We start from the raw sequence: 57,671 nt of genomic DNA, 5'->3' as shown, positions 1-57,671 counted from the left end.
ATTCCTTGTTCACGGAGCGCAGCCATTTTTTCACGGCGAACGATCTGCTGGTCATTTAGTTCTTCCATATGTTCTGTAGACATGGGTTCCTCCTAATTTTACTCAAAATTTGATACGATGAGTCATTTTTTACGATACTCCCATTTTATCATAAATAGCAGAGAAATTCACGGATATTCTTTGAAAACTAAAAAGAACTTGACCAGTGGGATCAAGTTCCATTATTTTTCCTGATAGGAAGTGTCATTCCATCTTTCGAGAGTAAAGGATTCAAAATCCTCAGTCTCCAAAATCGTCAAACTAGCATTGGCCAAGCCTCCATCTTTGCGAAGGTGAGCCTCTTTATAACCTAAAAGTGTTCGAAGGCTAGCAGTGAGATTTGCACCATGACCGACGATTAGAATGTTTTCAGCCGGACTTCCTTTCAGAGATTTGATAAATTGAATGGTGCGTTTGGTAGTACTGTAAAGGGATTCCGCTTCAAACATCCTTGTATCAAACTGAGCCAGATTGGAGCGAAAGGCCTTGATTTGTTGTGGATAGATCGCATTGAGCGTTGCGATTTTTAAACCTTCAAGTTTTCCAAGTTGCCATTCACGTAGGTCAGGAATGCTTTTTAAAGGACAAGGGGTCTGGAGTTGACTTTGGATAATTTCAGCAGACTTAACTGCTCTGGGTAAATCACTAGAATAAATCGTATCAAAAGGAATTTCCTTAAGATACTGCCCCAGTTGTTTTAGGATGTCAATGGAGTCTGGAAGAAGGGGCGAGTCACCACTAGCACCTTGAAAACGTCCTTCAAGATTCCAGACAGTCCGACCATGACGGACAAAATAGAGTTTCATTACTTACTTTCCTCCAAGATATCAGCAAAATCCGCTTTTACAAAGCTGGCCAAGTCTCGAGGGCGTATGATGATGCTATGTCCGACTTCCCCAGCAGAAACGATCATTTGGTCCAAATCCAAAGCAGTCTGATCAATAAAAATTGGATAATTGTGTTTTTGGCGAATGCCTACGGGGTTATTAGCGCCGTGAATATAACCTGTCGTTTTTTCTAAGTCTTTTTGTGGAATCATGCTCACTTTTTTATTGCCAGAAACCTTTGCTAGTTTTTTCTCGGCGAGGTGTTCTGTTATGGGGATGATTCCGATGATTGGTCCCGTCTTGTCTCCCAAAAGTGCCAATGTTTTAAATATCTGTTTTCTGTCGTATTCAGGAGGAAGTTCTCCTTCAAGCGCATTGATTTGAATGCCTGTATGCTCAATGCCTGCCTTGGTCAAGATTTGTTCGACCAAGGTTTTTTTAATCTTGACTTTTTTTGCCATTATTTATACTTATCCTCCAATTGACTCATCCAGATACCAAGCCAGATACCAAGCGCAAAGAAGAAGGCAACGAGAACATAGCTCACAACGGAAAGTCCAGAGTACTGGATACTTTCAGCATTTCCATCGTTTGGAATCAAAATTAAAAGAGTACTTGAAAGAACAATGCCAATGATAAAGTGATAAACACGAGAGTGATAGTTGTTCAAGGCATGGTCCATCAATTTTGAAAAGATAACGAGGGTTGCTCCTGCACCAATGCCGATAGGAAGGAAGGTTCCAAATAAATCAAAGGTTTTAAAACCAGTTAGCATAGGAGCATACAGTCCCAAAATCAAGAGTAGGTTTGACGGACTTAAACCAGGGACCAAGACACCCAGAGCTAAAAGAGTACCCGCTAAGATGAAGTTTGCAAAACTTGCGCTGAGTGATCCTACGACAAAATTGAGAGCGTAAAGACCCAACCCAGAAATGATAAAGGTAGTCCAGAACCAGACTAGGTCAATCTTATCACGATCAGACTCCCGAGTAGATTCTTTAAGGAGGCTAGGTACTGTACCAATGATAGCTCCTGCAAAACTCCATAAAACATAGACTTGGTAATTTTCTAGCAAATATTCGATTGGATAAGAAAACAAACCAATACCTAGCAACATCCCAATAGCTACTGGTATAAAGTAAAAGACATTTGTTTTGAAATCCTTAAAAGGATGAGCTAGAAAGCCGATCATTCGCTCGTAGATACCTAATATTGCAGCCAGAACTCCTCCAGAAATTCCAGGTAAGATAAATCCTAAGGCGATGACGATTCCTTTAATAACTCGTGCAATCCATGAAAACATAATAAAATCCTCAATTTCATAAAATTCTTCTCTATGCTTTCAATTATAACACAGACGGCAAAAAAATGAAAAAACAAGTGAAAAAGTTTGTTATTTTCACTTGTCTTATGGTCTTAAAAATAGCTTTCTGAAGGTTTCTTCCTTCTCTTTAGCAGTAGAAATCAAATTGATGTCCAAATGATGTTCAAATCCTGCAATTCTTCCTTTAGAAGTGTACTGGTGGAGATCGTAGTCCAGATCCGTATTTGGCTTAGTTTCAAAATAACCAGAGTCAGTTCCATAGGAAGGAATCCAAATAGCAGTGAACTTATCTGTATTGATACTGTGCTCTTGCATAAAGTAAACTCCAATATAGATGCCAATGTTTTTAGCGCCTAAAGATTCCAGTTTGGCACGAAAAGCTTCAACACCTTCATTCATATTGGACATTGTTTTTTCTTCAACGTCTAACCAGTAGTAGCTAGGATTGTAGGGAGAAGCAGCATTGTAGAAGACTTCAGCGGCCTTTTCCATATCTTCTTTACTTTTTCCAGCTACGTAAGCATACACACCCACAGGGACATTACGTTTTTGAAATTCTGCAATGTGATTTTTATAGGCTTTATCGACACCATTGATAAAGGCAGCATCATTTGTTTCAGTGTGCTGTGCCCCATTGTGCACGCGAACGATAACACCAGAAATGTTTTGAGATAAGGTGTCGTAGTTGATTTCCTCAGGTCTTTGCCAACCAGAGACATCAATAATAGGTTTGTCAAGATTATGCAAGGCCTGATTTTCAACCTGAACAGCATTTGGTTTTGACTTGACGGGATGGTCCTCAAAACTTGGTTTGTTGAGGAGTAAAATCGCTATGAAAATTCCAAATAAACTAAAAATAATAGCAGGATGAATCTGTTTTCTCATATCTATTTAGTTTATCGTAAAATCTAAAAAAAATCAAAGGAAACAACTCAGAAATGTAGACAAGTAGGGGAGATTTTCAGGAAAGTACCTGTTTGTTTGTTCTTTAAAAGTAAAAATATGGTATAATATAAGGGAATTTTTAGAGAAAAGAGAATAGTATGTCAAATTATGCCATTATTTTAGCAGCGGGTAAAGGTACTCGCATGAAATCAGATCTTCCTAAGGTACTTCATAAAGTAGCAGGAATTTCAATGTTGGAACACGTTTTTCGTAGTGTTGGTGCTATTCAACCTGAAAAGACAGTTACCGTAGTGGGACACAAGGCTGAGTTAGTTGAGCAAGTCTTGGCTGGACAGACAGACTTTGTCACTCAATCGGAGCAATTAGGTACAGGGCATGCTGTGATGATGGCAGAGCCAATCTTAGAAGGTCTGACTGGTCATACCTTGGTTATCGCTGGTGATACACCTCTGATTACGGGTGAAAGTTTAAAAAATCTCTTGGATTTCCACATCAATCACAAAAATGTTGCGACTATCCTGACAGCTGAAGCGGCAAATCCTTTTGGATACGGTCGAATTGTCCGCAACGATAACGCTGAAGTGCTTCGTATTGTCGAGCAAAAAGATGCGACAGATTTTGAACAGCAAATCAAGGAAATTAATACAGGAACTTATGTGTTTGACAATGAACGTCTTTTTGAAGCCCTTAAAAATATCAATACTAATAATGCTCAAGGAGAATACTATATAACCGATGTGATTGGTATCTTCCGTAATGCGGGTGAGAAGGTTGGTGCCTATACTCTCAAGGACTTTGATGAAAGTCTTGGAGTAAATGACCGTGTAGCTCTTGCTACTGCGGAAGCAGTGATGCGTCGCCGTATCAATCACGCTCACATGGTTAATGGTGTTAGTTTTGTTAATCCAGAAGCAACCTACATCGACATTGATGTCGAGATTGCTCCTGAAGTTCAAATCGAAGCTAACGTTACCTTGAAAGGTCAAACGAAGATTGAGGCAGAGACTGTTTTAACAAATGGAACTTATATCGTGGATAGCACCATTGGAGCTGGTGCCGTGATTACGAATTCTATGATTGAGGAAAGTACGGTTGCAGACGGTGTGACTGTTGGTCCTTATGCCCATATTCGTCCAGGTTCAAGCCTCGGTGCCCAAGTTCATATCGGTAACTTCGTAGAAGTTAAAGGTTCTTCAATCGGTGAAAATACTAAGGCAGGTCATTTGACCTATATCGGAAACTGTGAAGTAGGTAGCCACGTTAACTTTGGCGCAGGTACGATTACAGTAAACTATGACGGGAAAAACAAATATAAGACCGTTATTGGCAACAATGTCTTTGTTGGCTCAAACTCAACCATCATCGCCCCTGTAGAACTTGGAGATAATTCTCTCGTTGGTGCTGGTTCAACTATTACTAAAGATGTCCCAGCGGATGCTATTGCTATTGGTCGTGGACGTCAGGTTAATAAAGACGAATACGCAACACGTTTGCCTCATCATCCGAAAAACCAGTAGGAACTGATTATGGAATTTGAAGAAAAAACGATTAGCCGGAAGGAAATCTATCAAGGTCCTATCTTTAAACTGGTGCAAGATCAGGTGGAACTGCCAGAAGGAAAAGGAACTGCTCAACGTGACTTGATTTTTCACAATGGAGCCGTTTGTGTTCTAGCCGTGACAGCTGAGGATAAAATTGTCCTCGTTAAGCAATACCGAAAGACTATCGAGGCTGTCTCTTATGAGATTCCTGCTGGGAAACTTGAAATTGGTGAAAATGCTGATCCTATGGCAGCCGCCCTTCGAGAACTAGAAGAGGAAGTTGCCTACACAGGTAAGTTAGAACTCTTATACGATTTCTATTCAGCAATTGGTTTTTGCAATGAAAAATTAAAACTCTACCTAGCAAGTGATTTAACTAAGGTAGATAATCCTCGTCCGCAAGATGATGATGAAACCTTGGAAGTCCTAGAAGTGAGTCTAGAGGAGGCCAAGAACCTGATCCAGTCAGGTCATATCTGTGATGCCAAGACTATCATGGCGATCCAGTACTGGGAACTACAAAAGAAATAGAGGAGCAACCTATGGGAAAACCTTTATTAACAGATGAAATGATTGAACGTGCCAATCGTGGTGAGAAAATCTCAGGACCACCCCTCCAAGATGATGAGGAAACCAAAATCCTGCCAACTGCTTCACAACATTTTGGCTATTCACGTTCTAGAGACAACGGTTTTAGTCAAGATACACTTACAATCGAAGTAGAACCAACGATTCATAAGAGCCGTCGCATTGAGAACACTAAGAGAAATGTTTTTAATTCGAAACTCAATCGCATCTTATTTGCAGTCATTCTACTCTTGATTTTGTTAATTTTGGCGATGAAACTCTTGTAATTGAAAGGACATGAAATGAAAATTGGAATCATTGCTGCCATGCCAGAAGAGCTGATACATTTAACTCAGAATTTGGATAAACCTCAAGAAGTTCAGGTCTTGGGAAATACTTACTACACTGGAATTATTGGCAAGACAGAAGTTGTCCTAGTTCAGAGTGGGATTGGAAAGGTCATGTCGGCTATGAGTGTAGCGGTGTTAGCTGACCATTTTCAAGTAGAAGCCATCATCAATACAGGATCAGCAGGTGCTCTTGCAGAAGGGATTGCTGTTGGTGATGTCGTGATTGCGGATAAACTAGTCTATCATGATGTGGACGTGACTGCATTTGGCTATGCTTATGGTCAGATGGCTGGTCAACCTCTTTACTTTGAATCCGATAAGAACTTTATCGCTAGGATTCAAGAAAGTTTATCTCAATTAGAGCAGACTTGGCACCTAGGCTTGATTGCTACAGGGGACAGTTTTATAGCTGGAGATGATAAGATTGCTAGTATCAAGTCCCACTTTCCAGATGTTTTAGCAGTTGAAATGGAAGGGGCAGCCATTGCTCAGGCAGCTCAGGCTCTTGACCTACCTTTCCTAGTTATTCGCGCTATGAGTGACAATGCCAATCACGAAGCCTCTATCTCATTTGATGAGTTTATCATTGAAGCCGGACGTCGTTCTGCCCAAGTTTTACTAGCCTTTTTAAAGGCCTTGAATTAAGCCAAAATTTGACAGTTTTTCTTGCTTATGATAAGATTTAAATAAAGAAAAGCTAGAAAACGTTTCAGAGGATATTATGAGTATTGAAATGACCGTCAGCGAGATTGCAGAGGTCTTAGGACTATCTCGTCAGGCAATCAACAATCGTGTCAAAGAACTTCCCGAAGAAGACACGAAAAAAAATGACAAAGGCGTAACAGTAGTTACTCGAAGTGGCTTAATCAAGCTAGAAGAAATCTACAAAAAAACGATTTTTGAAGATGAACCAGTCAGTGATGATGTCAAACAACGCGAACTGATGGAAATCTTGGTCGATGAGAAAAATGCTGAAATTCTTCGATTGTATGAGCAACTCAAGGCTAAAGACCAGCAGTTAGCAGAAAAAGATGAGCAGATGCGCATCAAAGATCGCCAGATTGCTGAAAAGGACAAACAATTGGATCAACAGCAACAGTTAACTCTTCAAGCCATGAAGGATCAAGAAAGCTTGAAACTAGAGTTGGACCAAGCAAAAGAAGAAGTCCAAGCAACCAAAAGAGGCTTTTTTGCTCGCCTGTTTGGAGGAAAATAAAGAAGCTGTTTGGGTTATTCACTAACCTAATAGCTTCTTTTATTATTTATAGTTTAAATTGAGTCGGAATTGAGGTAAAAGATGGAAAAATTAAGAGACTATATCGCCTTTGACTTAGAATTCAATCAACACGAAGGGGTTACCCATTTAATTCAGGTATCAGCAGTTCGTTTTCAAGATGGTCATGAAATAGATGCCTTTGATTCTTATGTCCATACCAGCGTGCCTTTAAAGAGTTTTATCAATGGTTTGACAGGAATTACAGCTGAAACCTTGAAAGATGCGCCAAAAGTAGAGCAAGTTTTAAAATACTTTCAGGGATTTGTTGGCAACTTACCCATTGTTGGCTACAATGCAGCCAAGAGTGATTTGCCTATTCTCATGGAGCATGGCTTGGACTATCGTGACCAGTATAAGGTCGACCTATATGATGAGGCTTTTGAACGTCGTAGTTCCGACCTACACGGCATAGCTAATCTCAAACTGCAAACCGTTGCGAATTTTTTAGGCTTTAAAGGTCAATCGCATAATAGTTTAGAAGATGCCCGTATGACAGCGCGTGTTTATGAAGCCTTTCTGGAGTCTGACGAAGGAAAACTATTATTAGAAGAACAGAGTAATCTATCCATGAATCCTTTTGGTGGGCTAGACTTATCTCAATTTCTAGACTAGGAGTGCTTATGAAACCTGAAAAACCTAAAAAACTAGGTTTTAGGAAAATTTACCTCAACCTAGATAAAGTTCTCTTCCTCTTTTTCTTAATTTTCATGATGGTGGAATATCTGTGGCTACCTCTCAATTCTTGGCTTGCTGGTCTTTTACTCAGCCAGACGGGCTATTTGTTTATTTCTTACAATAATATTTTTGCCATTATCACGAGTTCTCCTTTAATCAGTCTGGCCTTTCTTGTCTTGATTGTAATCAATCTTTTGGTGGCCTATTTCCAGATTTGCCTCCTCTTTATTGGGGCGCGTCACCTTCTCTACCACGAAAAGAGAACCTTGATTGAGTACAGTCGCAAAGTTTTCCAACAAAGTTTTCTGTTCATGAAACGCTTGAGCTTCTGTAAGATGGCCTTTGTATTCTTTTACGTGGCCATGCTCTTTCCTTTTATCAGGAAAATTTTAAAAATTTATTACTTAAATAAAATCGTTATTCCAGACTTTATCGTGACTTATCTGGAAGACAAGCACTGGCTAGTAGGCTTGATGATTTTTGCATCTGCTTGGATTTTGCTCTATGTGTCTGTCCGACTCATGTTTGCCCTTCCGAAGATTCTCTTTGAAAAGAGGACTGTGAGAGAAGGAGTAAAATTTAGTCTGCAAAAGACAAAAAAACAAGTTCTCTTTTATGCTTGGAACTTGCTACTCATTATTATTAAAACCTATCTCTTTTTCTTCCTCCTCTTGACTCCCTTGCTAATAGGACAGATTGTAATTGACAATTTAACACAGAAAGAATCACTGATTCTTGGAGTTATCAACTTTGTCTTGATAAAAAACATCCACTATATGGCGTTGACCTATTTCCTTGTTAAGTTTGTCTCCTTTTTGACAGGTGAGGAACTGGAGATTATGCCAAGAAGAAAAAAAGACCATTTGATGAGATGGGGAGTTATGGGCTGTGCTAGTATCTTTTTTGCGCTGGAAGGTTATATCTATCTGGAAGCTCCTGTGACAAATACCCCTTTAGTCATTTCACATAGGGGCGTTTCAAATAAAAATGGTGTACAAAACACTGTACAGTCTTTGGAAAAAACAGCGCAACTGAAACCAGATTTGATTGAAATGGATGTGCAGGAGACCAAAGATGGTCAGTTTGTGATGATGCATGACGCCAATCTTAAGAACTTAGCAGGTATCAATGTCAGACCTCAAGACTTGACTTTGGAGGAGTTGACAGGGTTAGATATTTCTGAAAATGGCTATCGAACCAAGATATCTAGTTTTGATGACTATCTCAATCGCGCGAATGAACTTCATCAAAGATTGTTGATTGAAATTAAAACCAGTAAAAAAGATAGTCCACAAATGATGGAACGTTTTCTAGAGAAGTATGGCTCTATTATCAAGCAGTATGGTCATCAGATGCAATCACTAGACTATCATGTGATTGACCAAGTTTTGAAATATGATTCGACTATTCCAGCTTATTTCATCTTGCCTTATAATAGTATTTTCCCAAAAACCAAGGCAACTGGCTATACCATGGAGTATTCAACATTGGATGAATATTTTGTTACTAAACTTTGGTATACGGAACAAAAGCTTTACGTATGGACCATCAATAGCTCTGACGCACTTGATAAATCGTTGCAGTTGTCAGTGGATGGGATGATTACAGATGACACGGAGATGCTACAGGAGACTTTAGCAGCAGCTCAGGAAGATCCAGAATACACCGATCTCCTTTTGAAAAAAGCTACGGAGTTCTTTAATTTCTAACAGAGAAAAAAAGGAGAAGTGAACCTTCCTCCTTTTTCTGTAGGTGATTAGAATGGTAATTTTCCAGCGAAAGCACCTAGTTTTTTCTTAGTCGTTTCGTCGATTTGTTCTAGAGCAGCGTTGATGGCTTGAACGGTCATATCAGACAAGGTTTCTAGATCTTCTGGATCTACAACTGCTGGACTGAAGTCAATACTAACAACTTTCTTATCTCCAGTTAAGGTCGCTTGGACAAGGTCTTGAGCAGATTTTCCAACAAATTGCATAGCAGCGAGTTCTGCTTGACTTTGTTCCATTTGTTTTTGAAGTTTTTGTGCTTGGCGCATCATGTTTTGCATGTTCATCATAATATTTTTAAGATTCCTTTCGTATCAAGGCTTTGAGCCTTGTTTTATAAATTTTTTTGCCATTTTTTTGCCCTAGAAGTTGTCAAAAGCATTGGCGACTTCTTTTTGTTGAGTTGGGAATAAATGCGAGTAGATGTTGATAGTTGTATTAATGCTACTGTGTCCAAGTCGTTTCATAAGTGTAAAAAATATATAATCTTTTCCCCTCACCGTTTCTGAGTCCTTTTGAAACTAGAAACGCTGCATGTGAGTGCCGAAAATCGTGATTATGAATCATTTTTAATGACGCAGGCATTCTTTTTTTCAATTTAATCTTTTGATTAGAAACCATTGGAGCAGTCAGTTGCAAAGGACTTTCTTAAAAGATTTGTAAGTCTTCTGTATTGTCCGTAAACTCTAGTAATAGATGAGCTTGTTTTTCTTTCCATTCCGTTAGTTCTTGAACGAATGCCTTATGAATGTAAATTCGACGTATAAAAAGTACCACGATCATCTCCTTTTAAAATATTCTCTTATGTAGAAATCTCATAAAGATACTCAACAGATATTTTAAACGTTACTTGGTTAAGCTATGAAGTCTATACTTAGATTCGTATTACTCGGACTCTACTCTTGTGAGGTTACCTCGCTTTCTATGACATATTCTCTCACCTATCAGTTTACTAAAATCGTGGCTAATATAAACTCACTAGCTTTGGTTAGTTGAGACAGTATCATGAAGTACATTGTTGATTATATCATTTTTGAACTCTATTGAAAAGCTAAATTTTCCTCCAATAGAATTTACTGCAATATGTCCAATTCTTTTATTTCTCAATTAAAAACATTCTTTTTTATCTCATTTACCGAAAACCACTGCAATACAGTAACCAATCCTCATAGACTCCTCCTTTTTCAGCTTATCTATGGTATAATAGAAGGTAGATTTATCAATTGGAGTATGAAGGATTTTATGATTAAACTTGTAGCAACCGATATGGATGGAACCTTTCTAGACGGAGAGGGTCGGTTTGATATGGAACGCCTCAAAAACTTACTCGTTTCCTACAAGGAAAAGGGGATTTATTTTGCTGTGGCTTCGGGTCGCGGTATCTTGTCCCTTAAAAAGCTATTTGCTGATGTGCGTGATGAAGTGATTTTTATAGCTGAAAATGGGAGCTATGTTGAGTTTCATGGAGAGAATATGTACGAGACTACCATGTCTCGGGACTTTTACTTGAGCACTTTTGAAGCCTTAAAGAAATCGCCCTATTTTGATGAAAGAAAAATGCTGCTGACAGGGAAAAAAGCTTGTTATGTATTGGATACAGTCGATGAGACCTATCTCAAGTTCAGCCGTCACTACAATGAAAACATTCAAAAAGTAGCGAGTCTGGAAGCTATTACGGATGAGATTTTTAAATTCACCACGAACTTCACAGAAGATACGATAGAAGCTGGAGAGACTTGGGTCAACGAAAACGTTCCTGGAGTCAATGCCATGACAACAGGTTTTGAATCCATCGATATTGTCTTGGACTACGTTGATAAGGGTGTGGCTATTGTTGAGTTAGCTAAAAAACTTGGTTTAACCATGGATCAGATCATGGCGTTTGGGGATAATCTCAATGACCTTCACATGATGCAGGTCGTCGGGCACCCAATCGCTCCTGAAAATGCGCGACCAGAGATTTTAGAATTAGCAGAAGCTGTGATTGGCCACCACAAGGACCAGTCAGTGATGGCTTATATGGAGGGCTTGTAATGGCAGATATTAAATTGATTGCACTTGATTTAGATGGTACCTTACTGACAACGGATAAAAAGTTGACAGATCGAACCAAGGCAGTCTTAAAAGCTGCGCGTGATCGTGGCATCAAGGTCGTACTGACAACGGGACGTCCTCTGAAGGCTATGGATTTCTTTCTCAAGGAGTTGGGAACAGATGGAAAGGAGGATGAGTACACCATCACCTTTAATGGAGGGCTTGTCCAGAAAAATACGGGGGAGATTCTCGATAAAACAGTTTTTTCAATCGACGATGTGACTCGAATTTACGAGGAGACTGAAAAACTAGGAATCCCCTTATACGCCATTTCAGAAGGAACAGTTTATCAGATTCAGTATGGCCAAGAAAGTAGTTTATATGCCCAGTTAAACCCGGCTCTAACGTTTATTCCAACTGCTTTTGAAGACTTGTCTAGTCAGATGACCTACAATAAATGTGTGACCGCATTTCCTCAGGAACCTTTGGATGCAGCTATTCAGAAGATTTCACCAGAATTATACGACCAGTATGAGATATTTAAATCTCGTGAACTCTTGCTAGAATGGTCACCAAAGAATGTCCACAAGGCAACAGGTTTAGCGAAATTAATTAAACACTTGGGAATCGACCAAAGCCAAGTCATGGCTTGTGGGGACGAGGCTAATGACCTTTCTATGATTGAGTGGGCAGGTCTGGGAGTTGCCATGCAAAATGCAGTTCCTGCAGTTAAGGAAGTTGCCAATGTCATTACCCCCATGACCAATGACGAGGAAGCCGTTGCTTGGGCTATTGAAGAATATGTGTTAAAGGAGAATTAGAATATGGGATTATTTGACCGTTTATTCGGGAAAAAAGAAGAGCCGAAAATCGAAGATATTGTAAAAGAAGCTCTGGAAAATATTGATTTGTCAGAAGAGGTTGAAGAAAACCAAACGGCTATCGAAGAAACCAGTCAGGAAGAGACCGCAAGAGACAAAGTGGAGGCAACTCTTGCTCAAGAAGAAATTCCACAGTCCTTAACAGAAGAAGAGATTGAACCAGAAGCAGTTGAGGAAACGGTTCAAGAAGAGGTTGAGTTAGAATCTAATGAGCTAGAGCAAAGCCAAGAGCTTGAAGGAGTTTTAGAAGAAGAGATCCAAGAATCTCTAGAAACTGGAGAAGAGCTTGCTTTTGAAGCAGTAGAAGAATATCCTCGAGTTGAAGAAACAGTTCAGGAAAAATATGACCGCAGTCTCAAGAAAACCCGTACGGGATTCGGTGCTCGTTTGAATGCCTTCTTTGCCAACTTCCGTTCTGTCGATGAAGAATTCTTCGAGGAATTGGAAGAACTGCTCATCATGAGCGACGTTGGTGTGCAGGTCGCTTCAAACTTAACAGAAGAACTACGCTATGAAGCTAAACTTGAAAACGCTAAGAAGCCAGACGCACTCCGTCGTGTCATTATCGAGAAATTGGTTGAGCTCTACGAAAAGGATGGCAATTACGATGAACAAATCCATTTCCAAAATGGTTTGACAGTCATGCTCTTTGTTGGAGTGAATGGCGTTGGTAAAACCACCTCTATCGGAAAATTAGCACATCGTTACAAGCAAGCTGGCAAGAAGGTCATGCTGGTTGCGGCGGATACCTTCCGTGCTGGAGCCGTTGCCCAGCTAGCAGAATGGGGCCGCCGTGTTGATGTTCCTGTTGTGACGGGGCTTGAAAAGGCTGATCCAGCAAGTGTAGTCTTTGATGGGATGGAACGTGCTCTAGCAGAAGGCATTGATATTCTCATGATTGATACAGCAGGTCGTCTGCAAAACAAGGACAACCTTATGGCCGAGTTGGAAAAGATTGGTCGTATTATCAAACGTGTCGTTCCAGAGGCGCCACATGAAACCTTCCTAGCACTTGATGCGTCAACTGGACAGAATGCTTTGGTACAAGCTAAGGAATTTTCGAAAATCACCCCTGTGACAGGAATTGTATTGACTAAGATTGATGGAACTGCTCGAGGTGGTGTCGTACTGGCAATTCGAGAAGAACTCAATATCCCTGTAAAATTGATTGGTTTTGGTGAAAAAATCGATGATATTGGTGAATTTAACTCTGAAAACTTTATGAAGGGTCTCTTAGAAGGCTTGATTTAATAGAAAATAAATATCCTGCAAGTCAATCTTGCAGGATATTCTTGCTATTCTAAACGGCCATCTTCACGATAGGCGATATCTGGTTGCCAGGTCCATTTGGCTCCATACTTTTCAAGTAAGTCAAAGCTAGCTTGAGGTCCCATACTTCCGGCTTTATAGTCATGAAGTGGGGCACCATTTTCAGCCCAGAGTTCTTCGATACGGTCAATCAATTTCCAAGAAGCACTTACCTCATCCCAGTGGCTAAAGTTGGTAGAGTTGTTGTTCAAGACATCGTAGATCAGCTTCTCGTATGGGTCTGGCGAAGCCCCAGTAGCGGTAGCATCTGTACGATAATCTAAAGAGCTTGGCGCCAGGTTAAATTCTTCACCTACTTGTTTACCATTGAGGCTGAGAGAGAAGCCCTCTGTTGGCTGGATGTAAATGGTCAAAATATTTGGTGCCAATGGTTCTCCGAAGATAGAGTCCATTTGCTTAAAAACGATATTGACATGAGTGCCTTTTTCTGTCAGGCGTTTACCAGTACGGAAGAAGAAAGGAACACCACGGAAGCGTTCGCTGTCTACAAAGAAAGCACCAGAGGCAAAGGTTTCTGTTGTAGATTCAGGATCGACATTTGGCTCGCTACGATAGGAAATGTATTTCATGCCATCGATTTTACCAGAGCGATATTGACCACGGATAAACTGTTCTTTCAGTTCTTCCTCAGTTGGATGATAGAGGTTTTTAAAGACCTTTATCTTTTCAGCACGAATCTCATCCTTTGTAAAGCTAGCTGGTTTGTCCATTGCTAGAAGAGATAAGAGCTGGAGAGTGTGGTTTTGAACCATGTCACGGAGGGCACCAGATTCATCATAGTAGCCACCACGTTCCTCAACTCCTAGGCGCTCAGCAAAGGTAATCTGCACATTATCAATGTGCTCACGGTTCCAAACATTTTCAAAGATCATATTGGCAAATCGAACCGCAAAGATACTTTGAATCATTTCTTTCCCCAAGTAATGGTCAATACGGTAGATCTGTTCTTCATCAAATGTTGCTAGAAGATCTTCATTCAGCTTGCTTGCAGTTTCATAGTCTGTACCAAATGGTTTCTCAACGATTAAGCGCTCAAAACCTTTGCCATCAACAATGTTTTCAGATTTGAGGTGCTTGGCAATAGTTCCAAAGAACTGAGGTGCCATAGACAAGAAGAAGAGCTTGTTGTGTTCAGCTTGGTATTTTTCATTGAGCTCAGCTTGTAATTGGCGCAAAGCAATGTAATGTTCCGTATCATTCACATCATGACTTTGATAGTAGAAATGACTAGCAAACTCTTGGGCTTGCTCGGTACTATCTGCCAAATCAAGGATGGACTCAACAACAACAGATTCGAAATATTCTTTACTCCAAGGTCTACGAGCTGTTCCAATAACTGCGAAATGCTCAGAAAGATTGCCTGATTTATAGAGTCTAAAAAGTGAAGGATAGAGTTTGCGTTTTGCTAAATCTCCACTCGCACCGAAAATTGTAACAATAACCTTTGATGACATCTAGCTACCTAATTTCTATATTTTTTCCTAGTTGGACTAGGGATGAGATTTTCTCATTGTCATAGCATTTATTTTATCATAATTTTCAAAAAAATCAAAAAATCCAATACGCAATTAAAAAACTGTAAGGATTTCCTTACAGTTTCGTTTTATACGTTTAGGACCTTGTCCAAGAACTCTTTTAGACGAGGGTGTTGCGGGTTATCGAAGATTTGATCTGGAGTTCCATCTTCCAGGAATTCACCATCAGCCGTAAAGATAACACGGTTGGCTACCTGACGAGCAAATCCCATCTCGTGAGTTACGATGATCATGGTCATACCTTGCTCAGCCAATTCCTTCATAACGTTCAATACATCTCCAACCATCTCAGGGTCGAGAGCAGAAGTTGGTTCGTCAAAGAGCATGATGTCAGGATTCATGGCTAGTCCACGTGCGATAGCCACACGTTGTTTTTGACCACCTGAGAGGCTATCTGGATTGGCATGTGCCTTATCAGCAAGGCCAACTTTCTCTAGTAATTCCATTCCCAATTTCTCTGCTTCAGCCTTGGTCATCAATTTGTGTTCAACTGGAGCAAAGGTAATGTTATCCAAAACGGACATGTGAGGGAAGAGGTTGAAGTGCTGGAAAACCATTCCGACGTTTTCACGGACGTGGTCGACATTGGTTGATTTTTCAGTCAAATCATAACCATTCACAGTGATGTGACCACTCGTTACCTCTTCAAGAAGGTTAAGGCTACGGAGGAAAGTGGATTTACCAGAACCCGAAGGACCGATGATACAAACAACATCTCCTTCATAGAACTTAGTCGTAATGCCTTTTAAAACTTCATTTTTTCCATAATACTTATGCAAATCATTTACATCAATTTTTAGTTTTGCCATTAACGAATCCTCTTTTCTAAGCGTTTGGCTAGTCTAGTCAAAAGCGTGATGATGATAAGATAGAAGATAGCAAGGATTGCATACATCTTGAAACTTTGGTAGTTACGGGCGATGATGATCTTACCAGTTTGGAAGAGTTCCACCAAACCAATGGCAGATACGATGGTTGTATCTTTAAGAGCAATAACGAACTGGTTGACGAAGTTTGGAAGCATTAGTTTAGTTGCTTGTGGCAAGATAATCTTTCGCATGGTCTTTCCATAAGAGATACCAAGACTGCGGCTGGCTTCCATTTGCCCAACTGGAACAGCTTGGATTCCACCACGAACAATTTCAGCGATATAAGCAGCAGCATTGAGTGAGAGGGCTATGGTACCAGCTACAAAGTCGTTAATTGGACTTTGATGGCCTGTGATGGACTCGATGAAGTTTGGAATACCCCAGAAAATGAAGGCTGCAAGAATCATCAAGGGAATACCACGGATAATGTCAACGAAAATCTCAGAGATAAGACGAAGAGATTTGTATGGGCTAACGCTAAACATACCAAAGATAATACCAATGACAATGGCGATTGCAAATGAAATAAGTGCTAAGGCAAGAGTGATTCCAAGTCCACTAAGAAGTTGTTTGTAGTTGTTTTGAAGCAAGCCCCAAATGGTTGTTTCGTCAACCGTACTTGTAGAGTCAGTTGAAGTTTCGCTAGCTAGGTACTTGTCAAGAATCTTTTGGAATTCTCCGTTAGCTTTGAGGTTCGCAAGTCCATTATTAAACATCTGGATCAATTCTGGATTTGTACCCTTTTTAACGGCAAAGGCTGTTTCACCGATTGGAGTTCCAGCGATCGGCGTTTTCAATTTTTGACCTTGGCTGATAGAATATTTGAGAACTGGCTCATCATCCATCACAGCATCAATAGAGCCAGTATTCAGACTGTCATACATTGATGCGCCATCTGCGAAGGTTTTAATCTTATAGCCGTATTTGCTTTGGTTCTCAGTAAGGAACGTTTGAGAAGCAGTTCCGTTTTTAACACCGACAGTTTTATCTTTGAGGTCTTCATAAGAAGCAATGGTGCTTGATTCTTTTACACCGAGAATCGTATTTGCTGTGTAGTATGATTCTGAGAAGTCAAAGGTTTCCTTACGGGCATCTGTTACAGACATACCAGCAATGATACCATCTGCTTGTCCTGCTTGAACAGCACTGATGGCTGCATCAAATCCTGGGTTAGTAATTTCAATTTCAAAACCTTGATCTTTGGCAATGGCCTTGATGAGGTCCATATCAATACCGGTGTATTGATTGCTTGAATTTTGAAAGACGAATGGGGCAAAAGATGAGTCACTGGCAATAATGTACTTACTTTTCAATGGAGTAGCTTTTTGTCCAGCAGCAGTAGTTGTCGTTGGGCTTGCCGTAGTTGTAGAAGCTGTCCATTTTTGGATGATTTGCTCCAAGCTACCATCCTTCTTCATTTGTGCTAAGGCTTCGTTAAACTCGGTAACCAAGTGTTCATACTTGCTCCCTTTCTTGACACCAAAAGCAAAGCTTCCAACAGCTTCGCCATCCATATTGATGCTGAGATCTTGTCCTTGGTTAATCGCATACTCAATAACAGGTTTGTCATCCATGATGGCATTTACAGCACCAGCACTTAGACTGTTATTCATCAAATCACCTGTATCAAAGGTTTTAATAGAGAAACCGTATTTATCTTTGATGCTTTCTAGGAAACGTTGAGCGGCAGTTCCGTTCTTAACTCCAACTGTTTTTCCGCTAAGTTCCTCATATTTGGTGATTTTATTTGCCTTTGTCGTAGCAATGACAACTTTTGTATCATAATAGGTATCAGACATGGTAAAGACATTTTCACGTTCTTTTGTTTTTGTCATACCTGCCATAATAGCATCTGCTTGACCTGACTGCACTGCATTTACAGCTGCGTCAAAGCCGGGATAAGACATTTGGATGTTCCATCCTTTGATTTCTGCGACTTTATTGATAATATCAACATCAATCCCTTTGTAGGTTTGATCTGAATCTTTAAACTCAAAAGGTGCGTAAGCTGTATCAGACACAATCTTAACAGTATCAGCTTTTGCCATGCCTAGTGAGAAAATGGGAAATAAAATGAGCAAACATGCTAGTATTTTTTTCTTCATTTTTAGTCTCCTTTTTCGAATATTTTTCCATTATACCAGAAAAAAGGCGAAAAGGCAAATTTTTATATTTTTGTGTCAGAAAATATAACATCTATATTTTCTTTTCCTTCTTGAATTGCTACTATAAAATAATATAATAATAGTATGTAATAGAAGAAAGTGAGGGTAGCAACATGAAGAATAAAAGAATATTTAAAGACTTCCAATCTTCCCAAATGAGTTTAAATATTTACACAAGTCCTTTGTTAGCCTTTGTTTTTGTCTTTATAGGAGAGTTTGTTGCATATACTTTGTATGGTATTAGCTTGTTAGCTCTCATCGGACTTGCTAGAAATTTTGGAGAGGCTGGTCAAAATCTTGCAACTTACTTGCAAACCTTGCAGCAGAACTTGACGGATAAAACAAGTGACTTTCGTTTAATTTTAGCATTGCTGTCCTTTGGTTTTATTCTCAACACTGTGTTCAGATGGACTAAAAAAGTTGAGAAAAGATCTATTAGAACCTTGGGATTTTATAGAGAAAATTTCCTTAGCAGTCTTCTGAAAGGATTTGGCCTAGGTTTGGCACTTTTTCTTCTGACCTTGTTAGGTTTGGTGGTCTTGGGGCAATATCGTTTGGAATCCATTCGCTTGAATCCTTATTCGCTTACTTTTGTAGTCTTTACTATCCCATTCTGGATTTTACAGGGGACAGCAGAAGAAGTGGTGTCCCGTGCTTGGCTCCTTCCTCAATTGGCCTCAAGAACAAATCTAAAACTTGCTATTGTTATATCTAGCGTACTTTTTACCCTGCTTCATGCGGGGAATTCTGGTCTAACACCTCTATCTCTAGCGAATCTCTTCTTATTCGGAGTTACCATGGCTCTTTACCTTCTCAAAACCGATACTGTTTGGGGTGTTGCAGGTATTCATGGGGCTTGGAATTTTGCTCAAGGAAATCTATTTGGGATTTTAGTTAGTGGTCAACCATCAGGAACGTCTCTGATGACCTTTTTACCACAAGGCAATCAAGATTGGCTATCAGGTGGTTCTTTTGGTATAGAAGGTTCTATCATGACAAGTCTGGTTTTGTTATTGCTGATTGTCTATCTCGCTTATCAATTAAAGAAAGAAAATGAAAGGATGTGACTTAGGTCCGTCCTTTTCTTCGTGAAAATGCTACAAGTATGCTAAAATAGGAATAGCACATCGAGAGAGGATTCTTATGATCAATCGGATTACAGATAATCAATTTAAACTAGTATCAAAATACCAACCATCAGGAGATCAACCCCAAGCCATCGAGCAGCTGGTCGATAATATCGAAGGAGGGGAAAAAGCTCAAATCCTGATGGGTGCTACTGGGACAGGGAAAACCTATACCATGAGTCAGGTTATTTCCAAGGTCAATAAACCAACACTGGTCATTGCTCACAATAAGACTCTGGCGGGTCAGCTCTATGGAGAATTCAAGGAATTTTTCCCTGAAAATGCTGTTGAGTACTTCGTATCCTACTATGATTATTACCAGCCAGAAGCCTATGTTCCTTCTAGCGATACTTATATCGAGAAGGACAGTTCCGTCAATGATGAGATTGATAAGCTCCGTCACTCAGCGACTTCAGCCCTTCTGGAGCGTAATGATGTCATCGTTGTGGCTTCTGTCTCTTGTATCTATGGTTTAGGTTCGCCCAAGGAATACGCTGATAGCGTCGTAAGTTTGCGTCCAGGTCTTGAGATTTCTCGTGATAAACTCTTGAATGACTTGGTCGATATTCAGTTTGAACGTAATGATATTGATTTCCAACGGGGAAGATTTCGTGTGCGTGGGGATGTGGTAGAAATTTTCCCAGCTTCCCGTGATGAACACGCTTTTCGAGTAGAATTCTTCGGAGATGAGATTGACCGTATCCGTGAGGTTGAAGCCTTGACTGGTCAGGTATTGGGAGAAGTGGACCATCTGGCGATTTTCCCTGCCACTCACTTTGTGACCAATGATGATCACATGGAAGTTGCTATTGCCAAGATTCAGGCGGAGTTGGAGGAGCAGTTAGCTGTCTTTGAAAAGGAAGGCAAACTGCTAGAAGCCCAGCGTTTGAAACAGCGGACAGAGTATGATATTGAAATGCTGCGTGAGATGGGTTATACCAACGGTGTTGAGAACTACTCTCGTCACATGGATGGACGGAGCGAAGGAGAACCTCCTTATACATTGCTTGACTTCTTCCCAGATGATTTCTTAATCATGATTGACGAGAGCCACATGACCATGGGGCAGATCAAGGGCATGTACAATGGAGACCGTTCGCGTAAGGAAATGTTAGTAAATTATGGTTTCCGCTTGCCGTCTGCTTTGGATAATCGTCCCCTCCGTCGTGAAGAGTTTGAAAGTCATGTCCATCAGATTGTTTACGTTTCAGCGACACCAGGTGACTATGAAAATGAACAGACCGAGACAGTTATTGAACAAATCATTCGTCCAACGGGACTCTTGGATCCAGAAGTTGAAGTTCGTCCAACTATGGGACAGATTGATGACCTCCTAGGTGAAATTAATGCCCGTGTTGAAAAGAACGAACGTACCTTTATCACAACTTTGACCAAGAAAATGGCAGAGGATTTAACTGACTACTTCAAAGAAATGGGCATAAAAGTCAAGTATATGCACTCGGATATCAAGACCTTGGAACGGACGGAGATTATCCGTGACCTACGCTTGGGTGTCTTTGATGTTTTGGTCGGAATCAACCTCCTCCGTGAAGGGATTGACGTTCCTGAAGTAAGCTTGGTTGCCATTCTCGATGCTGACAAGGAAGGTTTTCTTCGCAATGAACGCGGACTTATTCAGACCATTGGACGTGCTGCTCGTAATAGCGAAGGGCATGTGATTATGTATGCTGACACAGTTACCCAGTCTATGCAACGTGCTATTGATGAGACGGCCCGCCGTCGCAAAATCCAGATGGCTTATAATGAGGAGCATGGTATCGTTCCACAAACTATTAAAAAAGAAATCCGTGATCTGATTGCTGTGACCAAGGCAGTTGCTAAGGAAGAGGACAAGGAAGTTGATATCAACAGCCTCAACAAACAAGAGCGTAAAGAACTAGTCAAGAAACTAGAAAAACAAATGCAAGAAGCTGTCGAAGTACTTGACTTTGAACTAGCAGCTCAGATTCGTGATATGATGCTGGAAGTGAAGGCGTTAAACTGAAAAAAATATAAAGAAATAGAAATATATAGAAAGACTTAATATGACAGCAAAAAAAACAAAACACATAGGCATTGAATGTTGTAGAATTTTAGCTATGTTGATGATTTGCAATTTACATGTTTTGGGTATGGGAGGAATTTTGGAGAAAGTTGATAGTCAAAAAGATTTTTACTATATTTTTGCCAATTTTTTAGAAGCTTTCTCATATTCAGCTGTAAATATTTATATTTTAATCAGTGGGTATGTCGGTCTTTATTCACAATTTAGTTATAAAAAAATGTTTAGTTTTTGGGTACAGATTATTTTCTATACTATTTCAATTACTTCTGTATTTGCTATTTTTTCAAAATCATCTGTCAACTTAAGTGATTGGTTTTCAGCTTTAACTCCAATAAGTCATGGACAGTATTGGTATATGAGTTGTTATTTTGGTTTAGTCTTAATAGCACCCTTTTTGAATCAAGCAGTGCTGACATTGAAAAAAGAACAATTGCTTCCAATTGTTAGTGGAGCATTTATATACTTTTCTGTCATACCCACAGTATTTAAACAAGATTTTCTGGGCTTGTGGGGTGGATATAGTGTATTATGGATGATCCTCTTGTACACTTTAGGAGCAATAATTAGAAAATCAAATTACGAAAGTCGTTTTCAAATACGTAATGTTAGTGGATTCATTTTATTTCTAACGAGTTTAACTTTTATATTGTGCTGGCTTGGTTTTGAACAGTGGAGAAGTTATATTTCTCCTACGGTCACACTGCAAGGAATAGCAATATTTTTACTCTTCTTGAATATTAAAAATCTTCCCTTAACTTTTAAGAAACTAGTTCTTTTAGTATCTCCACTAACTTTGGGGGTTTATCTGTTTCATGTACATCCTCTTATTTTTAGAAGGATTATACCAACCATCCATACTTTAGTTGAAGAACAAGAATTTTCTATGTTTGTCATTATTATTCTAGTTATGACACTGGCCCTGTTTTTTTCTGGTGCTATCATTGAGTATTTTAGAAATAAATTAATGGCGTATATTCTTACTTTAATCAAGAGTTTTAAAAATCTTAAACAGACTTAAAACTTTATTGTCTTATTAAAAATAGGAGCAAGAGGCACTAAAATATACACTGTATTGAGAACTTAAGGTTTACTGAGATTATACGTGACCTTATTGCCGTGACCAAGGCAGTTTCCAAAGAAGAGGACAAGGAAGTCGATATCAATAACCTCAAAAACTAAAGCATAAAGAACTCGTCAAGAAACTGGAAAAACAAATGCAAGAAGCCGTCGAAGTGCTTGATTTTAAACTAGCAACTCAGATACGTGGTATGATGCTAGAAGTCAAAGTGTTGGATTAGATAGGAGAAAATGAATGAAAATTTTAGTCATCAACGGACATCCTGACAAGGAAAGTTTCTGTCAAGAAATTTTTCGAACGATTGTAGGAAATATTAACTCAAATCGCCATGAGCTTGAATCTATTAACCTAAATGAGATAGATTTTGATCCTGTATTACGATATGGTTATCGAAAACGTATGGAAGAGGACTCTTTCATACTTCGCTCTAAGGAATTAATCCAGTGGGCAGATCATTTTATTTTTGTTTATCCAATTTGGTGGAGTAGTATGCCTAGTTTATTGAAGGGTTGGATTGATCGTGTTTTCACGCCAGGAATTGCATACTCTGCAAATAACCAAGGAAGTTTTATTTGGAACTACTTAAGGGGTCAGCAGTTTAAAAAGTTACTAAAAGGAAAAACAGCCAGTATTTACGCAACATCCATGGCACCAACATGGTGGTACAAAGTATTTTCAGGTTCTATCAATATTCCAGACAGTTATGGAATATCAGTATTAAAGAATGCTATCCTGAATCATTGTGGTATCAAAACAAAGAAAGTTTCAATTTTAGGCGAGTTAGGGCGTGAGGTGAATACAAATTCTACAAGACAAAAATATCTGCAAAAAGTAGCTGAGGAAGTCAAGGCGTTGGATTAGTGAAATAAATTTAAATATGTTTATCTAGGAGAAGCTAGTAATGAAAAAATGGTTACTGTTAATTTTCTTCATTGTAAATATTGTCCCTTTATTCTTTATTCTACGTTTTGCCTTCCTTATCTTTACAACAACTTATGATATTTTTCTTGAAGCAAATCAAGCGGAAGTAGAGACAGCAGTAAGAAGAACCCTTGATTTGTATGGTTTTAAAGGAGATATGAAGGTTACGAAGTTTTCTAGAGATAAATGGACTTCTGAAAAATACAAAATTGAATACGATTATAGTGAAGAGGTTGATGGAAGTAGAGTAACTGTGAGACATGCCTTATTTTATCGTCCAAAGTCCTCGAAATACAATCCCCAAAAGACTGATGAAGAACTAGCCTATGATGGGACTACGAAAACCATGTTACAAGAATTTTCAGACATGGCTCATAAACTACTTAACCAGCATCCTGTCAGTGTTTCTAATAAAGAGAAGGTAGAGAGTTTTTTTAAGCAATATGAAAATCCCAATCTAGAATATGTGAATAGTTACTGGAGTATCGATACTGAATATGAAAATATCCAAGACTATTATGCTCTCATTGAAAAGAACCGTAAGGAAGGGAAAGCTTTTCAAGGTTTATATGATCTCCCTATTGATGAATTCTTAGAAAAAGAAATGATTAAAGGATACGTCATCTATCGCGACATTGTTTTAGAAGAAGGGACAAAGGATTATTTTGATGGCAAGGGCGGTCTGAAAGAGTTTATAAAGAATGGAATAGATAATGCAGAGCTACCAGATGCCCTTTATTCTGTTTCTTACTACTATGGTGCTAAAGGATATCGTTCAGGTAGTAGTGTTTCTTTAAAGGTTCAAAACCATAAGATGCTCTATTATGGAAGTAATTTTAACTAAAAATTTTATATGTAATAATTTGTGTTAAAATAATAGACGAGATAATTTAAAAGTGATAGATATTAGTCATTAGTTAGTAGTTTGAATTTAAAGGAGAAATAAATAGTGAAAAATTCGAGTACCTTTAACAAGCTTATGTATACTGTCCTATACTCCTTACTAATAGCATTTGTTACTGTTCATGTCATATTATGGTCATTTGGTTTATCATTTACTCCGATTATTTGGAATATTTGGCTCTTTCTTCTAATTTTTACTCTATTTATTCGCTTTTTGAGATCCTTTGCAATTCTTGATCTTCTATTTGGGATATTTGGACTACAATTTATTCCCATAGCGTGGAATACAGGTCTTTTTGTTCCAATTATCCTCTCTATTTCGCATATTTTTATTTACTTTTTAAAGGGGAAATATCGCTTCCTTGAAGGAGTGCGCAGTGCGATTTGTGGTTTTTATATCTGGTTATTTGTAATTGTCGTTTTCGCCTTTATTCCAAATCCTCCTGTTCCAATCACGATTGATTATGAAGTTAGGGAACAAGAAATTGTCATTAAAAAAGGATATTTGCTTCATGAAGTATACTATTATCATGAGTTGATTAATCCCTTTATCATGAAATCTGATAGTAAGTTTGAAAAAGTCATATAACAAATTAGAAAGCGAGTAAATTTATGTCCCGTTCCCAATTAACGATTTTAACAAATATTTGTCTGATTGAAGACATTGAAACCAAGCGTGTAGTTATGCAATATCGGTCTCCTGAAGAGAATCGCTGGTCTGGTTATGCCTTTCCTGGAGGCCATGTAGAAAATGGAGAGTCTTTCGCAGAGTCTGTCATTCGTGAAATCTATGAAGAAACAGGGTTGACTATCCAAAATCCTCAACTGGTCGGCATTAAAAATTGGCCATTAGATACTGGTGAGCGCTATATCGTCTTTTGCTACAAGGCGACAGAGTTTTCTGGTACTCTTCGCTCTTCAGATGAAGGGGAAGTTTCTTGGGTGCAAAAAGACCAGATTCCAAACTTGGATCTGGCCTATGATATGTTACCTTTGATGGAAATGATGGAAGCACCTGATAAGTCGGAATTTTTCTACCGTCGCCGTACAGAAGACGGATGGGAGAAAGAAACCTTTTAGTCTTTTACTAAATAACCAAGCTGATCCAAGGCCTCCTCGATATAGTGGAGGTCTTGTTGTGTTTCGGCTTCAACAAGGTGGTAATGGATGCCATCTGTCAATTCGGAAAGGGGTCTAAAGTCAGACTTCTCTACTTGCTCCAGAAAATGCTGAACATCTCGACGACAGGTAAGTTTGAGTAGGGTCTCAATTTCTCCATAAACTGGATGGTCAATCAAAGTATTCTGAACACGGCCACCATTATCTACAATAGCTAGAAGTTCTTGACCGATTTCTTCCATCTCATGTTTGACCTTAAATAGTTTGTGAACGTAAGGACTGGCATTATTTTCTTTGTAGATATAGCCACGATTGGTGGATAGGATAGGAGCACCGTCAGCTCTCAAGATAGCAATGTCTTGGACGATAATTTGGCGTGTGACATGAAAGTGCTCGGCTAAGGTTTGACCATTGAGGGCTTTTGGTGACTCTTTTAATAGTTTGAGAAGGTCTTGTTTGCGATCTTTTGTCATAGTTTTTCCTTTTAGCGACGTTTTCGAAGCACTTTAAAGACAGCTAGTGCTAATGTATAGTCTACCATACTATGGATAATTGTACCAAATCCAACTAGGACAAAGAGGACATAAAACATATTTTCAACGTTTGTCCCTGAAGTGGCATAAAAAATGATACATGCTAACACTTCAGCAATGGCATGGACAAGTCCCAAAACAAAGTTGAAAATCCAAGACGCCTTTGGTTTATCCAAGGTTTCTGGGAATTTTTTTAAGTAAAATGCTCCCAAAGTACCAAAGAAAATATGTGAAAAAGCACGTAGGACGATAACCATAGGATAACCTGCCATCAGAAAACCTAAGCTAGAAGCAATAATCACGAAAACAGCCATCAAAGGTGATAAGAACATGGCGATAAAGATGGCGATATGACTTCCCAAGGTGTAAGAAGCGGGCGGAATGACGATTTTAAAAGGCATAATGATCGGAATCAAAATTGCAATTGCTGTGAGTAGAGCAGTCATGGTCATAAACTGCGTTTTTTTTCGTATATCCATAAGAACCTCCATTTATCTGTATATACAAAAGTATAGTACAATAAATAGTCAGACAAGTCAAGAATTTATTTTGATTTTATTGGAAATTTTCAAAAGTATAGATAGTAGATTCAAAGGATTTTCATATATTTTCAAAATTTTGAACTAATGACTCCTTGTAAATAAGTATTTATAAGTAGAAGACGAATCTTTACTGGTGAAAACTAAAACTCCACCTTCAAGGCTGAAAGTGGAATTATGCTTATTTCTTCAAGGTTTGTAATCGTGGGACAATTGCTACTGTTAGAACTGCAGAGATGACGAGTTCAGCAATTGAGTTGGTTGAAATAACGGTTGCTAAGAGTTTTTGGATATTGCCGTCGAAGACATTTCCAAAAAGGAAGAAGATACCTCCAAGTACAAAGACTGTATTTGTAAGTGAACCGAGAGCTCCGGCAATGATGAGACCCGTTCTGTTTTTCAATAATTTATAAACTAAATAAGGTGTCAGACCAATCAAAATACGTGGTAGGATGGCAATCATTGCTGAATAGATGTTTCCGTTTGGTACAAAAGGTGAGAATAGATAGCTTGTTGGAAGGATTGTAATCGTGTTAACCGTCAAGCTGAGTAGCCCCATCAAGAAACCGAGTGTAACACCAACGCGCGGACCGTAAATAATACTTGCAATAATAACAGGAACATGCACGATAGTTGGTTTAATTGGGAATGGGAATAGATTAAATAAGAGAGAGCTCAGAAAGTGAATGACCAACATGGTCGCAAAAAAGATAGCAATCGGAGCAATGTTAGAGCGTTTGTTCATAGAGGGTTTCCTTTATTCTTTCTAAAATAATATCCAAGTCTGCCAGGGCACCTTTTCCGTAATCGCCACAAGCTAGTATAGATTCCTTTGGAGAGATAATCTGATAACCATAAGTCTTTAATGTTTTTAGATTAGTCTGAGTTGCCGGATGGTCATACATCTTTGTATTCATTGCTGGTGCAAGGAGTTTAGGAACGTGATGTGGTAGGGCAAGAGCCGTACTGGTCACCATGTTATCCGCAAAACCGTGCGCAAGTTTTGCAATGGTATTAGCAGTAGCGGGGACAACGATAAAAAGGTCGGTTTCTTTGCCTCTTTCGATATGATTGACTTGATCAGGATAGGGTTCCTGCATAACATCAAGGTGGACTGGATTCTGTGAGAGTACCTGTAGTGTCAACGGCTGGATAAACTCTCTTGCCGCCTCGGTCATTAAGACAGTGACATCATGGCCTTGTTTTTTTAAAGAACTGACTAAATCAGCTGCTTTATAGGAGGCTATGGAACCTGTCACTGCTATCAGAATGTTTGCCATGGTTTTCCTTTCTATGAATCGTATGCATGAATTTTCTCAAGGAGAAGTTCTGCAATTTCTTCTTTGGTTTGAACGGTTTGAAGACGATCTTTCTCAACAAAGATTGCCTTATGCTGATGTGCTGAGATTTGAGTGAGGTCATTTGCGATGATCAGGTCAGCTTGGTTCTTGATAAGATTCTTTCTAGCAATCTCTATGAGATAATCCTCAGTAACATCAACCAATAGTTTGAAACCAATCAAATGTATGGTAGGATTCCATTTCTTGACTAGAGAGATGATTTTGGGTGTTTTTTTCAAAAATAAAACCTGCACCTCGTCAGTTGAAGAAATCTTAGCTTGATGATTATGCTTGTTTAAAAATTCTTCCAGATTAGAACTCGCCTCAACTTCTGCCAGCCCTGTCATATAAACAGGAGTGTAGTCAGAAACTGCCATAGAATGAATCAAGATCTGATAATTTTGAACACGCTCTTTCATCTCTAAAAGAAGATCATTCGTATTTTTGATTTCTAGAATGGTTAGATGGGGATGAGGTTCTGGCTTAAGAGCACTAGGAGTAGTAATCAGACAAACCTCGTGACCAGCAGCAAGTAGAGTTTCTGTGATGATTTTCCCCAATCGGCCAGTAGAATGGTTTGTGATAGAGCGGACGCTATCGATTGCTTCACTTGTACCGCCTGACGTAACTAAAATTTTCATAGGACTATTGTACACAAAAATAAACGGTAAGTAAAATGAAAGCGATAAATTTTTTCTAAAACGAAGGAATATTATAGTTTTAAACTATAAAAGCATATAAAATTTTAAAAAGAGCTATTATATCCCCTAAAATATTGATATTTACGAACATTAGCAAGCCTAATGGCTGTTAAAAATCTTATTTTATGTTATAATGAATTATCACATTATGAGGTTAGAGGAGTTTGCTATGAAAACAGATATTGAAATCGCACAGAGTATTGAGTTAAAGCCAATCGTGGATGTTGTGGAGAAACTTGGGATTTCTTATGATGATTTGGAGTTGTACGGAAAGTACAAGGCTAAGCTCAGTTTTGATAAAATTCGTGCGGCTGAGAACAATCCAGTTGGAAAATTGATCTTGGTTACTGCCATTAATCCAACACCAGCTGGTGAAGGGAAGTCAACTATTACCATTGGTCTGGCAGATGCCTTAAACAAAATCGGCAAGAAAACTATGATTGCTATCCGCGAACCTTCTCTTGGTCCTGTAATGGGGATTAAGGGTGGTGCCGCTGGTGGTGGTTATGCTCAAGTTCTTCCAATGGAAGACATCAATCTCCACTTTACTGGAGACATGCATGCCATTACGACTGCCAACAATGCGCTTTCTGCCTTGATTGACAATCACTTGCACCAAGGAAATGAGCTGGGAATTGACCAACGTCGTATCCTCTGGAAGCGTGTAGTGGACTTGAACGACCGTGCTCTTCGCCATGTGACTGTTGGTCTTGGCGGTCCTCTAAATGGTATTCCACGTGAGGATGGATTTGATATTACAGTTGCTTCCGAAATCATGGCTATTCTTTGCTTGGCAACGGATATCGAAGACTTGAAACGTCGTTTGGCCAATATCGTTATTGGATACCGCTATGACCGTACACCTGTTTCTGTAGGTGATTTGCAGGTTGAAGGTGCTTTGGCTCTGATCTTGAAGGATGCTATTAAACCAAACCTTGTTCAGACAATCTACGGTACACCTGCCTTTGTACATGGTGGTCCATTTGCCAATATCGCTCATGGATGTAACTCTGTTTTGGCGACAAGCACAGCCCTTCGCTTGGCTGATTATACTGTTACTGAAGCTGGTTTTGGTGCAGACCTCGGTGCTGAGAAATTCCTTGATATCAAGACACCAAACTTGCCAACTTCTCCAGATGCGGTAGTCATCGTCGCAACCCTTCGTGCCCTCAAGATGAACGGTGGCGTTGCTAAAGATGCTTTGACGGAAGAAAACGTAGAAGCAGTTCGTGCAGGTTTTGCTAACTTAAAACGCCACGTTGAAAATATCCGTAAATTTGGAGTACCTGCAGTTGTCGCGATTAACGAATTTGTCTCTGATACAGAAGCTGAAATCTCAGCCTTGAAGGAACTATGTGCCTCAATCGATGTGCCAGTTGAACTAGCAAGTGTCTGGGCCAATGGCGCAGAAGGTGGCGTAGCCCTTGCTGAAACGGTTGTGAAGACTATTGTTGAAAATCCATCCAACTATACTCGCCTATATGACAACGACCTTTCTGTCCAAGAAAAGATTGAAAAGATTGTCACTGAAATCTATCGCGGTACAAAAGTCAACTTTGAGAAGAAAGCCCAAACGCAAATCGCTCAGATTGTTCAAAATGGTTGGGATAAATTGCCAATCTGTATGGCTAAAACTCAGTATAGTTTCTCAGACAATCCAAATGCACTTGGAGCACCTGAAAACTTTGAAATTACCATTCGTGAATTGGTACCAAAATTAGGTGCAGGCTTTATCGTTGCCTTAACTGGTGATGTCATGACCATGCCTGGACTTCCAAAAAGACCAGCCGCTCTCAATATGGATGTTGAAAGTGATGGAACTGTCCTAGGATTGTTCTAATATTTAGATGATATTAAAAGGGTTTGGAAATATTTTCCAAGCTCTTTTTCATGTTAAAAAATAACCTCAACTTCATTTGACAAATACATGTTTTGCAAGCTTTAATGAAAAATTTGCTTGTCAAAGTGGTCTCTGTAAAGTTTCTATTTTCCCTGATTTTTGATATAATAAAAATATTGACTTCAAGAGTAAGGAAGAGAAAATGAACGCATTATTGAATGGAATGAATGACCGTCAGGCTGAGGCGGTGCAAACGACAGAAGGTCCCTTGTTAATCATGGCGGGGGCTGGTTCTGGGAAGACTCGTGTTTTAACTCACAGAATCGCCTACTTGATTGATGAAAAGATGGTCAATCCTTGGAATATCTTGGCCATTACCTTTACCAATAAGGCTGCGCGTGAGATGAAAGAGCGTGCTTATGGTCTCAATCCAGCTACTCAGGACTGTCTGATTGCGACTTTCCACTCCATGTGTGTTCGTATCCTGCGTCGTGATGCAGATCATATTGGCTACAATCGTAATTTCACCATTGTAGATCCTGGTGAACAACGAACCCTTATGAAACGCATTCTCAAGCAGTTGAACTTGGATCCGAAAAAATGGAATGAACGGACAATCTTGGGTTCCATTTCCAATGCCAAGAATGACTTGATTGATGATGTGGCTTATGCTGCTCAAGCTGGTGATATGTACACTCAAATCGTGGCTCAATGTTACACAGCCTATCAGAAAGAGCTTCGTCAGTCTGAGTCCGTTGACTTTGATGATTTGATTATGTTGACCCTGCGTCTCTTTGATAAAAATCCTGATGTCTTGACCTACTACCAGCAGAAGTTCCAGTACATTCACGTTGATGAGTACCAAGATACCAACCATGCCCAGTACCAACTGGTCAAACTCTTGGCATCTCGCTTTAAAAATATCTGTGTAGTTGGGGATGCAGACCAGTCTATCTACGGTTGGCGCGGTGCTGATATGCAGAATATCTTGGATTTCGAAAAAGATTACCCTCAAGCCAAGGTTGTTTTACTAGAAGAAAATTACCGTTCAACCAAAACTATTCTCCAAGCCGCCAATGATGTTATTAAAAACAATACAAATCGTCGTCCTAAGAATCTCTGGACTCAGAATGCTGATGGGGAGCAGATTATTTACTATCGTGCAAATGACGAACAAGATGAGGCTGTTTTTGTAGCCAAAACCATTGATGAACTCGGTCGCAGTCAAAACTTCCTTCACAAAGACTTTGCAGTTCTTTATCGGACTAATGCGCAATCACGTACTATTGAGGAGGCCCTCCTTAAGTCCAATATTCCTTATACTATGGTCGGCGGAACCAAGTTCTACAGCCGTAAGGAAATTCGTGACATTATCGCCTACCTCAACCTCATTGCTAATCTGAGTGACAATATCAGTTTTGAGCGCATTATCAATGAACCAAAACGTGGAATTGGGCCAGGAACGGTTGAGAAAATCCGTGATTTTGCGAATATGCAGGACATGTCCATGCTAGATGCTTCAGCCAATATCATGTTATCTGGCATCAAAGGGAAAGCAGCCCAGTCTATCTGGGATTTTGCCAATACGATACTTGATTTACGGGAGCAACTGGACCAATTAACTATTACAGAGTTGGTTGAAGCGGTTCTTGAAAAAACAGCTTATGTCCATATTCTTAATGCCCAAGCAACCTTGGAAAGCAAGGCTCGGGTAGAAAATATCGAAGAGTTCTTATCTGTTACTAAGAATTTTGATGACAATCCTGAAAGTCAAGAAGAGGAAACTGGCTTGGATAAACTCAGTCGTTTTTTGAATGACTTGGCCTTGATTGCAGACACGGATTCTGGTAGTCAGGAGACATCTGAAGTAACTTTGATGACACTCCATGCAGCTAAAGGACTGGAGTTTCCGGTTGTCTTTATCATCGGAATGGAGGAAAACGTCTTTCCACTTAGTCGAGCAGCTGAGGATCCTGATGAACTGGAAGAAGAACGCCGTTTGGCCTATGTAGGTATCACGCGCGCTGAAAAAATCCTCTATCTGACCAATGCCAACTCTCGCTTACTTTTCGGTCGTACCAACTATAATCGTCCAACACGTTTCATCAATGAAATTAGCTCGGAATTGCTTGAGTATCAAGGTTTGGCTCGACCAGCTAATACCAGTTTCAAGGCTTCTTATAACAGTGGTGAGATTACTTTCGGTCAAGGAATGAGTTTGGCTCAGGCGCTTCAAGACCGTAAACGCAAGGCTGCACCAAGCTCTATCCAGTCAAGTGGACTCCCATTTGGTCAATTTGCAGCTGGCGCAAAATCAGCGTCTAGCGAGACAAATTGGTCTATTGGGGATATTGCTCTTCACAAGAAGTGGGGAGAGGGAACGGTCCTTGAGGTCTCAGGTAGTGGCGATACTCAGGAACTGAAAATCAATTTCCCAGAAGTTGGTCTGAAAAAACTCCTAGCAAGCGTAGCCCCAATTGAGAAAAAAATCTAATTATCCATCCTTCTCACGAATAATATAGTGAGGAGGATTTTTATGTATAGTATTTCATTCCAAGAAGATTCACTTTTACCTAGAGAAAGACTGGTTAAAGAAGGAGTAGAGGCACTGAGCAATCAAGAATTGCTAGCTATATTACTCAGAACCGGAACACGTCAGGCCAATGTTTTTGAAATTTCCCAGAAAGTCTTGAACAGTTTGACCAGTTTAACTGATTTGAAAAAAATGACCCTGCAGGAATTGCAGAGTCTATCTGGTATTGGACGTATCAAAGCCATTGAACTACAAGCAGTGATTGAATTGGGGCATCGCATTCACAAGCATGAAACCCTTGAGATGGAAAGTATTCTCAGCAGTCAAAAGCTAGCTAAAAAAATGCAACAGGAACTTGGTGATAAAAAACAAGAGCACCTAGTGGCGCTCTATCTTAATACTCAAAATCAAATCATTCATCAGCAGACCATATTTATCGGATCCGCGACACGCAGTATTGCTGAACCAAGGGAAATCCTTCACTATGCCATCAAGCATATGGCGACTTCTGTTATTTTAGTCCACAATCATCCATCAGGCGCTGTAGCACCTAGCCGAAATGATGATCATGTAACCAAGTTAGTCAAGGAAGCCTGTGAACTAATGGGACTGGTGTTTCTGGATCATCTGATTGTCTCGCACTCCGATTACTTTAGTTACCGTGAAAAGACAGATCTGATTTAGAGTTCGTTTACGACATAGTCAAATAGTGTTTTATCCTTGGGACGATTTTCAAATAGAAATTCTGGATGCCATTGGACGCCGAGAAATGGGATGTCATCTGTCGTTGTGACTGCCTCGATGATCTTATCCTTGGGATCGTAGGCCACCACCTTTAAATTGGGAGCTAGGTCCTTGATGCTTTGATGGTGGAAGGAGTTAATATGAGAGATTTCTCCGTAGATTTCTCGGAGAACGGTATCCGGTTCAGTAGCGAGGCGTTGGGTAGTGTATTCGGCTGAACAATCCTGCCAGTGGTCTTCGATATCTTGATGAAGCGTGCCTCCCATGGCAACATTAAAAAGCTGAGTACCACGACAAACAGAAAAGATTGGCTTTTTCTGTTTGATTGCTTCCCTAATCAGAGCTAATTCAAACTGATCTCTTTGAAGATGGTAGTCATCGCTGTCAATTGTTTTCGGCTGGCCATAGAATTTTGGGTCGACATTTTGCCCACCAGTTAGGATGAGTTTATCAATCATTTCTATATAGTGGCTAGCCATTTCTTGATCACCAATCGGTAGGATGATGGGAATTCCGCCAGCGTCCTTGACTCCTTCAACAAAGCCTTTTGCAGCATAGCTCATCATGATGTCATCATCTGGATGAGCTTTTTCATTTCCTGTAATCCCAATAACTGGTTTATTCATAAATGTTTTCGCTTTCTAATCCTCTTTTCGCATAAAATAGAGGAGAGTCTGGAGTTCACTTGTCAAATCGACGTACTGAACGACCACGTCTTTTGGAAGGTGTAGGTGAACAGGGGAAAAACTGAGAATACCTTTTATACCTGCATCGACCAAAAGATTGGCGACTTCTTGTGATTTAACACTTGGAACAGTTAGGATAGCAGTTTTAACATCTGCTTCTTTGATTTTTTCTTTAATCTGAGATATACCATAGATGGGAATCCCGTCAGCAGTCTGAGTACCGACTTCAGGATGATCATCCAGGTCAAAGGCCATGATAATCTTCATCTTGTTGCGCTCGTGGAAGCGGTAGTGGAGAAGGGCATGTCCCATATTCCCAATACCAACCAACATAACATTGGTGATGGAGTTATCATTTAGGAGGTCAGCAAAAAACGACATGAGTTTTTTGACATCATAACCAAATCCACGTCTTCCTAGTTCACCAAAGTAGGAAAAATCACGACGGACGGTCGCAGAATCGATACCGATAGCCTCTGCAATTTGTTTAGAGTTGGCACGTTCGATTTTTTCTGCATGAAATCTCTTGAAAATTCGATAGTAAAGAGAGAGTCTTTTTGCTGTTGCTTTTGGAATAGCAGACTGTTTTTCTTTCACAAAGTCACAACCTTTCTATTCTTCTATTTTATAGAAACATTGTGAAAAAATCAACAAAAATAAGAAAAAACTAAGAAAATTCTTAGTTTTAGTCTGAAAAGTTAGTTTGTGATAGAAAACGATAGAGATCTCCGACTAATCCTTGGTAGATTACCTTATCATCAAGGGTTAGTGAGGTGACCAAAAATGTATCAGGTATGGTCACGCATCCTGATAGGGCTAGCATGAGCTCTTCGTAATCGGCAAATTCAAGTGTGCGTTCTACTTGATAACTATCTTTATATGTGAGACAATACATAGCAAACTATCTTTCTTCTTTTGTGAAGATTCCACGTTCTACAAGGCTATCCATGAGGAAGTAGAATTTTTCTTGGTGGATATGGTGTTCTTCAGATTTAAAAATATTCACCAACCGAAGACCAGATTTGTCAGTGATGTTAATCTTAACACCTGAGAGGTCTTTATTGATGATGATTTTTAGTTTGAAACCTTCACCACTGTTGGGTACTTTCTCAAGTAGACGAGTCAGTTCGTAGTTTCCGACTTTTGTTTCAAAGAAAGTATTGTCTTTCAGTGTGAACTTTTTAACAGTTGGACTAAGTGTATAGTCGTAGCGGCAGTTTTGTAGTTTAATGGTTTTTTCGAATGCCATTAGGTTAATCTCCAATAATATTTTTTAAAGTTTGTGCCAGTTGTTTCAGTTCTTCCTCGGTATTAAGAGGAGAAAGACTGATACGGACAGACTCTTTTAAACGATGGGAATCGGACCCATAGAAAGCTTCGAGTACATGACTGGTCTGTACAATACCAGCAGTACAGGCTGAACCAGTTGAGATTGAAATTCCTTCTAGGTCTAACCGAAGCAAAAGCAAATCATTTTTTTGACCAGGAAAACCGATATTGAAAACATAAGGCAGTTGATCTTGACCTTCATTGAGATAGAAGTCGAGTTCCGCAATCTCATCAAGAAAAGCAGTTTTTAATCCCTCTAGTTTTTGGTAATGCTTAGCCTGATGATCCAAGTCTTCTTTGAGGGCAGCAACCATACCGACGATGGCAGCAAGGTTTTCTGTTCCAGCCCGTTTCTTTTGTTCTTGGTCCCCACCGTGAAGATAGGAATCAAAGTCCATAGACGAAGCGTAAAGAAAACCAATTCCTTTTGGTCCATGGAATTTATGAGCAGAAGCGCTAAGGAAATCAATTCCTAATTCTTCTGGATGGATAGGGATTTTCCCGATAGCTTGAACAGCATCAACATGATAAGCAGTAGGATGGTCTTTTAAAATATGTCCAATTTCAGCGATAGGTAAGAGACTGCCCGTTTCATTATTAGCATACATGGTGGAAACGAGTATGGTATCGTCACGTAAGGCTTCTTGAATCTGCCCCGCTGTAATCTCTTGATTTACTGGTTGGACGATTGTCGCTTCAAAGCCAAAATGTTGAACTAGGTAATCGATAGTCTCAAGCACGGAATGGTGTTCAATAGCTGTCGTGATGATATGTTTTCCACGTTTTTGATGACGGAGACAATAGCCAATGATGGCTGTATTGTTACTTTCTGTACCGCCAGATGTGAAAAAGATTCGTTGTGTCTTGGTTCCAAGTAAGTGAGCCAACTCCTGACGGGCTTCACGGAGCAGTTTGCCAGCATGGCGACCATGACTGTGAATACTAGAAGGATTACCATGAGTTTCTTGCATGACCTTAGTCATTTCTGCGATAGCTACTGCTGACATTGGAGTAGTGGCAGCATTGTCCAAATAAATCAAAGAATCACCTTATTCCTTTTTATTATATGCAAAGAGTGGGCTAACTGGTTTTCTTTCGTGGATACGGACGATGGCATCACCAATCAATTCGCTAGCGGTGATATAACATACATTTTCCGGAGTTCTTTCTTTTGTGGCTACTGAGTCTGTCACAAGGATTTCTTTTATGTTAGTAGCATCAAGAAGGTCAGCAGCGCCTTCTACAAAGAGACCATGACTGGATACCGCATAGATTTCAGTTGCACCTTCACGCTCAACGATTTTGGCTGCTTCTGAGAAAGTACGCCCAGTATTTAGGATATCATCAATCAAGATGGCCTTCTTGCCTTCGACATCACCGATGATATAACCTTGGCTACGCTCTGAATCGTCTTGAGCATAGTCGATGATTGCGATTGGTGCATCTAAATATTCAGCTAAGCTGCGGGCACGTTTGACACCAGAATTTTTTGGACTAACAACAACGACATCTGATCCCAGCAACCCTTTATCGCTGTAGTGTTTAGCAAAGAGAGGAATTGTATAGAGGTTATCTACTGGAATGTCAAAGAAACCTTGAACCTGAACAGCGTGCAAATCAAGAGTTAGAACACGGCTTACACCAGCCTTGACAAGCATATTGGCAACCAGTTTTGCAGTGAGGGGTTCGCGAGAAGAAGCGATACGATCCTGACGAGCATAACCAAAGTAAGGAAGGACAACGTTGATACTATGAGCACTTGCACGTACACAAGCATCAACCATGATTAATAACTCCATCAAGTGGTTGCTGACGGGGTAGCTGGTTGATTGGATGATGTAGACATCGTAACCACGGACACTCTCTTCAATGTTGACCTGGATTTCACCATCAGAAAATTGGCGAGAAGATAATTTTCCGAGAGGTACCCCAACCGTTTCTGCGATTTTTTGTGCAATTTCATGATTGGAATTAAGTGCAAAAAGTTTCATGTTGTTTCTATCTGACATTATAGACCGTCCTCTGTAAACTCTAAATATTTTATCTCCATTATTTTACCAGAAAATGGAGATTATTTCAGTAATTTTTCATGCTTTTAATAAAACGAATTAATTTTGAAGGAGCTTTTTGATAAGTGATACTATTTTCTGAAAGAAATTGCTGAAAATCTCGTTTTCCTTTCTCGTGATCAGTGACCTCTAGCTCCAGTTCGTAGTCTGTATGATCAAAGTAGTGACTTTCATCTAGTGCCATTAGACCAATCGACGTTTCCATTTCGTAACGAATAGTTGCAAGACAACCCAGAACAAACCAGTCTTGGCTTAGAATACCAATCTTAGCAAGTTCCTCTAGAACGAGTCCTTGAGGAAGTATTTGTTTTTCTAGGTAAGATTCAGCCTCTGGAAGATTCAGTTTCTGATTGTATTCCATATTTCCTACAGTTCGAGGCACTTTCAAGGTCAACTCCGCCCAATTTGAAAAGGTGCGAATGCGCATGGCAACCTTTTTTTCACGCAATTGAAAATCAGGTGTATCAATGTAGTAGTTTTTCTGAAGGACGGGTTGGATATGGGAAAACTGTTCTTTTAAATGATCGTAATCCTCTTTTTTCAGTAGTGTTTTCAGTTCAATTTCTAAATGTTTCATTTTTCTAACCTTTTTTTTTATCTTTGAAAGCGATTTATGGTATAATGGACAATGTATTTATTGTATATGATTGTAGTGAAAAAATCAAAAATTTTCAACAACACGATCACATACCAAAAGGGAGAAAATATGACCATAGAATGGGAAGAATTTTTAGATCCTTACATTCAAGCTGTTGGTGAATTGAAGATTAAACTTCGTGGGATTCGCAAACAATATCGTAAACAAAACAAGCACTCTCCGATTGAGTTTGTTACTGGACGGGTGAAGCCGATCGAAAGTACTAAGGAAAAAATGAATCGCAGAGGGATTGGCTACGATACTTTGGAACATGACTTGCAGGATATCGCGGGTTTGCGGGTCATGGTGCAGTTCGTCGATGATGTTCAGGAAGTTGTTGCGATTTTACGCAAACGCCATGATATGAGAGTCGTTCAGGAACGAGATTATATCACTCATCGGAAGGCTTCGGGTTATCGTTCTTATCACGTGGTTGTCGAATACACGGTTGATACGATCAACGGGGCTAAGACGATTTTGGCTGAAATTCAAATCCGGACTTTAGCCATGAATTTTTGGGCTACGATTGAGCATTCGCTCAATTATAAGTATCAGGGGGATTTCCCAGAGGAGATCAAAAAAAGGCTGGAAATTACTGCCAAAATTGCTCATCAACTAGATGAAGAAATGGGTAAGATTCGAGATGACATTCAGGAAGCGCAGGCGCTCTTTGATCCTTTGAGTAGAAAACTAAACGATGGTGTAGGAAATAGTGACGATACAGATGAAGAATACAGGTAAACGAATTGATCTGATTGCAAATAGAAAACCGCAGAGTCAGAAAGTTTTACATAAACTGAGGGAAAAACTCAAAAAACATCATTTTATACTCAACGACACCAATCCTGACATCGTCATATCAATTGGTGGGGATGGGATGCTTTTGTCTGCCTTTCACAAGTACGAGAATCAGTTAGACAAGGTTCGATTTATTGGCGTACATACAGGACACTTGGGATTCTACACGGATTACCGCGACTTTGAGCTGGACCAGTTGGTTACCAATCTCCAACTGGATACTGGTGCCAAGGTTTCCTATCCTGTTTTGAATGTCAAGGTGACACTTGAAAACGGAGAAGTTAAGACCTTCCGTGCATTAAACGAAGCCAGCATCCGACGATCAGACCGTACCATGGTTGCAGATATCATCATTAACCACGTTCCATTCGAGCGCTTTCGTGGAGATGGTGTGACTGTTTCAACCCCGACTGGAAGCACTGCTTATAACAAGTCCTTGGGGGGAGCTGTTTTACACCCCACTATTGAAGCCTTGCAACTGACTGAAATTGCGAGTCTCAACAACCGAGTTTATCGAACACTTGGTTCTTCGATAATCGTTCCGAAGAAAGATAAAATAGAGCTTTTACCGACTCGTAATGACTATCACACGCTATCGGTTGACAATAGTATCTATTCTTTCCGAAATATAGAACGGATTGAGTACCAAATCGACCATCACAAGATACACTTCGTAGCGACACCAAGTCATACTAGTTTCTGGAATCGTGTCAAAGATGCCTTCATCGGCGAGGTGGACGAATGAGGTTTGAATTTATCGCAGATGAACATGTCAAAGTCAAAACCTTTCTTAAGAAACACGAGGTTTCTAAAGGACTTTTGGCTAAGATAAAGTTTCGAGGTGGGGCTATTTTGGTCAACGACCAACCTCAAAATGCGACTTATCTCTTAGATGTTGGAGACAGGGTTACCATTGATATTCCAGCAGAGGAAGGGTTTGAGAGCCTTGAAGCTATTGATCGACCACTAGATATCTTGTATGAGGATGACCATTTTCTGGTTTTGAATAAGCCTTATGGAGTAGCCTCTATTCCTAGTGTTAATCATTCTAATACCATTGCCAATTTTATCAAGGGTTACTATGTCAAGCGGGAATATGAAAACCAGCAGGTTCATATCGTGACCAGACTGGATCGAGATACATCAGGTTTGATGCTCTTTGCTAAGCACGGTTATGCTCATGCACGATTAGACAAGCAACTGCAACGAAAGTCTATCGAAAAAAGGTATTTTGCTTTGGTTAAAGGAGCTGGTGTTTTGGATCCTGAAGGGGAAATTATTGCCCCGATTGCGCGTGATGTGGACTCCATTATCACGAGACGGGTCGCCAAAGGTGGGAAATACGCTCATACATCTTATAAAGTTGTAGCGTCTTATGGAAAAATTCACCTAGTCGATATTCGCCTGCATACTGGTCGAACTCATCAGATCCGAGTGCATTTTTCTCATATTGGCTTCCCCTTGTTGGGAGATGATCTCTATGGTGGTAGCCTAGAAGATGGCATTCAACGCCAGGCCCTGCATTGCCATTCCTTATCATTTTATCATCCCTTCTTAGGGCGTCAGCTGGAGCTGGAGAGCCCTTTGCCAGATGATTTTAACAATCTTATTATTCAGTTATCAACTAATACTCTTTAAAATCTATTTTGAGTATAATTAATTATCTTAAAGGAGAAACTCATGGAAGTTTTTGAAAGTCTGAAAGCCAGTTTAGTTGGCAAAAATGCTCGTATTGTTCTACCTGAAGGAGAAGAGCCTCGTATCCTTCAAGCGACAAAACGCTTGGTAAAAGAAACAGAAGTTGTTCCTGTTTTACTTGGAAATCCTGCAAAAATTAAAATTTATCTTGAAATCGAAGGGATCATGGATGGTTATGAAGTGATTGACCCACAACACTATCCTCAATTTGAAGATATGGTGGTTGCACTTGTAGAACGTCGTAAAGGAAAAATGTCAGAAGAAGAAGCGCGCCAGGTCTTGCTAAAAGATGTTAACTACTTTGGTGTTATGCTTGTCTATATGGGCTTGGTAGATGGAATGGTATCGGGTGCCACTCATTCAACCGCTGCAACTGTTCGTCCAGCACTTCAAATCATTAAAACACGACCAAATGTTACACGGACATCAGGTGCCTTTCTTATGGTACGTGGTACAGAACGTTACTTGTTTGGTGACTGTGCCCTCAACATCAATCCAGATGCGGAAGCTTTGGCTGAAATTGCTATCAACTCAGCGATTACTGCAAAAATGTTTGGAATTGAACCCAAAATCGCTATGTTGAGTTATTCTACAAAAGGCTCTGGTTTTGGTGATAGTGTTGACAAGGTGGTTGAAGCAACTAAACTGGCACATGACTTACGTCCTGACCTTGAGATTGATGGAGAATTGCAATTTGACGCAGCCTTTGTCCCAGAAACGGCAGCCCTAAAAGCTCCAGGAAGCAATGTAGCAGGTCAAGCAAATGTCTTCATTTTCCCAGGTATCGAAGCAGGTAATATTGGTTATAAGATAGCTGAACGTCTAGGTGGTTTTGCGGCTGTCGGTCCCGTTTTACAAGGATTGAATAAACCAGTCAACGATCTATCACGTGGATGTAACCCAGATGATGTTTACAAATTGACTCTCATCACAGCAGCTCAGGCGATCAATCAATAAAGAAATGGAGTCTCTTCCTCTCGTAGAAGAGGCTTTTTTAGCACAAAGAAAAGGACAGTTAGAAGCTTCTATGTTATACTAGATATATGTTAGATTTGAAAGAATACGGTGTTGATATGTGGCCAGAGGAGAAGATTTCCTCTTTCCGCGAGAAACTCCTCAACTGGTACGATGAAAACAAACGGGATTTGCCATGGCGTAGAAGTAAAAATCCTTATCATATCTGGGTTTCTGAAATTATGCTCCAACAGACTAGAGTGGATACAGTCATTCCCTACTATGAACGATTCTTGGACTGGTTTCCAACTGTTGAAAGTCTGGCGAATGTCCCTGAAGAGCGTCTGCTGAAAGCTTGGGAAGGTTTGGGCTATTATTCCCGCGTGCGTAATATGCAGGCTGCGGCTCAGCAAATTATGGTTGACTTTGGTAGTCAATTTCCAAACACCTATGAAGGAATTTCTAGTTTAAAAGGGATTGGCCCTTACACTGCAGGAGCAATTTCCAGTATCGCTTTTAATTTACCCGAGCCAGCAGTTGATGGCAATGTCATGCGAGTTTTGTCTCGCTTGTTTGAGGTCAAACATGATATCGGAGTTCCCAGCAATCGAAAGATCTTCCAAGCTATGATGGAAATCTTGATTGATCCAGAACGGCCAGGTGACTTTAACCAAGCTCTGATGGATTTAGGCTCTGACATAGAGGCGCCAGTTAATCCTCGACCAGAAGAAAGCCCTGTTAAGGAATTTAGCGCAGCCTATCAGAATGGGACCATGGATTCTTATCCGATTAAAGAACCCAAGAAAAAGCCTCTTCCAATCTATCTCAAGGCTTTGGTTGTGCGCAATGCTCAAGGTCAATATCTACTTGAGAAAAACGAAAGTGAGAAACTGCTAGCTGGTTTTTGGCATTTCCCCTTGATAGAAGTAGAGGAGTTTTCACAGGAAGAGGAACAGCTGAATCTGTTTGCTCAGGTTGCTGAAAAAAGCGTTACTTTCGGTCCAACACCTCAAGAAAGTTTTGAGCAAGATTATGATTTAGAAGTTGATTGGTCCCATCAAGTATTTGATCAAGTCAAGCATGTCTTTAGCCATCGAAAATGGCATATTCAAATCCTAGCGGGTCAGGTGACAGATTCAAAACAGTTTTCTGACAGAGAAATTCGCTGGATCTCCCCTCAGGAATTTTCTGATTATCCACTTGCTAAACCTCAACAAAAGATTTGGCAGGCTTATAAAACAGTTCTTGAAGATTAGGGCCGATATTAGCCATTTGTGCCTTCTTTACATTTTTTTGTTATAATAGATAGAGAAAAGGTGAACATATGAAAAAAATATTAGTTGTAGATGATGAGAAACCAATCTCAGATATTATTAAGTTCAATATGACCAAGGAAGGCTATGAGGTTGTAACAGCCTTTAACGGTAGAGAAGCCATCGAGCTATTTGAGGCGGAGCAACCTGATATTATTATTCTAGATTTGATGCTTCCTGAGATCGATGGTTTAGAAGTTGCTAAGACCATTCGTAAGACTAGCAGTGTGCCTATCATTATGCTCTCAGCCAAGGATAGTGAGTTTGACAAGGTTATTGGTTTGGAGTTAGGTGCAGATGATTATGTCACAAAGCCCTTCTCAAACCGTGAATTGCAGGCGCGTGTGAAGGCTTTACTCCGTCGTACAGACCTCGCTTCAGTGGATAGTCAAGAGTCTGATGAAAAGAAATCCCAACCTTTACAAATTGGCGATTTGGAAATTCTGCCGGACGCTTACGTAGCCAAAAAATATGGTGAGGAATTAGAGTTGACTCACCGTGAATTTGAACTTTTGTACCACTTGGCCTCTCATATTGGTCAAGTCATTACGCGTGAGCACTTGCTTGAAACTGTCTGGGGTTATGACTATTTTGGTGATGTTCGTACAGTGGACGTGACCATCCGACGTTTGCGTGAAAAAATCGAAGACACACCAAGCCGTCCAGAATACATCCTCACACGTCGTGGTGTTGGGTACTATATGAGAAATAATGATTGAAGATATTAGACAAACGATTCTAAACAGTGATTTTATCTTTATCCTGATTTTACTTGGCTTTATCTTGGTGGTAACCTTGTTGTTACTGGAAAATCGTCGGGATAATATTCGTCTAAAGCAGATTAATCAAAAGATTAAAGATTTGATTGCAGGAGATTATTCTCGAGTTTTGGATATGCAAGGAAGCTCTGAAATCACCAACATCACCAATAACCTCAATGATTTGTCTGAGGTCATTCGTTTAACACAGGAAAATCTGGAGCAAGAAACAAAAAGGCTTAACAGTATTCTTTCTTATATGACAGATGGAGTTCTTGCAACCAATCGCCGTGGTCAGATTACCATGATTAACGATATGGCTAAGAAACAGCTGGGTATCGTAAAAGAAGAAGCATTGAACAAAAGCATCCTAGAATTGCTTAAGATAGAGGATGAATATGAACTGCGTGACCTCATTACACAGATTCCTGAATTGATGATTGATTCCCAAAATGCTAATGGAGAATATCTTAGTCTTCGTGTGCGTTTTGCACTCATTCGTCGTGAGTCTGGATTCATCTCTGGTTTGGTTGCCGTTTTGCACGATACGACTGAACAGGAGAAGGAAGAGCGTGAACGGAGACTCTTCGTGTCCAATGTTAGCCATGAGTTGAGGACTCCTTTGACGAGTGTTAAATCTTATCTTGAAGCCTTGGACGAGGGAGCCTTGTATGATCCTGTTGCTCCTGATTTTATCAAGGTTTCGCTTGATGAAACCAACCGTATGATGCGGATGGTGACAGATCTCTTGCATCTCTCTCGTATTGATAATGCGACTACTCGGTTGGATGTGGAATTGATTAATTTTACAGCCTTCATCACCTTTATCCTCAATCGTTTTGATAAGATGAGAAGTCAGGATGAGGAGAAAAAATATGAGCTGGTTAGAGATTATCCTATCAATTCAGTTTGGATCGAGATTGATACCGATAAGATGACTCAGGTGATTGATAATATTCTCAACAATGCCATCAAGTACTCACCAGATGGTGGGAAAATTACTGTCAGCATGAAAACCACTGAAGACCAGATGATTTTATCTATCAAAGACCAAGGTCTAGGTATTCCAAAGCAAGATTTGCCGAAGATTTTTGACCGCTTTTATCGTGTGGATCGTGCAAGAAGTCGGGCTCAAGGTGGTACTGGTCTAGGTCTGGCTATTGCCAAGGAAATTATCAAACAACACAATGGCTTTATTTGGGCCAAAAGTGAATACGGTAAGGGATCAACCTTTACCATTGTGCTCCCTTATGATAAGGATGCCGTAAAAGAAGAAGTCTGGGAGGATGAAGTAGAAGACTAGAATGAGTGAAATAGGCTTTAAATACAGTATTTTAGCATCAGGTTCCAGTGGAAATTCCTTTTATCTGGAAACCCCAAAAAAGAAAATCTTAGTGGATGCAGGCTTGTCTGGTAAGAAAATTACCAGCCTGCTAGCTGAAATCAATCGCAAACCAGAAGATTTGGATGCGATTTTGATTACGCACGAGCATTCAGACCATATTCATGGAGTCGGTGTATTGGCTCGAAAGTATGGTATGGATCTTTACGCCAATGAAAAAACTTGGCAGGCTATGGAAAATAGCAAGTACCTCGGTAAGGTTGATTCATCCCAGAAGCACATTTTTGAAATGGGTAAAACCAAAACCTTTGGCGATATTGACATTGAGAGTTTTGGGGTCAGCCACGATGCGGCAGCACCCCAGTTTTACCGCTTTATGAAAGACGACAAGAGCTTTGTCATGCTGACCGATACAGGTTATGTTAGTGACCGTATGGCAGGAATTGTCGAGAATGCTGACGGTTACCTCATCGAGTCCAACCACGATGTGGAGATCCTGCGAGCAGGTTCTTATGCTTGGCGACTCAAACAGCGAATCCTATCTGATCTTGGTCACCTCTCTAACGAAGACGGTGCTGAGGCCATGATTCGTGCAATGGGAAATCGGACTAAGAAAATCTATCTTGGGCATTTATCCAAAGAGAACAATATCAAGGAACTGGCTCATATGACCATGGTCAATCAGCTAGCACAAGCTGATCTGGGTGTAGGAGTGGACTTTAAGGTTTACGATACTTCCCCAGATACCGCAACACCACTGACAGATATATAAAAAAGAAGGCGAGTGCCTTCTTTTATTATGTTTAGCTATTATTTTCTACTCCAAACACCATTTAAAATATGATATAATAAGGTTTATAGTACGAGAAAGGTTGCCTTATGACGATAGATATTAGTGAAGAACAGTTGGCTTTGGAGTCTGCTGACTTATTAAAAATTCTTTTAAAAGATCGAACGACAAAGAGAAATATTGTTTGGGCGACTCATTCTTATGAATTGTTAGGAAAGGGATTTGCTCCAAGCGATCGTATCACTCCAAGTAGGGTGACGGGAGCCTATGCAAACTTGATTCAACCCCGATCAGAAAAGTCTAAGTATGAGCAAAAAGACCGAACCAAGATTAGAGCCGAAGTCTTTACGCCAACTTGGTTAGTTGAAAAGCAAAATGGCTACGTGGAAGCTGAATTTGAAGCTCTTGATCTTGAAGATTATATCCAAGTGCGCTGGCTAGAAATTACCTGTGGTGAAGCACCCTATATGGTTACTCGCTATGATACAGTGACTGGTGAGGAAATTCCATTATCTGAACGAGTTGGTTTTGTAGATAGAAAATTGCAACGCCTTAGCCGTGAGGTCTCAGATGAAGTCACCTTCTATGAACTTGTAAAAAAAGCTTATCGAGCTTCTTATGGATATGAGTACCAAGGGGATTCTCTGCTTTTGGCGCGTGAAAATCTTTTAGCAACATTTGAGGACTACTATCTTGCAAAGACTGGAAATCAACCGACCTTAGAGCAAAAGAAAGAGATAGCAACCATTATCTCCTACAATGTCTTTCAGATGGATGGATTGAAAAAAATCAGTTCTTACTCAGCTAAACAAGAGCAATCTCAACAGTTAAGCTTGTTTTCAGATGAGCTAGAAATCCAAAAAGTAGAAGAATCTAAAACTCAAATCAAAGACTGGAAAAAGAATAAAATGATAGTTTTTGAGCGCCTATCTAGTGAGGAAAGTGAAATGAAATTTGATGTCGTGATAGGAAATCCGCCGTATCAGGAAGAATTACAAGGAACAAGTGATAAACCAATATATCATCATTTCATGGATGAATCTTATAAGATTAGTAGAAAATCAGTATTGATAACACCTGCTAGGTTTTTATTTAAGGCTGGTAAAACACCAAAATCATGGAATGAAAAAATGCTGTTGAATGAACATTTCAGAGTCATGTATTATGTCCAAGATTCTTCGAAAGTTTTTCCTGGTACGGATATTAAAGGTGGAGTGACGATTAGTTACTACGATAATGATAGAGTATTTGGAGCAATTGAAACATATACCGCTTTTGATGAACTGAATTCAATTTATAAAAAAGTCTATCATAGAAATGATTTCAAATCTTTAAGTGACTATGTTTTTGCGCCAGAAAGTTATAAATTAACAGAAGCCCTACACAGTGATTTTCCTAATTTCGTAGACAGGTTAAGTAAGGGTCATAAATTTGATGTGACAACAAATATTTTTGAAAAGTTGCCTGAAATTTTTACGGATGATAAACCAGAATGTGAAACAATTCAGTTAATAGGTAGGTTAAATAATGAACGTGTAATAAAATTTGTTCCAAAGAAATATATCAAAGGACCTGGGAATTTGAATAAATATAAGGTGATACTGCCAAAAGCAAATGGCAGTGGGGCGATTGGCGAAGTCCTATCGACCCCACTCGTGGGTACCCCACTCGTGGGTCACACACAGACCTTTATTTCTATTGGTGAATTAGAAACATTGGATGAAGCAGATTCATTATTTAAGTATATAAAATCTAAATTTGCTAGGACTTTGTTAGGTGTACTAAAAATTACACAAGATAATAAAAAAGGAACATGGAAATATGTCCCACTACAAGATTTTACGGTCAATTCGGACATTGATTGGACACAATCAGTGGCTGATATTGACCGCTAGCTTTATCAAAAATATGATCTTTCTCCTGAAGAAATTGCCTTTATTGAGACTCATGTAAGGGAGATGGATTGATGGTAAAAATTAAAACCTCAAAAAAGATCCATCCTAAAATCTATGCCTACACTACCCCTACGGTAACCAGCAATGAGGGCTGGATTAAGATTGGTTATACAGAGCGAGATGTTACGCAACGGATTAAAGAACAAACGCATACTGCTCATATAGATACAGATGTCTTATGGACTGGGGATGCAGCTTATACGGAAGAACCTGATAAGGGAAAGACTTTTAAGGACCATGATTTCCACCATTTCCTTTCTTTCCATGATGTGGAACGTCGTCCTAAGACGGAATGGTTCTATTTTAATGGGACACCTGAAAAATCTAAAACTCTTTTTGATAAGTTTGTTCAGCATGATTTGTCAGGTTATCAGCCAGGAAAAGGTCAGGACTATACCCTTCGCCAAGAGCAAGAAGAAGCAGTTTCTAAGACCTTAGCTTATTTCAAGAATCATCTAGGAGGGAAGTTCCTCTGGAATGCCAAGCCACGCTTTGGTAAAACCTTATCTACCTATGACCTAGCTCGCCGAATGGATGCTGTCAATGTCCTGATTGTCACAAACAGACCTGCCATTGCCAACTCATGGTACGATGATTTTGAAAAATTCATAGCAGGTCAAACAACTTACAAGTTTGTTTCAGAAACAGACAGTCTTAAAAATCGCCCAACCTTGTCACGTAAAGAATTTGTTGGTATTTTAGATGATGATGTAAGACAACTTGCTTTTATCAGTCTCCAAGACTTGAAAGGCTCTGCTTATCTTGGTGGAGAGCACAATAAACTCAAATGGGTTACAGATCTTCATTGGGATTTGTTAGTTATCGATGAAGCTCATGAAGGTGTTGCTACCTTCAAGACAGATCAGGCCTTTAATAAGATCCGTCGTAACTTTACCTTGCATCTATCAGGAACTCCATTTAAGGCATTGGCAAAGGGAGAATTTACCGAGGAGCAGATCTACAACTGGTCTTACGCTGATGAGCAGGCAGCTAAAACTACTTGGTCGCCTGAGCAAGAAGAGGAAAACCCATATGAAAGCTTGCCTCAGTTAAATCTCTTTACTTATCAAATGTCTCAGATGATTGGTGAGGAGTTAGAAAAAGGTGCTCAACTAGATGGAGAGAACATCGACTATGCTTTTGACTTGAGTGAATTTTTCGCTACAGATGATAAAGGGAAATTTATCCATGAGCAAGATGTCAGAAATTGGTTAGATACTCTATCAAGCAATGAAAAATATCCATTTTCAACTAAAGAACTTCGGAACGAACTCAAGCATACTTTTTGGTTGTTAGAACGTGTAGCCTCAGCTAAGGCTTTAAAAGCACTACTAGAAGAACATCCCATCTATGAGAACTATGAGATTGTGTTAGCTGCTGGTGACGGGCGTATGTCCGAGGAAGATGATAAGGTCAAACTCAAATCCCTAGACTTGGTTAGAAAAGCGATAGCAGAGAATGACAAAACCATTACCCTATCCGTCGGTCAGTTGACGACAGGTGTGACGATCCCTGAATGGACAGGCGTATTGATGTTATCAAACTTGAAATCACCTGCCATTTATATGCAGGCTGCCTTCCGTGCTCAAAATCCATACTCATGGAGCGATAACAAAGGAAATCACTTCCGCAAAGAAAGAGCCTATGTATTTGACTTTGCGCCAGAAAGAACCCTGATTCTCTTTGATGAGTTTGCAAATAACTTATCACTTGCGACTGCAGGAGGTGGTGGAACTTCCGCAACTCGCGAAGAAAACATCAGAGAACTCTTAAATTTCTTCCCTGTGATAGCAGAAGACCGTGCTGGTAAGATGGTTGAAATTGATGCTAAGGCAGTTCTGACTATACCGCGTCAGATAAAAGCTAGGGAAGTCCTCAAACGAGGTTTTATGTCCAATCTCTTATTTGATAATATCAGCGGCATTTTCCAAGCTAGTCAAACAGTTCTAGACATCTTAAATGAACTACCAGTTGAAAAGGAAGGCAAGTTACAAACACCTTCTGATTTACTAGACTTTTCAGGTGTTAAAGTGGATGACGAGGGAAATGCAGTGGTTGACCATGAAATCGTGGTCAATCAACAAACGCGACTTTTTGGTGAAAAAGTTTATGGACTTGGACAGTCTGTTGTTGAACTAGTCACAAAAGATGAGGAACGAACTCAAAAACAGTTGGTTAATGACTTGAGTAAGACCGTTTCTTCAGTAATTGTAGAGGAATTGAAAGCTGGATATGATCTGAAAACTCGGGAAACAGACCAGATCAAGAAACAAATCGTGGCAACATTTGAGAACGAAGTTCGAAAAAATGAGATAGAACGTAAAATTTCTGAAGCTCATATCAAGGAAGAGTTGCAACAACAGCTCAAGGAAGAAAATGATAAAGAGCAAAAAGATAAGATTCAAGAAGTTCTTGAAAAACGTTTAGAAGAAAATAATCTCATTCATAAAGAAAAACTAGAACAAACACTCAAAAAAGAAGTGGAAAGAATGCCCGAGAAGTTTATAGAACAGGTTGAGATAAAACGTGTGGAACAGTTGAAACAATCAGCCCAAGATGAGATTCGAGACCATCTTCGAGGATTTGCACGAACAATTCCAAGTTTCATCATGGCCTACGGTGATCAATCTCTAACACTTGATAATTTTGACACCTTTGTTCCTGAGCATGTCTTCTTTGAAGTGACTGGTATAACGATTGACCAATTTCGTTATTTGAGAGATGGTGGGCAGGATTTTGCAGGACATCTCTTTGATCGAGCAACATTTGATGAAGCCATCCAAGAATTTCTTCGCAAGAAAGAGGAGTTGGCAGATTATTTTAAAGATCAAAAAGAAGATATTTTCGACTATATTCCACCACAAAAAACCAACCAGATTTTCACTCCTAAACGGGTAGTGAAGAGAATGGTAGATGATCTTGAGAAAGAAAACCCAGGAATCTTCGATGACCCATCTAAGACATTTATTGATTTGTACATGAAGTCAGGTCTCTATATTGCAGAACTTGTTAAGCGACTATATAACAGCAATGGCTTGAAAGAAGCCTTTCCAAATCCTGAAGACCGCTTAAAACATATCCTAGAAAATCAAGTTTATGGATTCGCGCCTTCAGAGATTATTTATAACATTTCGACGAATTTTATCTTTGGAAATCTCTCTCAAGATATCAGTAGAAGGAACTTTGTTTTAGAAGATACTATCCCTGCTGCCAAAGAAGGTAGAATTCAGGAATTGGTTGATAGATATTTTGAATACAATTAAAAAAGAAGGCGAGTGCCTTCTTTTATTTATTGTCTTTTACAATCCTGCAAATTCTTTGATTTCTTGTGCGGACATTGAAGAGTCGCAACGGACATTGATTTGACCATCAGCAACATGAACGAATCCCGGAACAGTTGGGATACCATAGCGTGAACGGAAATCTTGCAAAGCATTGAGTTGACTAGGTTCTTCGCTATTGATGAAGTAGATGTGTGCTTTGGTTTCAGCTACAACGCCTGCTAATGTAGCAGCAAATTTACGGCAGTAAGGGCAAGTTTTGCGACCGATGAAGAAGGTTGCAGTTTCTTTTTTATCGAGTGCTTCTTGGGCGCGTACAACTGTAGTCACTTCAAGGTCTTTAATATCTTCTAAAAACTGATTCATAAGAATACCTCTCTTTTTTTGATAAAACTAGTATGCCACAAAGTTTCTAAAATTGCTTAAATTTGATACGAAAAAAAGATGAGATTGGCTGGTCTCATCTTTTATAGATTTTTATTTTACAAAAGCATTGATTTCTGCTTCGATGTTAGCAATTTTAGCTTGTGAATCTTCGTTACTTTCACCCACAACGGCAATGTAAAACTTAATTTTTGGTTCTGTGCCTGAAGGACGAACGGCAATCCATGAACCATCAGCAAGTGTGTATTTCAAGACATCACTTGGAGGAGTTGTCAAGTTTGTAACAGTACCATCAGCAGCAGTAGCAGTTTGAGCCTTGAAGTCTTCTGTGATTGAGATAGCAGTAGCGTTAAATTCTTTCGGACCATTGTCACGGAATTTAGCCATGATTGCCTTGATTTGTTCTGCACCATCAACACCAGAAAGGGTCACAGAGATGGTCTTTTCAGCATAGTAACCGTATTCTTTGTAGATTTCTTCGATACCGTCAGCAAGCGTTAAACCACGTGAACGGTAGTAGGCAGCAAGTTCAGCAACGACTAGAACGGCTTGGATAGCGTCTTTATCACGTACGAATGGTTTGATCAAGTAACCGAAGCTTTCTTCAAATCCCATCATGTAAGTGTGATTGTGTTTTTCTTCGAATTCTTGGATTTTTTCAGCGATGAATTTGAAACCTGTCAAAACGTTGAACATGGTTGCGCCGTAGCTTTCAGCAATCTTCGTTACCAAGTCAGTTGATACGATTGATTTGCAGAGAGCAGCATTTTCAGGAAGAGTTCCAGCATTTTTGTGGGCTTCCAAGATGTATTTAGCCATGATAGCGCCGATTTGGTTACCTGAAAGGTTGAGGTAGCTTCCATCTTTTTGAAGAACTTCAACACCAACACGGTCAGCGTCAGGGTCAGTTGCAACAAGAACATCAGCGCCAACTTGACGACCAAGTTCTTCAGCAAGGGCAAAGGCTGCTTGGCTTTCTGGGTTAGGAGACTTAACAGTTGAGAAGTCAGGGTCTGGAGTTGCTTGCGCTTCCACGACTTGAACTGAGTCAAATCCTGCTTGAGCAAGAGCGCGACGGGCCAACATTTCACCAGTACCATGAAGTGGTGTGTAGACAATCTTCATGTCTTTACCAAATTCTTCGATCAAGGCTGGGTTGATGTTAACATCTTTGACTTCTTTAAGGTATTCTACATCGACAGCTTCACCAATGACTTCAATCAAGCCAGAAGTTTTTTCAGCTTCTACATCTGCAACTTCTACAGCAAATGGATTTTCGATTGCACGGATATAAGTTGTCAAAGCATCTGCATCGTGTGGAGGCATTTGTCCACCGTCTTCACCGTAAACCTTGTAACCATTAAATGGAGCTGGGTTGTGGCTAGCAGTAATCATGATACCTGCGAAACAGTTGAGGTGACGAACTGCAAATGACAGTTCTGGAGTTGGACGAAGGCTTTCAAATACGTAAGATTTGATACCGTGTTTTGCAAGAACTGCCGCAGATTCAAAGGCAAATTCTGGTGAGAAGTGACGGCTATCGTAGGCAATTGCCACACCGCGTTCTTTTTCATTTCCACCTTTTGACTCAATCAAACGAGCCAAACCTTCAGTTGCTTGACGAACAACATAGATATTGATGCGGTTTGTACCAGCTCCGATCAATCCACGCATACCAGCAGTACCAAATTCAAGATTGGTATAGAAGGCATCTTCCTTTGTTTTTTCATCCATATTTTCCAAATCTTGACGAAGGTAGTCTGGAAGGTCAGCAAAATCGACCCATTTTTGATAATTTTCTTGGTAAGTCATAAAGTGTCTCCTTTTTTGTAAATTCTTTTAATCGCTTTCATTATATCACGATTTATCATTTTAGTAAAACGTTAGCATAACTTTCTGAAAAAGCTTGAAATGAAATGGATTCTATAGTCTTGAACCCCTTAGGGAAACATGCTATACTACCTATATGATTATTTTACAAGCCAATAAAATTGAACGTTCTTTTGCAGGCGAGCTTTTGTTTGATAATATAAACCTGCAAGTAGATGAACGAGATCGGATTGCCCTCGTTGGGAAAAATGGTGCAGGAAAGTCGACTCTGTTGAAGATTTTAGTTGGAGAAGAGGAGCCAACTAGTGGAGAAATCAATAAGAAAAAAGATGTTTCTCTGTCTTACCTAGCCCAAGATAGCCGTTTTGAGTCTGAAAATACCATCTACGATGAAATGCTCCATGTTTTTGATGATTTACGTCGAACGGAGAGACAACTACGTCAGATGGAATTGGAAATGGGTGAAAAGTCTGGTGAGAATTTGGATAAACTGATGGTGGATTATGATCGTTTGTCAGAAAATTTCCGTCAGGCTGGTGGTTTTACCTACGAAGCTGATATTCGAGCGATTTTAAATGGTTTCAAGTTTGATGAGACTATGTGGCAGATGAAAATTGCTGAGCTTTCAGGTGGTCAAAATACTCGTCTGGCACTGGCTAAAATGCTCCTTGAAAAGCCCAATCTCTTGGTCTTGGACGAGCCGACCAACCACTTGGATATCGAAACCATTGCCTGGTTGGAGAATTATTTGGTGAACTATAGCGGTGCCCTGATTATTGTTAGCCACGACCGTTATTTTTTGGACAAGGTTGCGACGGTTACACTGGATTTGACCAAGCATTCCTTGGATCGTTATGTAGGCAATTACTCTCGTTTTGTTGAGTTAAAGGAGCAAAAGCTAGCAACTGAAGCTAAGAACTATGAAAAGCAGCAGAAGGAAATCGCTGCTCTGGAAGACTTTGTCAATCGCAATCTAGTACGAGCTTCAACGACCAAACGTGCCCAATCTCGCCGGAAACAATTGGAAAAAATGGAGCGTTTGGACAAGCCAGAAGCTGGTAAGAAATCAGCCAACATGACCTTCCAGTCAGAAAAAACGTCGGGCAATGTTGTATTGACTGTTGAAAATGCGGCTGTTGGCTATGATGGGGTAATACTTTCAGAGCCTATCAATCTAGACCTTCGTAAGATGAATGCTATTGCCATCGTAGGACCTAATGGCATTGGGAAGTCAACCTTTATCAAGTCAATAGTAGACCAGATCCCTTTTATCAAGGGAGAGAAGCGTTTTGGTGCCAATGTTGAGGTTGGATACTATGATCAGACTCAAAGCAAGCTGACAGCAAGTAATACGGTTCTAGACGAACTTTGGAATGATTTTAAACTGACTCCAGAAGTTGAGATCCGCAACCGCCTTGGTGCCTTTCTTTTCTCAGGAGATGATGTTAAAAAGTCAGTCGGGATGCTGTCAGGTGGCGAGAAAGCTCGTTTGTTGCTTGCCAAACTTTCAATGGAAAATAATAACTTCTTGATTCTTGACGAGCCGACCAACCACTTGGATATTGATAGCAAGGAAGTATTGGAAAATGCCCTGATTGACTTTGATGGAACCCTTCTTTTCGTCAGTCACGACCGTTACTTTATCAACCGTGTTGCCACTCATGTTTTGGAATTGTCTGAGAATGGCTCAACCCTCTACCTTGGAGATTACGACTACTATGTTGATAAGAAAGCAGAAGTAGAAATGATTCAAACTGAGCAACCTTCAACTAGCAACAAAGAAAAAGAAGCAAGTCCAGTCAATGACTACCAAGCCCAGAAAGAAAGTCAAAAAGAAGCTCGCAAACTCATGCGCCAAATAGAGAGTTTAGAGACTGAAATCGAAGCGTTAGAAGCTCAAACTCAAGCCATCTCCGAACAAATGCTGGAAACCAACGATGCCGAAAAACTCATGGAATTGCAAGCTGAACTGGACAAAATTAGCCACCGTCAGGAAGAGGCTATGCTTGAATGGGAAGAATTATCGGAGCAGGTGTAAAGATGGAACATCTTGGAAAGGTATTTCGTGAATTTCGAACAAGTGGGAAGTACTCCTTGAAAGAGGCGGCAGGTGAATCGTGTTCAACCTCTCAGTTATCTCGCTTCGAGCTTGGGGAGTCTGATCTAGCAGTTTCTCGTTTCTTTGAGATTTTGGATAATATTCATGTGACCATTGAAAATTTCATGGACAAGGCTAGGGATTTTCAAAATCATGAACATGTTGCCTTAATGGCACAGATTATTCCGCTTTACTATTCAAATGATATTGCAGGTTTTCAAAAGCTTCAAAAGGAACAGCTTGAGAAAGCAAAGAGTTCGACCAATCCCCTCTATTTTGAGCTGAATTGGATTTTGCTACAAGGTCTGATTTGTCAAAGGGATGCTCATTACACGATGAGGCAGAGTGATTTGGAAAAGGTGGCGGATTATCTTTTCCAAACAGAAGAATGGACCATGTATGAGTTGATTCTTTTCGGGAATCTCTATACTTTCTACAATGTGGACTATGTGGCTCGGATTGGCAGAGAAGTCATGGAGCGAGAAGACTACTACAAAGAAATTGGTCGGCATCGAAAACTTGTTTTGATTTTAGCTCTTAACTGTTACCAGCATTGTTTGGAAAATCGGTCCTTTGCGGATGCGGACTATTTTGAGGGCTATGTAGAGAAGTTGATTGGAAATGGTATCAAGCTTTATGAGCGCAATATCTTCCATTATCTCAATGGTTTCTCCCTCTACCAGAGAGACTTGAAAGAAGAGGGTTGTAGTCAAATGCAGGAAGCCATGCATATTTTTGAAGTACTTGGACTTCCAGAGCAAGTGGCTTACTATCAGGAACATTATGAAAAATTTGTAAATGTTTAAATTTCCCAAATAAGGGAAAAATAAAGAGACTCCTTTCAGTTTTGATACAATAGTTTCAAAATTTGAGAGGAGCTTTTTATATGAATCGACATGCAATCCAGTTGATTAGTCGTGGGGCTATTAATAGGATAGGAAATATGCTCTATGATTATGGAAATAGTGTTTGGTTGGCATCAATGGGGATAGGACAGACTGTTCTTGGGATTTATCAAATTTCTGAACTCGTCACATCGATTCTGGTCAATCCCTTTGGCGGAGTGATTTCAGACCGCTTTTCGCGTCGCAAAATTTTGATGACGACAGACTTGGTTTGTGGTATTCTCTGTTTAGCTATTTCTTTCATCAGAAATGATAGCTTGATGATTGCTGCTCTGATCTTCGCCAATATTGTTCAGGCGGTTGCCTTTGCATTTTCTCGTACAGCCAACAAAGCTATTATAACTGAGGTTGTAGAAAAAGACGAGATTGTGACCTATAATGCTCGCTTAGAGCTCGTTTTGCAGGTTGTAGGTGTTAGCTCCCCTGTACTTTCTTTCATCGTTTTACAATTTGCCAGTCTCCATATGACTCTTGTTTTAGATGCCATTAGTTTTTTCATCGCATTTAGCCTAGTAGCCTTTCTCCCTAAAAAAGAGACTCAGGAACAAGAGAAAAAGACTTTCAGCTGGAAAAATATTTTTGCTGATATGAAAGAAGGGATTCGCTATATCTGGCGCCAGCAAGAGATCTTTTTCCTTTTGTTAGTAGCTTCCAGTGTTAATTTCTTTTTTGCAGCTTTTGAATTTCTCCTCCCTTTTTCAAATCGACTTTACGGGGTAGAAGGAGCTTATGCGAGTATTTTGACTATGGGCGCTATTGGTTCGATTATCGGAGCTCTTCTAGCTAGTAAAATAAAGGCAAGTGTTTATAATCTTTTGATTCTATTGACTTTGACTGGAGTTGGAGTTTTTATGATGGGATTACCACTGCCAACTTTTCTTTCCTTTTCTGGAAATTTAGTTTGTGAACTGTTTATGACGATTTTTAATATTCACTTTTTTACTCAGGTGCAAACCAAGGTTGAGGGGGAATACTTGGGAAGAGTCCTAAGCACCATTTTTACCTTAGCCATCCTATTTATGCCAATTGCAAAAGGCTTTATGACAGTGCTGCCAAGTGTACACCTCTCTTCCTTTCTGATAATCGGAAGCGGGGTCGTTATCCTGTCTTGTCTATCCCTTGTTTACGTACGAAGTCATTTTGAAAAAGACTCATAACCTCACTATCTTTAGAAAATATTTCAATACTAACCATTTTTCAGTCCTTCTCTATTGTGAGGAGGGCTTGCTTTGTGGTAAAATGGTTTTATGAATGAAAGAATGAATGAGTTAGTTGCCTTACTCAACCGCTATGCGACCGAGTACTATACGAATGACA

56 protein-coding genes and 3 pseudogenes (2 of these 59 only partly in view) are annotated in these 57,671 nt (G+C 39.8%); 35 read left to right on the top strand and 24 right to left on the bottom strand.

Translation table 11 applies throughout. The features are described from left to right. The 5 genes from lysS to FGK98_RS05445 form a co-directional block, all read right to left on the bottom strand. Positions 1 to 83, bottom strand: partial view of a lysine--tRNA ligase gene (gene lysS, locus FGK98_RS05465; RefSeq protein WP_138100388.1) — the 5' portion only. Its footprint begins 1,408 nt before the window's first position; 83 of the gene's 1,491 nt are visible here — the first part of the coding sequence; it begins with the start codon at positions 81 to 83; its stop codon lies beyond the left edge, outside the window. 138 nt (positions 84 to 221) lie between these two features. Then, a complete protein-coding gene (locus FGK98_RS05460; RefSeq protein WP_138100387.1) occupies positions 222 to 845 on the bottom strand; it encodes a histidine phosphatase family protein in 624 nt (207 codons plus the stop codon). Next, positions 845 to 1,327: a YbaK/EbsC family protein gene (locus tag FGK98_RS05455; protein ID WP_138100386.1), complete on the bottom strand. Its 483-nt coding sequence runs from the start codon at positions 1,325 to 1,327 to the stop codon at positions 845 to 847. Before FGK98_RS05455 ends, FGK98_RS05460 begins: the two co-directional genes overlap by 1 nt. Then, entirely contained in the window at positions 1,327 to 2,169 is an 843-nt protein-coding gene (locus FGK98_RS05450; protein WP_138100385.1) for a DUF368 domain-containing protein, read from the bottom strand. Before FGK98_RS05450 ends, FGK98_RS05455 begins: the two co-directional genes overlap by 1 nt. A gap of 105 nt (positions 2,170 to 2,274) precedes the next feature. Then, entirely contained in the window at positions 2,275 to 3,075 is an 801-nt protein-coding gene (locus tag FGK98_RS05445) for a glycoside hydrolase family 25 protein (RefSeq protein WP_138100384.1), read from the bottom strand. A 158-nt stretch (positions 3,076 to 3,233) separates the two neighbouring features. Here FGK98_RS05445 and glmU point away from each other — a divergent pair, with 158 nt between their 5' ends. The 7 genes from glmU to FGK98_RS05410 all read left to right on the top strand — a co-directional run bounded on the left by glmU (position 3,234) and on the right by FGK98_RS05410 (position 9,214). Further along, positions 3,234 to 4,613, top strand: a complete 1,380-nt coding sequence (glmU, locus tag FGK98_RS05440; RefSeq protein WP_138100383.1) for a bifunctional UDP-N-acetylglucosamine diphosphorylase/glucosamine-1-phosphate N-acetyltransferase GlmU — start codon at positions 3,234 to 3,236, stop codon at positions 4,611 to 4,613. Between the two features lie 9 nt (positions 4,614 to 4,622). Beyond that, positions 4,623 to 5,168: an NUDIX hydrolase gene (locus FGK98_RS05435; RefSeq protein WP_138100382.1), complete on the top strand. Its 546-nt coding sequence runs from the start codon at positions 4,623 to 4,625 to the stop codon at positions 5,166 to 5,168. An 11-nt stretch (positions 5,169 to 5,179) separates the two neighbouring features. Continuing rightward, complete coding sequence (gene macP / locus FGK98_RS05430; RefSeq protein WP_138100381.1) at positions 5,180 to 5,491, top strand: cell wall synthase accessory phosphoprotein MacP; 312 nt, start codon at positions 5,180 to 5,182, stop codon at positions 5,489 to 5,491. 15 nt (positions 5,492 to 5,506) lie between these two features. Then, positions 5,507 to 6,199, top strand: a complete 693-nt coding sequence (locus tag FGK98_RS05425) for a 5'-methylthioadenosine/adenosylhomocysteine nucleosidase (RefSeq protein ID WP_138100380.1) — start codon at positions 5,507 to 5,509, stop codon at positions 6,197 to 6,199. A 76-nt stretch (positions 6,200 to 6,275) separates the two neighbouring features. Continuing rightward, entirely contained in the window at positions 6,276 to 6,770 is a 495-nt protein-coding gene (gene rocS / locus FGK98_RS05420) for a chromosome segregation protein RocS (protein ID WP_061453567.1), read from the top strand. Between the two features lie 81 nt (positions 6,771 to 6,851). Further along, on the top strand, positions 6,852 to 7,442 hold the full coding sequence (locus FGK98_RS05415) for a 3'-5' exonuclease (RefSeq protein ID WP_125448322.1): 591 nt from the start codon (positions 6,852 to 6,854) through the stop codon (positions 7,440 to 7,442). 8 nt (positions 7,443 to 7,450) lie between these two features. Beyond that, complete coding sequence (locus tag FGK98_RS05410) at positions 7,451 to 9,214, top strand: glycerophosphoryl diester phosphodiesterase membrane domain-containing protein (RefSeq protein ID WP_138100379.1); 1,764 nt, start codon at positions 7,451 to 7,453, stop codon at positions 9,212 to 9,214. A gap of 47 nt (positions 9,215 to 9,261) precedes the next feature. Here FGK98_RS05410 and FGK98_RS05405 read toward each other — a convergent pair whose 3' ends face one another. Continuing rightward, positions 9,262 to 9,561: a YbaB/EbfC family nucleoid-associated protein gene (locus FGK98_RS05405; RefSeq protein WP_000981527.1), complete on the bottom strand. Its 300-nt coding sequence runs from the start codon at positions 9,559 to 9,561 to the stop codon at positions 9,262 to 9,264. Between the two features lie 72 nt (positions 9,562 to 9,633). Continuing rightward, positions 9,634 to 10,033 (bottom strand): annotated as a pseudogene (locus FGK98_RS05400) (site-specific integrase); the annotation flags it as partial. Between the two features lie 480 nt (positions 10,034 to 10,513). Here FGK98_RS05400 and FGK98_RS05395 point away from each other — a divergent pair. From FGK98_RS05395 to ftsY, 3 genes are read left to right on the top strand one after another with little or no spacing between them, the layout of a single operon-like run. After that, positions 10,514 to 11,305, top strand: a complete 792-nt coding sequence (locus FGK98_RS05395; protein WP_138100378.1) for a Cof-type HAD-IIB family hydrolase — start codon at positions 10,514 to 10,516, stop codon at positions 11,303 to 11,305. Beyond that, positions 11,305 to 12,126 carry a Cof-type HAD-IIB family hydrolase gene (locus tag FGK98_RS05390; RefSeq protein ID WP_138100377.1) on the top strand — a complete coding sequence of 274 codons (822 nt, stop codon included), beginning with the start codon at positions 11,305 to 11,307 and terminating at the stop codon, positions 12,124 to 12,126. The genes FGK98_RS05395 and FGK98_RS05390 overlap by 1 nt, the downstream gene beginning before the upstream one ends. Positions 12,127 to 12,129: 3 nt before the next feature. After that, on the top strand, positions 12,130 to 13,437 hold the full coding sequence (ftsY, locus tag FGK98_RS05385) for a signal recognition particle-docking protein FtsY (RefSeq protein WP_138100376.1): 1,308 nt from the start codon (positions 12,130 to 12,132) through the stop codon (positions 13,435 to 13,437). Positions 13,438 to 13,481: 44 nt separating this feature from the next. On the opposite strand, the gene zwf is transcribed toward ftsY, so the two are convergent. From zwf to FGK98_RS05370, 3 genes are all read right to left on the bottom strand, one after another. Then, positions 13,482 to 14,969 carry a glucose-6-phosphate dehydrogenase gene (gene zwf / locus FGK98_RS05380; RefSeq protein ID WP_138100375.1) on the bottom strand — a complete coding sequence of 496 codons (1,488 nt, stop codon included), beginning with the start codon at positions 14,967 to 14,969 and terminating at the stop codon, positions 13,482 to 13,484. A gap of 149 nt (positions 14,970 to 15,118) precedes the next feature. Continuing rightward, on the bottom strand, positions 15,119 to 15,859 hold the full coding sequence (locus tag FGK98_RS05375) for an amino acid ABC transporter ATP-binding protein (protein WP_061407093.1): 741 nt from the start codon (positions 15,857 to 15,859) through the stop codon (positions 15,119 to 15,121). Continuing rightward, the gene (locus FGK98_RS05370; protein ID WP_138100374.1) at positions 15,859 to 18,024 is read right to left on the bottom strand and encodes an ABC transporter substrate-binding protein/permease; all 2,166 of its coding nucleotides are present in this window, start codon (positions 18,022 to 18,024) and stop codon (positions 15,859 to 15,861) included. Before FGK98_RS05370 ends, FGK98_RS05375 begins: the two co-directional genes overlap by 1 nt. Positions 18,025 to 18,197: 173 nt before the next feature. On the opposite strand from FGK98_RS05370, the gene FGK98_RS05365 reads away from it, so the two are divergent. From FGK98_RS05365 to FGK98_RS05330, 8 genes and pseudogenes are all read left to right on the top strand, one after another. Further along, complete coding sequence (locus tag FGK98_RS05365) at positions 18,198 to 19,151, top strand: CPBP family intramembrane glutamic endopeptidase (RefSeq protein WP_138100373.1); 954 nt, start codon at positions 18,198 to 18,200, stop codon at positions 19,149 to 19,151. 76 nt (positions 19,152 to 19,227) lie between these two features. Further along, complete coding sequence (uvrB, locus tag FGK98_RS05360; protein WP_138100372.1) at positions 19,228 to 21,216, top strand: excinuclease ABC subunit UvrB; 1,989 nt, start codon at positions 19,228 to 19,230, stop codon at positions 21,214 to 21,216. Between the two features lie 40 nt (positions 21,217 to 21,256). Then, positions 21,257 to 22,294 (top strand): acyltransferase, encoded by a 1,038-nt coding sequence (locus FGK98_RS05355; RefSeq protein WP_138100371.1) that lies wholly within the window; start codon positions 21,257 to 21,259, stop codon positions 22,292 to 22,294. Positions 22,295 to 22,374: 80 nt separating this feature from the next. After that, positions 22,375 to 22,574 (top strand): annotated as a pseudogene (locus tag FGK98_RS10260) (UvrB/UvrC motif-containing protein); the annotation flags it as partial. Positions 22,575 to 22,588: 14 nt separating this feature from the next. Continuing rightward, positions 22,589 to 23,215 (top strand): NAD(P)H-dependent oxidoreductase, encoded by a 627-nt coding sequence (locus FGK98_RS05345; RefSeq protein ID WP_138100370.1) that lies wholly within the window; start codon positions 22,589 to 22,591, stop codon positions 23,213 to 23,215. A gap of 40 nt (positions 23,216 to 23,255) precedes the next feature. After that, positions 23,256 to 24,119, top strand: coding sequence for a hypothetical protein (locus tag FGK98_RS05340; RefSeq protein ID WP_138100369.1), 864 nt, complete (start codon positions 23,256 to 23,258; stop codon positions 24,117 to 24,119). A gap of 105 nt (positions 24,120 to 24,224) precedes the next feature. Beyond that, positions 24,225 to 24,767 carry a hypothetical protein gene (locus FGK98_RS05335; RefSeq protein ID WP_138100368.1) on the top strand — a complete coding sequence of 181 codons (543 nt, stop codon included), beginning with the start codon at positions 24,225 to 24,227 and terminating at the stop codon, positions 24,765 to 24,767. 23 nt (positions 24,768 to 24,790) lie between these two features. Further along, positions 24,791 to 25,258, top strand: coding sequence for an 8-oxo-dGTP diphosphatase (locus FGK98_RS05330; protein WP_138100367.1), 468 nt, complete (start codon positions 24,791 to 24,793; stop codon positions 25,256 to 25,258). On the opposite strand, the gene FGK98_RS05325 is transcribed toward FGK98_RS05330, so the two are convergent. From FGK98_RS05325 to coaB, 5 genes are all read right to left on the bottom strand, one after another. Beyond that, the gene (locus tag FGK98_RS05325) at positions 25,255 to 25,770 is read right to left on the bottom strand and encodes a transcription repressor NadR (RefSeq protein ID WP_138100366.1); all 516 of its coding nucleotides are present in this window, start codon (positions 25,768 to 25,770) and stop codon (positions 25,255 to 25,257) included. The genes FGK98_RS05330 and FGK98_RS05325 overlap by 4 nt on opposite strands. 11 nt (positions 25,771 to 25,781) lie before the next feature. Next, positions 25,782 to 26,309, bottom strand: a complete 528-nt coding sequence (locus FGK98_RS05320; RefSeq protein WP_138100365.1) for an ECF transporter S component — start codon at positions 26,307 to 26,309, stop codon at positions 25,782 to 25,784. Positions 26,310 to 26,550: 241 nt separating this feature from the next. Continuing rightward, positions 26,551 to 27,114, bottom strand: a complete 564-nt coding sequence (locus tag FGK98_RS05315) for an ECF transporter S component (RefSeq protein ID WP_138100364.1) — start codon at positions 27,112 to 27,114, stop codon at positions 26,551 to 26,553. Further along, the gene (coaC, locus tag FGK98_RS05310) at positions 27,098 to 27,649 is read right to left on the bottom strand and encodes a phosphopantothenoylcysteine decarboxylase (protein ID WP_138100363.1); all 552 of its coding nucleotides are present in this window, start codon (positions 27,647 to 27,649) and stop codon (positions 27,098 to 27,100) included. Before coaC ends, FGK98_RS05315 begins: the two co-directional genes overlap by 17 nt. Positions 27,650 to 27,660: 11 nt before the next feature. Further along, a complete protein-coding gene (gene coaB / locus FGK98_RS05305) occupies positions 27,661 to 28,350 on the bottom strand; it encodes a phosphopantothenate--cysteine ligase (protein WP_138100362.1) in 690 nt (229 codons plus the stop codon). A 229-nt stretch (positions 28,351 to 28,579) separates the two neighbouring features. On the opposite strand from coaB, the gene FGK98_RS05300 reads away from it, so the two are divergent. From FGK98_RS05300 to radC, 3 genes are all read left to right on the top strand, one after another. Beyond that, positions 28,580 to 30,250, top strand: coding sequence for a formate--tetrahydrofolate ligase (locus tag FGK98_RS05300; protein ID WP_138100361.1), 1,671 nt, complete (start codon positions 28,580 to 28,582; stop codon positions 30,248 to 30,250). Positions 30,251 to 30,452: 202 nt separating this feature from the next. Continuing rightward, positions 30,453 to 32,744, top strand: coding sequence for a DNA helicase PcrA (gene pcrA / locus FGK98_RS05295; RefSeq protein ID WP_138100360.1), 2,292 nt, complete (start codon positions 30,453 to 30,455; stop codon positions 32,742 to 32,744). A 42-nt stretch (positions 32,745 to 32,786) separates the two neighbouring features. Further along, positions 32,787 to 33,467, top strand: coding sequence for a RadC family protein (gene radC, locus FGK98_RS05290; protein ID WP_138100359.1), 681 nt, complete (start codon positions 32,787 to 32,789; stop codon positions 33,465 to 33,467). Here the strand turns inward: radC and FGK98_RS05285 are convergent. The 7 genes from FGK98_RS05285 to FGK98_RS05255 form a co-directional block, all read right to left on the bottom strand. Continuing rightward, positions 33,464 to 34,153, bottom strand: coding sequence for a gamma-glutamyl-gamma-aminobutyrate hydrolase family protein (locus tag FGK98_RS05285; protein WP_138100358.1), 690 nt, complete (start codon positions 34,151 to 34,153; stop codon positions 33,464 to 33,466). The two genes, radC and FGK98_RS05285, sit on opposite strands and share 4 nt — an antisense overlap. Before the next feature lie 15 nt (positions 34,154 to 34,168). Beyond that, positions 34,169 to 34,810, bottom strand: coding sequence for a redox-sensing transcriptional repressor Rex (locus tag FGK98_RS05280; RefSeq protein ID WP_138100357.1), 642 nt, complete (start codon positions 34,808 to 34,810; stop codon positions 34,169 to 34,171). Positions 34,811 to 34,898: 88 nt separating this feature from the next. Further along, the gene (locus FGK98_RS05275; protein ID WP_138100356.1) at positions 34,899 to 35,108 is read right to left on the bottom strand and encodes a DUF4649 family protein; all 210 of its coding nucleotides are present in this window, start codon (positions 35,106 to 35,108) and stop codon (positions 34,899 to 34,901) included. Between the two features lie 6 nt (positions 35,109 to 35,114). Continuing rightward, entirely contained in the window at positions 35,115 to 35,462 is a 348-nt protein-coding gene (locus FGK98_RS05270) for a DUF1831 domain-containing protein (RefSeq protein ID WP_138100355.1), read from the bottom strand. Between the two features lie 4 nt (positions 35,463 to 35,466). After that, positions 35,467 to 36,582, bottom strand: a complete 1,116-nt coding sequence (locus FGK98_RS05265; RefSeq protein WP_138100354.1) for a cysteine desulfurase family protein — start codon at positions 36,580 to 36,582, stop codon at positions 35,467 to 35,469. 9 nt (positions 36,583 to 36,591) lie between these two features. After that, a complete protein-coding gene (locus FGK98_RS05260) occupies positions 36,592 to 37,551 on the bottom strand; it encodes a ribose-phosphate diphosphokinase (protein ID WP_138100353.1) in 960 nt (319 codons plus the stop codon). Positions 37,552 to 37,618: 67 nt separating this feature from the next. Next, positions 37,619 to 38,188, bottom strand: a complete 570-nt coding sequence (locus tag FGK98_RS05255; RefSeq protein WP_138100352.1) for a CYTH domain-containing protein — start codon at positions 38,186 to 38,188, stop codon at positions 37,619 to 37,621. Positions 38,189 to 38,317: 129 nt separating this feature from the next. On the opposite strand from FGK98_RS05255, the gene FGK98_RS05250 reads away from it, so the two are divergent. From FGK98_RS05250 to FGK98_RS05205, 10 genes and pseudogenes are all read left to right on the top strand, one after another. Next, positions 38,318 to 38,989 (top strand): GTP pyrophosphokinase, encoded by a 672-nt coding sequence (locus tag FGK98_RS05250; protein ID WP_138100351.1) that lies wholly within the window; start codon positions 38,318 to 38,320, stop codon positions 38,987 to 38,989. Then, positions 38,973 to 39,791, top strand: a complete 819-nt coding sequence (locus FGK98_RS05245; RefSeq protein ID WP_138100350.1) for an NAD kinase — start codon at positions 38,973 to 38,975, stop codon at positions 39,789 to 39,791. Before FGK98_RS05250 ends, FGK98_RS05245 begins: the two co-directional genes overlap by 17 nt. Beyond that, the gene (locus FGK98_RS05240; RefSeq protein WP_138100349.1) at positions 39,788 to 40,684 is read left to right on the top strand and encodes an RluA family pseudouridine synthase; all 897 of its coding nucleotides are present in this window, start codon (positions 39,788 to 39,790) and stop codon (positions 40,682 to 40,684) included. Before FGK98_RS05245 ends, FGK98_RS05240 begins: the two co-directional genes overlap by 4 nt. Before the next feature lie 42 nt (positions 40,685 to 40,726). Next, positions 40,727 to 41,701, top strand: coding sequence for a phosphate acetyltransferase (pta, locus tag FGK98_RS05235; RefSeq protein ID WP_000451594.1), 975 nt, complete (start codon positions 40,727 to 40,729; stop codon positions 41,699 to 41,701). Between the two features lie 86 nt (positions 41,702 to 41,787). Next, positions 41,788 to 42,954 (top strand): A/G-specific adenine glycosylase, encoded by a 1,167-nt coding sequence (mutY, locus tag FGK98_RS05230; protein ID WP_138100348.1) that lies wholly within the window; start codon positions 41,788 to 41,790, stop codon positions 42,952 to 42,954. 68 nt (positions 42,955 to 43,022) lie between these two features. Continuing rightward, positions 43,023 to 43,730: a response regulator YycF gene (gene yycF, locus FGK98_RS05225; protein ID WP_138100347.1), complete on the top strand. Its 708-nt coding sequence runs from the start codon at positions 43,023 to 43,025 to the stop codon at positions 43,728 to 43,730. Next, a complete protein-coding gene (vicK, locus tag FGK98_RS05220) occupies positions 43,723 to 45,072 on the top strand; it encodes a cell wall metabolism sensor histidine kinase VicK (RefSeq protein ID WP_138100346.1) in 1,350 nt (449 codons plus the stop codon). Before yycF ends, vicK begins: the two co-directional genes overlap by 8 nt. Before the next feature lies 1 nt (position 45,073). Further along, complete coding sequence (locus tag FGK98_RS05215) at positions 45,074 to 45,883, top strand: MBL fold metallo-hydrolase (protein ID WP_038806131.1); 810 nt, start codon at positions 45,074 to 45,076, stop codon at positions 45,881 to 45,883. 107 nt (positions 45,884 to 45,990) lie between these two features. Next, a pseudogene (locus tag FGK98_RS05210) lies at positions 45,991 to 47,868 on the top strand (Eco57I restriction-modification methylase domain-containing protein). Continuing rightward, positions 47,865 to 51,119: a DEAD/DEAH box helicase family protein gene (locus tag FGK98_RS05205; protein WP_138100345.1), complete on the top strand. Its 3,255-nt coding sequence runs from the start codon at positions 47,865 to 47,867 to the stop codon at positions 51,117 to 51,119. The pseudogene FGK98_RS05210 and the gene FGK98_RS05205 overlap by 4 nt, the downstream one beginning before the upstream one ends. 36 nt (positions 51,120 to 51,155) lie before the next feature. On the opposite strand, the gene FGK98_RS05200 is transcribed toward FGK98_RS05205, so the two are convergent. Together FGK98_RS05200 and FGK98_RS05195 are read right to left on the bottom strand one after the other, a co-directional pair. Continuing rightward, complete coding sequence (locus tag FGK98_RS05200) at positions 51,156 to 51,503, bottom strand: GxGYxYP domain-containing protein (RefSeq protein WP_138100344.1); 348 nt, start codon at positions 51,501 to 51,503, stop codon at positions 51,156 to 51,158. Between the two features lie 111 nt (positions 51,504 to 51,614). Next, entirely contained in the window at positions 51,615 to 53,333 is a 1,719-nt protein-coding gene (locus FGK98_RS05195; RefSeq protein ID WP_138100343.1) for a phospho-sugar mutase, read from the bottom strand. A gap of 154 nt (positions 53,334 to 53,487) precedes the next feature. Here FGK98_RS05195 and FGK98_RS05190 point away from each other — a divergent pair, with 154 nt between their 5' ends. The 4 genes from FGK98_RS05190 to ligA form a co-directional block, all read left to right on the top strand. Further along, positions 53,488 to 55,389 carry an ABC-F family ATP-binding cassette domain-containing protein gene (locus FGK98_RS05190; protein ID WP_138100342.1) on the top strand — a complete coding sequence of 634 codons (1,902 nt, stop codon included), beginning with the start codon at positions 53,488 to 53,490 and terminating at the stop codon, positions 55,387 to 55,389. 2 nt (positions 55,390 to 55,391) lie between these two features. After that, positions 55,392 to 56,255, top strand: coding sequence for an Rgg family transcriptional regulator (locus FGK98_RS05185; protein WP_171011150.1), 864 nt, complete (start codon positions 55,392 to 55,394; stop codon positions 56,253 to 56,255). Between the two features lie 80 nt (positions 56,256 to 56,335). Further along, positions 56,336 to 57,511: an MFS transporter gene (locus tag FGK98_RS05180; RefSeq protein ID WP_138100340.1), complete on the top strand. Its 1,176-nt coding sequence runs from the start codon at positions 56,336 to 56,338 to the stop codon at positions 57,509 to 57,511. Between the two features lie 90 nt (positions 57,512 to 57,601). Next, a protein-coding gene (gene ligA / locus FGK98_RS05175; RefSeq protein ID WP_138100339.1) for an NAD-dependent DNA ligase LigA crosses the window boundary here: on the top strand, positions 57,602 to 57,671 show its beginning. 1,889 nt of this gene lie beyond the right edge of the window; only the first 70 of its 1,959 coding nucleotides appear in the window; it begins with the start codon at positions 57,602 to 57,604; its stop codon lies beyond the right edge, outside the window.

Source organism: Streptococcus australis (genome assembly GCF_901543175.1).
Classification (GTDB): Bacteria; Bacillota; Bacilli; order Lactobacillales; family Streptococcaceae; genus Streptococcus; species Streptococcus australis_A.
The sequence above is the reverse complement of the archived record's forward strand: the minus strand, read 5'-3'. Positions and strand labels throughout refer to the sequence as shown.

What these genes read in the sequence shown, in the direction of transcription:
- FGK98_RS05270 (WP_138100355.1), bottom strand. Translation starts at nt 35,462, where the DNA reads ATGGCATTCGAAAAAACCATTAAACTACAAAACTGCCGCTACGACTAT.
- FGK98_RS05415 (WP_125448322.1), top strand. Translation starts at nt 6,852, where the DNA reads ATGGAAAAATTAAGAGACTATATCGCCTTTGACTTAGAATTCAATCAA.
- FGK98_RS05345 (WP_138100370.1), top strand. Translation starts at nt 22,589, where the DNA reads ATGAAAATTTTAGTCATCAACGGACATCCTGACAAGGAAAGTTTCTGT.
- pcrA (WP_138100360.1), top strand. Translation starts at nt 30,453, where the DNA reads ATGAACGCATTATTGAATGGAATGAATGACCGTCAGGCTGAGGCGGTG.
- FGK98_RS05325 (WP_138100366.1), bottom strand. Translation starts at nt 25,770, where the DNA reads ATGACAAAAGATCGCAAACAAGACCTTCTCAAACTATTAAAAGAGTCA.
- FGK98_RS05390 (WP_138100377.1), top strand. Translation starts at nt 11,305, where the DNA reads ATGGCAGATATTAAATTGATTGCACTTGATTTAGATGGTACCTTACTG.
- FGK98_RS05190 (WP_138100342.1), top strand. Translation starts at nt 53,488, where the DNA reads ATGATTATTTTACAAGCCAATAAAATTGAACGTTCTTTTGCAGGCGAG.
- uvrB (WP_138100372.1), top strand. Translation starts at nt 19,228, where the DNA reads ATGATCAATCGGATTACAGATAATCAATTTAAACTAGTATCAAAATAC.
- FGK98_RS05315 (WP_138100364.1), bottom strand. Translation starts at nt 27,114, where the DNA reads ATGAACAAACGCTCTAACATTGCTCCGATTGCTATCTTTTTTGCGACC.
- pta (WP_000451594.1), top strand. Translation starts at nt 40,727, where the DNA reads ATGGAAGTTTTTGAAAGTCTGAAAGCCAGTTTAGTTGGCAAAAATGCT.
- FGK98_RS05255 (WP_138100352.1), bottom strand. Translation starts at nt 38,188, where the DNA reads ATGAAACATTTAGAAATTGAACTGAAAACACTACTGAAAAAAGAGGAT.
- FGK98_RS05435 (WP_138100382.1), top strand. Translation starts at nt 4,623, where the DNA reads ATGGAATTTGAAGAAAAAACGATTAGCCGGAAGGAAATCTATCAAGGT.
- coaB (WP_138100362.1), bottom strand. Translation starts at nt 28,350, where the DNA reads ATGAAAATTTTAGTTACGTCAGGCGGTACAAGTGAAGCAATCGATAGC.
- FGK98_RS05355 (WP_138100371.1), top strand. Translation starts at nt 21,257, where the DNA reads ATGACAGCAAAAAAAACAAAACACATAGGCATTGAATGTTGTAGAATT.
- FGK98_RS05320 (WP_138100365.1), bottom strand. Translation starts at nt 26,309, where the DNA reads ATGGATATACGAAAAAAAACGCAGTTTATGACCATGACTGCTCTACTC.
- FGK98_RS05240 (WP_138100349.1), top strand. Translation starts at nt 39,788, where the DNA reads ATGAGGTTTGAATTTATCGCAGATGAACATGTCAAAGTCAAAACCTTT.
- rocS (WP_061453567.1), top strand. Translation starts at nt 6,276, where the DNA reads ATGAGTATTGAAATGACCGTCAGCGAGATTGCAGAGGTCTTAGGACTA.
- zwf (WP_138100375.1), bottom strand. Translation starts at nt 14,969, where the DNA reads ATGTCATCAAAGGTTATTGTTACAATTTTCGGTGCGAGTGGAGATTTA.
- macP (WP_138100381.1), top strand. Translation starts at nt 5,180, where the DNA reads ATGGGAAAACCTTTATTAACAGATGAAATGATTGAACGTGCCAATCGT.
- FGK98_RS05260 (WP_138100353.1), bottom strand. Translation starts at nt 37,551, where the DNA reads ATGTCAGATAGAAACAACATGAAACTTTTTGCACTTAATTCCAATCAT.
- FGK98_RS05180 (WP_138100340.1), top strand. Translation starts at nt 56,336, where the DNA reads ATGAATCGACATGCAATCCAGTTGATTAGTCGTGGGGCTATTAATAGG.
- FGK98_RS05250 (WP_138100351.1), top strand. Translation starts at nt 38,318, where the DNA reads ATGACCATAGAATGGGAAGAATTTTTAGATCCTTACATTCAAGCTGTT.
- FGK98_RS05330 (WP_138100367.1), top strand. Translation starts at nt 24,791, where the DNA reads ATGTCCCGTTCCCAATTAACGATTTTAACAAATATTTGTCTGATTGAA.
- FGK98_RS05195 (WP_138100343.1), bottom strand. Translation starts at nt 53,333, where the DNA reads ATGACTTACCAAGAAAATTATCAAAAATGGGTCGATTTTGCTGACCTT.
- vicK (WP_138100346.1), top strand. Translation starts at nt 43,723, where the DNA reads ATGATTGAAGATATTAGACAAACGATTCTAAACAGTGATTTTATCTTT.
- FGK98_RS05340 (WP_138100369.1), top strand. Translation starts at nt 23,256, where the DNA reads ATGAAAAAATGGTTACTGTTAATTTTCTTCATTGTAAATATTGTCCCT.
- FGK98_RS05455 (WP_138100386.1), bottom strand. Translation starts at nt 1,327, where the DNA reads ATGGCAAAAAAAGTCAAGATTAAAAAAACCTTGGTCGAACAAATCTTG.
- FGK98_RS05245 (WP_138100350.1), top strand. Translation starts at nt 38,973, where the DNA reads ATGAAGAATACAGGTAAACGAATTGATCTGATTGCAAATAGAAAACCG.
- coaC (WP_138100363.1), bottom strand. Translation starts at nt 27,649, where the DNA reads ATGGCAAACATTCTGATAGCAGTGACAGGTTCCATAGCCTCCTATAAA.
- FGK98_RS05375 (WP_061407093.1), bottom strand. Translation starts at nt 15,859, where the DNA reads ATGGCAAAACTAAAAATTGATGTAAATGATTTGCATAAGTATTATGGA.
- FGK98_RS05370 (WP_138100374.1), bottom strand. Translation starts at nt 18,024, where the DNA reads ATGAAGAAAAAAATACTAGCATGTTTGCTCATTTTATTTCCCATTTTC.
- FGK98_RS05445 (WP_138100384.1), bottom strand. Translation starts at nt 3,075, where the DNA reads ATGAGAAAACAGATTCATCCTGCTATTATTTTTAGTTTATTTGGAATT.
- mutY (WP_138100348.1), top strand. Translation starts at nt 41,788, where the DNA reads ATGTTAGATTTGAAAGAATACGGTGTTGATATGTGGCCAGAGGAGAAG.
- glmU (WP_138100383.1), top strand. Translation starts at nt 3,234, where the DNA reads ATGTCAAATTATGCCATTATTTTAGCAGCGGGTAAAGGTACTCGCATG.
- FGK98_RS05300 (WP_138100361.1), top strand. Translation starts at nt 28,580, where the DNA reads ATGAAAACAGATATTGAAATCGCACAGAGTATTGAGTTAAAGCCAATC.
- FGK98_RS05450 (WP_138100385.1), bottom strand. Translation starts at nt 2,169, where the DNA reads ATGTTTTCATGGATTGCACGAGTTATTAAAGGAATCGTCATCGCCTTA.
- FGK98_RS05405 (WP_000981527.1), bottom strand. Translation starts at nt 9,561, where the DNA reads ATGATGAACATGCAAAACATGATGCGCCAAGCACAAAAACTTCAAAAA.
- FGK98_RS05285 (WP_138100358.1), bottom strand. Translation starts at nt 34,153, where the DNA reads ATGAATAAACCAGTTATTGGGATTACAGGAAATGAAAAAGCTCATCCA.
- FGK98_RS05275 (WP_138100356.1), bottom strand. Translation starts at nt 35,108, where the DNA reads ATGTATTGTCTCACATATAAAGATAGTTATCAAGTAGAACGCACACTT.
- ftsY (WP_138100376.1), top strand. Translation starts at nt 12,130, where the DNA reads ATGGGATTATTTGACCGTTTATTCGGGAAAAAAGAAGAGCCGAAAATC.
- FGK98_RS05185 (WP_171011150.1), top strand. Translation starts at nt 55,392, where the DNA reads ATGGAACATCTTGGAAAGGTATTTCGTGAATTTCGAACAAGTGGGAAG.
- FGK98_RS05460 (WP_138100387.1), bottom strand. Translation starts at nt 845, where the DNA reads ATGAAACTCTATTTTGTCCGTCATGGTCGGACTGTCTGGAATCTTGAA.
- FGK98_RS05425 (WP_138100380.1), top strand. Translation starts at nt 5,507, where the DNA reads ATGAAAATTGGAATCATTGCTGCCATGCCAGAAGAGCTGATACATTTA.
- FGK98_RS05365 (WP_138100373.1), top strand. Translation starts at nt 18,198, where the DNA reads ATGAAGAATAAAAGAATATTTAAAGACTTCCAATCTTCCCAAATGAGT.
- FGK98_RS05200 (WP_138100344.1), bottom strand. Translation starts at nt 51,503, where the DNA reads ATGAATCAGTTTTTAGAAGATATTAAAGACCTTGAAGTGACTACAGTT.
- FGK98_RS05395 (WP_138100378.1), top strand. Translation starts at nt 10,514, where the DNA reads ATGATTAAACTTGTAGCAACCGATATGGATGGAACCTTTCTAGACGGA.
- FGK98_RS05410 (WP_138100379.1), top strand. Translation starts at nt 7,451, where the DNA reads ATGAAACCTGAAAAACCTAAAAAACTAGGTTTTAGGAAAATTTACCTC.
- yycF (WP_138100347.1), top strand. Translation starts at nt 43,023, where the DNA reads ATGAAAAAAATATTAGTTGTAGATGATGAGAAACCAATCTCAGATATT.
- FGK98_RS05215 (WP_038806131.1), top strand. Translation starts at nt 45,074, where the DNA reads ATGAGTGAAATAGGCTTTAAATACAGTATTTTAGCATCAGGTTCCAGT.
- radC (WP_138100359.1), top strand. Translation starts at nt 32,787, where the DNA reads ATGTATAGTATTTCATTCCAAGAAGATTCACTTTTACCTAGAGAAAGA.